This is a genomic window from Streptomyces sp. NPDC048352 (genome assembly GCF_040651895.1).
In the GTDB taxonomy this organism is placed as follows: Bacteria; Actinomycetota; Actinomycetes; order Streptomycetales; family Streptomycetaceae; genus Streptomyces.
In genome coordinates this window covers 111268-166874 of the sequence record NZ_JBEZKZ010000006.1, presented here as the reverse complement: position 1 = coordinate 166874, position 55607 = coordinate 111268, and the positions used below count along the sequence as shown (strand labels likewise).

Sequence of the window (55607 nt, the reverse complement as noted above, 5' to 3'; positions counted from 1 at the left end):
GCCCGGCGGGCGCGGCGGGCGCCGCGGGCGCCGCGGGCGGGGGCGTCGCAGCCGGCGGGGGCGTCGCCGCCTTGCGCGGGGCGAACCAGCCGCCGGCCGGCTCCGCGGCGGGCGCGGGGGCGGACTCCGGCGCGGGCCTGCCCGGCGCGGGCCTGCCCGGCGCGGGGGCCGGGGCCGGTACCGCGGGGAGCGAGGGGGCCGACGCCGCGGGCCGTCCCGGCGCGGCGGGGCGCTCGGGCGCGCGCGGAGCGCCGCCCGGGGCCGGTCCGGCGGCGGCCGCGGACGCGTCCTGGCCGCCGTCCTTCACGGGCTTGCGCACCACCACGGGCGGGATCGGCCGGGACCCGGGGATGTTGATCCGGATCCGGGTCGTCAGGTGGGTCTCGGTCTTCGGCCCGTCGGTGTCGGGCGTGGACGGGTTCGAGGTCACAGGATTCTCCTCCGGGACGGTCGCGGCGCCGGGACCAGGCGGCATGGCCGTGGACGGATACCGGCCGTTTCCATACGGCGGCGTACCCGAGGGGTAGGCGGCTCCACCGTGCCCTTGGGGCCCGGGGGACGAACTGTCGGTTTCACGACTCAAGGCAGGTTCTCCCGGTTGGCTCCGCCGCCCGCGTGCCGTGCGCGGGCAGCTCGGCGGCCCGTCCACCATACTGGCCGTCGCCCGCGCGCAACTGTCGCCCAGGAATCCGAGGTTCCTCTTACGCTCCCGCGCGCCCCCTTCCGAGGGACCGTCAAACCCCCGCAACACCTCCCCGATCGGCGGGAGCGGGAGTTCAGCGGCCCGTCATCCGCGGGAATTCGAGGCCGAAACGGAACCTTGCGCGGGGCCGCGCATCGTGGCACAGATCACAGCGGCCGCACTTCCCCCCAAAAGGTATGCGTACATGCCCATTCCGGAGGAACCGAGCAGGAAGTCCCCTTCGGGACGGGGGAGGCTGAGGACGACGTAGGAGAGGAACCAGCCGCCCGCCCCGGCACCCACTCCGAGTCCCGTGCCGACGGCGATCCGGCCGGCGAGGAACAGCCCGCAGAGGGCCAGCAGCGCGAGCAGCAGCCCGCCCGGGAACCACAGGTCGACCACGAGCCAGCCGGCCGCACCGGTCAGCGCGCCCGCCACCAGCAGGCCGAGCAGGGCGGCGATCCGCCCGGGGGTCAGCGCGGTGGTCACACCCCCACCCCCGCGAAGAGGTCCCGCTCGCGCTCGCCGGCCGGGGCACCGGAGCGGCCGGCCGCCAACTCGTAGTACTCCCGGGCGAACAGGGGCTGGCCGAGGTCGTTGGAGAGGGCGAAGAAGGGTCCGTCGACCGCGATCTGGGTGGCGTGCGCCCGCATGGCGGCCGCCTTCGCCGCCGCCAGGACGCTCTCGCCGTCCTCGTCGCCGATCTCGGCGGTGATCCGCTCGTCGGGGACCACCCCCGGCACGTCGTCCGGGGCCGCGATGCCCGGGAAGGCGGCGCCCGCCGCGCGCAGCCGCTCGAAGCCCTCCTCGACCACCGAGGCGGGGACGCGGTTCCAGTAGACCTTGGCGATCGCGTGCGGGGCGCCGAGCTCGGGGCGGAACGCGGCCTCGGCGGCCAGTTCCGCGCCGCGCACGGCGACCCGGTGGGCCTGGATGTGGTCGGGGTGGCCGTAGCCGCCGTTCGGGTCGTAGGTGACCAGGACCTGCGGGCGCAGCTCGCGGATGACCTCCACGAGGTACCCGGCGGCCTCGTCCGGGTCGGCCGACCAGAAGGAGCCGGGGCGGGCGTTCTGCGGGGCGCCCATCATCCCGGAGTCCCGGAAGCGGCCCGCGCCGCCGAGGAAGCGGTGGTCGGTGACCCCCAGTTCCTTCATGGCGGCGGCGAGCTCGCCGGCCCGGAACGGGCCGAGGGTGTCGTCGCGGTCCGGCGCCAGGTGGGCCAGCTCCGGCGGGATGACCTCGCCCTCCTCGCCGAGGGTGCAGGTCACCAGCGCGACGTGGGCGCCCTCGGCCGCGTACTTGGCCATGGTGACGCCGTTGTTGATCGACTCGTCGTCCGGGTGCGCGTGCACGAGGAGCAGACGACGGGCGGGAAGACCGTTCATGGGGCCAGCCTACGAGCACGGCCTACAACTTGAGGCCACTGATCATGCTCGCCACGTTGGAGGTGAGCTGGCTGAGGGTGGGGGCCACCGTGGAACTCGCCAGGTAGAACCCGAGCAGTACGCAGACGAACGCGTGTCCCGCCTTCAGACCCGACTTCCGGACCAGAAGGAAGACGACGATCGCCAGCAGCACCACGGCCGAGATCGAGAGTGCCACGGCGTTTCACCTCCACGTCGAGCGGACATCGGTATGCGTACTCGTGCTCGGCGCATTCATACCCACCGTGCGCTACGGATCATAACTATCCGTACCAGCGCATCGATCGAATTCCGGCAGCACGCGGGGCGCATGCCGCGCACGGCCGGGGGCACGCGGAGGCCGGCCGGATGGGCCGCACGCCCCGCCGCACCCCCCGCCGGACGGCTGCCGGCCACCGCACGGCCGCACGCGGTTCAGCCCACCCGGCCCGGATCTCGGACAGAAACGGTCAAGTCGCCCCCCTGTCCCCCGTGTTGGGTCACCGGTGGAGCGGCCCGGGCCCGGTCTGCGGGGTGGCTGGAAATGATCGCCCGCGCGGCGTCGGGATCCGGCCGCCGCGGGCGCGCGCGGGCCGCGCACCGGCTCCTCCTCACACCGGCGGGGCGGGCGGCGGGGGGAGTTCGCCCGGGGGCGGCACCACCTGCTTCTCCGCCGCGAAGTGGCAGGCCGAGGGGTGGGCGGCCGGACCCGAGGGGAAGACCGCGGGCACGGCCAGCGGCGGGACCTCCGTCGCACAGCGGGTTTCGGCCTTCCAGCAGCGGGTGCGGAAGGGGCAGCCCGAGGGCGGGTTGGCCGGGGAGGGTACGTCGCCGGTGAGGATGATCCGCTCCCGGTGGACGCGGGCCCGCGGATCGGGCACGGGTACGGCGGAGAGCAGCGCCTGGGTGTACGGGTGGGTGGGGTGGTCGTAGATCTCGGTGTCGGTGCCGATCTCGACGACGCGGCCCAGGTACATCACCCCGACCCGGTCGGAGATGTGCCGCACGATCGACAGGTCGTGCGCGATGAACACGTACGAGAGGCCGAACTCGTCCTGGAGCCGCTCCAGCAGGTTGACCACCTGCGCCTGCACGGAGACGTCGAGCGCGGAGACCGGCTCGTCCGCCACGATGACCTCCGGTCGCAGGGCGAGGCCGCGGGCGATGCCGATGCGCTGGCGCTGGCCGCCGGAGAACTGGTGCGGGTAGCGGTTGACGTACTCCGGGTTGAGGCCGACCACGTCCAGGAGCTCCTGGACCTTGCGGCGCCGGTCGCCCTTGGGAGCCACCTCGGGGTGGATCTCGTACGGCTCGCCGATGATGTCGCCGACCGTCATGCGCGGGTTCAGCGAGGTGTACGGGTCCTGGAACACCATCTGGATGTTGCGGCGCACCGCCTTCAGGGCGCGGCCCGACAGCTTGGTGATGTCCTCGCCCTTGTACGAGATCGCGCCGGCGGTGGGGCGTTCCAGGTTGACCAGCATCCGGGCGACGGTGGACTTCCCGCAGCCGGACTCGCCGACGATGCCCAGGGTCTCCCCCGGGGCGAGGGAGAAGGAGACCCCGTCGACGGCCTTGACCGCGCCGATCTGCCTCTTGAAGAGGATGCCCTGCGTCAGCGGGTAGTGCTTGACGAGGCCGCGGACCTCCAGGATGGGCTCAGCCACCGAGGCACTCCTTCCAGAAGAAGCAGGCACTGGCGCGGTCGGGGGCGACCTCGGCCAGCGGCGGCACCTCGGCCCGGCACACCGGCCGGGCCATCGGGCAGCGCGGGTTGAAGGCGCAGCCGGGCGGAATGGCCAGCAGGTTCGGCGGCAGGCCCTTGATGGCGTAGAGCTCCTGGCCCTTCTGGTCCAGGCGGGGGATGGAGTCGAGCAGGCCGCGGGTGTACGGGTGGGCCGGGGCCCTGTAGATCTCGTGGACGGGGGCCGCCTCGACGATCCGTCCCGCGTACATGACCGCGATCTTGTCGGCGACGTCGGCGACCACGCCGAGGTCGTGGGTGATCAGGATGAGGCCCATGTCGAGTTCGCGCTGGAGCTCGGCGAGCAGGTCCATGACCTGGGCCTGGACGGTGACGTCGAGGGCGGTGGTGGGCTCGTCAGCGATGATCAGGGAGGGTTCCAGGGCCAGCGCCATGGCGATCATGATGCGCTGGCGCATGCCGCCGGAGAACTGGTGCGGGTAGTCCCCCACCCGCTGGCGCGCCGCCGGGATCCTCACCCGGTCCATCAGCTCCACGGCCTTGGCCCTGGCGTCCTTGCGGGACATGCCGCGGTGGACCTCGAACATCTCGCCGAGCTGGGCGCCCACGCTGAGCACGGGGTTGAGGGAGGACAGGGCGTCCTGGAAGATCATCGCCATGTCGGCGCCGCGGATCCTCCGGCGTTCCTCCTCCTTCGTCTTCAGGAGGTCCCTGCCCTTGAGGAGGATCTCGCCGCCGGTGATCCGGCCCGGCGGCATGTCGAGGATCCCCATCACGGCCTGGGCCGTCACCGACTTGCCGGAGCCGGACTCGCCCAGCACGGCGAGGGTCTCGCCCTGGTCGACCGAGTAGTCCACTCCGTTCACGGCCTTGGCGACCCCGTCGCGGGTGGTGAACTCCACGTGCAGGTCGCGCACTTCGAGCAGCATCGGGCGGTCCCCTCCTCAGCGCAGCTTGGGGTCGAGGGCGTCGCGCACCGCGTCGCCGAGCATGATGAAGGCGAGCACGGTCAGGCTCAGGGCGCCCGCCGGCCAGAGCAGCATGTGCGGGGCGTTGCGGATCTGGGAGGCGGCGTTGGAGATGTCGATGCCCCAGGAGACGGTGGGCGGGCGCAGGCCCACGCCGAGGAAGGACAGGGTGGCCTCCAGGGCGATGTAGGTGCCCAGCGCGATGGTGGCGACGACGATGACGGGGGCGACGGCGTTGGGGGCCACGTGGCGCAGCAGCATGCGGCCGTTGCCGGCGCCGAGGGCCCGGGCGGCCTGGACGTAGTCGTTCTGTTTGGCGGTGATCACCGAGCCGCGGGCGATGCGGGCGAGCTGCGGCCAGCCGAGCAGCACGATGAAGCCGACGACGGGCCACACGGTGCTGCTGGTGACCACGGACAGGAAGACCAGGCCGCCGAGGACGACGGGGATGCCGAAGAAGATGTCGGCGACCCGGGAGAGCAGCGCGTCGCCCCAGCCGCCGAAGAACCCGGCGAGCCCGCCGAGTACGGAGCCCAGCAGGGCGGCGCCGACGGTGGCGCAGACGCCGACGGTGATGGAGGCGCGGGCCCCGTAGACGGTGCGGGTGTAGACGTCGCAGCCCTGGGTGTCGTACCCGAAGGGGTGTCCCGGGGCGGAGTTCTGCTGCGATTTGGACAGGTCGCACTGGAGGGGGTCGCCGCCGGCGATGAGCTGGGGCCAGATGGCGATGACGACGAGGAAGAGGATGAGCAGCGCGGAGACGATGAAGACGGGGTTGCGGCGCAGCTGGTGCCAGGCGTCGGACCACAGCGAGCGGGCCTTCTCCCGCGGGGCGGCCGGACCGGGCGGCTGGGCGGTGCCTTCCACGCTTTCGGCCTCCTGGAGGGCCAGGTCCATGGCCCCGCCCTGGCCGGTGGGCGACATCGCCTCGCGGGGGCGCGGGCCCACGGGGTCGTAGCCGCCGGGGCCTTCGGGGCGCTCGGGCTCAGGCATAACGGATCCTCGGGTCCAGGACCGCGTAGAGCAGGTCGACGAGCAGGTTCGCCACCAGGAAGACGATGACGAGGATGGTGACGAACCCGACCACGGTGGGCGAGTTGTTGCGCAGGATGCCCTGGTAGAGCTGGTAGCCGACGCCGTGGATGTTGAAGATCCGCTCCGTGACGATGGCGCCGCCCATGAGGGCGCCGATGTCGGTGCCGATGAAGGTGACCACCGGGATCAGGGAGTTGCGCAGCAGGTGGCGGGTGATGACCCGGCGGCGCGGCAGGCCCTTGGCGACCGCGGTGCGGACGTAGTCGGCCTTGACGTTCTCGGCGATGGAGGTCCGCGAGAGCCGGGTGACGTACGCGAGGGACACCAGGGCCAGGACGATGCCGGGCAGGACCAGCTGTCCGAGGGGGGCGTCCGGGGAGACGGTGGGGCGCACCCAGCCCCATCTGACGCCGAAGACGAACTGGAGCAGGTAGCCGGTGACGAAGGTGGGCACCGAGATGACGACGAGGGTGAGCACCAGCAGGGTGGTGTCGACGGCCTTGCCGCGGCGCAGGCCGCTGACCACGCCGAGGGTGATGCCGGCGAGGACCTCGATGACGATGGCGACCAGGGTCAGGCGCAGGGTGACGGGGAAGGCGGAGGCCATCAGCTCGGTGACCGGCTGGCCGTTGAAGGCCGTGCCGAAGTCGCCCCGGAAGATCTGCCCCATGTAGTGGACGTACTGCTGCCACAGGGGGCGGTCGAGGTAGAGGTCCCGGCGGATGCGGGCGGCGGTGGCGGGGTCGGGGGCCTTGTCGCCGAAGAGGGCCGCGACCGGGTCGCCGAGCGCGTACACCATGATGAAGATCAGGAAGGTGCTGCCGATGAACACGGGGATCATCTGGAGCAGCCGCCGGATCACGTAACGTCCCATGACTGCTCCAGGGTCGATCCGTGGGAGTGGTCAGCTGACCTTGATCTCGTTGTAGACCGGGACGCTGAACTGGTTCAGGGCGACGTCGGAGATCCGCTCGGAGTGCCCGGCGCTTCCGTTCTGGTACCAGAGGGGGATGGAGGGCATCTGCTCGGCGAGGATCTCCTCGGCGTCCTGGAAGGAGGCGGTGGCCTTGGCGGCGTCGGTCTCCTGGTTGGCCTGGTCGATCAGCTTGTCGAAGTCCGGGCTGCTGAACTTGCCGTAGTTGGAGGAGGCTCCGGTGTAGTACAGCGGCTGGAGGAAGTTCTGGATCAGCGGGTAGTCGGCCTGCCAGCCCGAGCGGAAGGGGCCGGTGAGCTTGAAGGCGCTCTGCTGGTTGCGGAAGTCCGCGAAGGTGCCGACGGGGTTGACCGTGCAGACGGGTCCCTCGCCGAGGGCGTTGTTGACGCTGTTGCAGACGGCGTCCATCCAGTCGCGGTGCGAGCCGGTGTCCACGTTCGAGGTGAGGGTCATCTTGCCGCCGGGCAGGCCGCCGGCCTCCTGGATCAGCTTCTTCGCCTCGGCGGGGTTGTAGGCGCAGGCGTCGCCGCAGAGGGTGGACTTGAAGCCGCCCTTGTCGCCGAGGGCCGGGGACGTCCAGTCCTTGGCGGGGGTGCGGGTCTCGCGGAAGATCTGCTGGGTGATCTCGTCCCGGTTGATCGCCATCGAGATGCCGCGGCGGACCTTCTCCATGCCCTCCTTGCCCCACTGGGGGTCGTACAGCGGGAAGGTGAGGGTCTGGATGATGAGGGCCGGCTGGTTGATGTAGCGGTCGCCGAGGTCGTCCTTGACGTTCTTCAGCTGCTGGGCCGGGACGTCGTCGACGAGGTCGAGGTTGCCGGAGATCAGGTCGGTGTAGGCGGTGTTGTTGTCGGTGTAGACCTTGAGGTCCACGCCGCCGTTCTGCGCCTTGTCGGGGCCGGGGTAGCCGTCCCACGTGCGCAGCTTCATGCCGGTGCCCTTGGTGTACGAGTCCACCGTGTAGGGGCCGTTGCCGACGGGCTTGTCGAGCCAGGCGGAGTGGTCGGTGAAGAAGGCCTTGGGGAGGGGGGAGAAGGCCTGGTAGCCGAGGGTCTCGGGCCAGGTGGAGAACTTGGCCTTCAGGGCGACGGTGAAGGTCTTGGCGTCCTTGACGACGAGGCCGGACATCGTCTTGGCCTTGGGTTCGCCGTTCGCCGGGTGCAGGTCGGCGTAGCCGACGATGTCGGAGAAGAAGGGCGCGTTGTTCTGCTTGTTGCGCACGTCCGCCGCGTAGTTCCAGGCGTCCACGAAGGACTGGGCGGTGACCGGCTCGTCGTTGCTGAACTTCCAGCCGTCCTTCAGGGTGATGGTGAAGTTCTGGCCGTCGGTGGTCTCGATCTTCTCGGCGACCATGTTGGTGGCCTCGCCGGTCTTCGCGTCGTAGCGCTTGAGGCCCCGGAAGAGCATGTCGAGGACCTTGCCGCCCTGCACCTCGTTGGTGTTGGCGGGCTCCAGCGGGTTCTGCGGGTCACCCCAGGAGGAGCTGACGATCCCGTCCGCGCCACCGCCCCCGCCGCTGTCGCTTCCGCCGCCGCAGGCCGTCGCCGCGAGGGCGACGGCCACCGCACATGCGGCCCACTTGGCGTGGGTGGCTCCGCGCATGGAGTGCCTCCTATGGCTCCCAAGACTCACTTAGGGGCAATGTCACCCTATGTGGGATGCCGTGCACTCATGGTTGGACCGATTGCACCCTCGCGTCCCCCGCCTGTCACCCCTGCGAGTGCAACGGGAGCTCCCAGGTGTCGACCGCGTAGTGCAGGCCCATGCCGTGCGCCTCGTACAGGGCCAGGGCGCCGCTCTCGTTGAGGGTGTCCACTCCGAGGCCCAGGGTGTCACGGCCGCGGCCGGCGTACACGGCGAAGGCGTGGCGCAGCAGGTGGCCGCCGACGCCCCTGCCGCGCAGGTCGGCGCGCACCCCGAGGTGGCTGATCCAGCCCATGCTGGTGCGGTCGTCGCGGCTGAACAGCACGGCCGCGTCGCCCTCGCCGGGCAGGCTCGCGATCCACACCAGCGACCAGTCGAGGGAGCGGCCGTCGACGTGGTCCAGCCAGGCCTCGTACGGCCGCTCGACGTGCCCGAAGTGGGCGGCGAAGGTCTCCTCCACCAGGGCGTGGGCGCGGCGCCGGTCGGCCTCGTCGGCGGCGCAGTCGCGCAGGGCGAGGCCCCGGGGCGGCGCGGGGGGCAGGTCGACGGGGCCCAGGCGCCTGGTCATCACCTGGTAGCGGCGCACGCTGCGGTAGCGGCGGCCGGTGAGGAGGGTGAGGTTCAAGGTGGGCTCGACGTTGAGCTGGATCCGGAGCCGGGCGCCGGGGCCGGTGCCGACGGCCATCCTGCGGGCCCGCTCCTCCATCCGGTGGAGCAGTGCCAGGGCGGCCCGGTCGTGGCCGGGCAGTACGTAGTGGTCACCGTCGATCCGGCCGGGTCCGGAGTCGGCCCAGACCAGGGCGTAGGCGACGAGCCGGCCGCCCTGGAAGGCGAGCCAGGAGTCGGTGGCCAGGTCCACGTCGGGGTTCTTCAGGTCGGCCTCGACGGTGCCCAGGTCGGTCTCGGGCCTGCCGATCTCGATGACGTCCACGGCGTTGAGCAGTGCGCAGATGTCTCGGGCGTCCCCGGGCCCGGCGGGCCGGACGGTCAGCGTGTCGGTCATCCGCCCACTGTCGGCGGCGGCGCGCCGCGGCCGCAACCGGCTTTTCCGTACGCGCACGCGCCGGGGCGCCCGGTCCGGAGGTGTTCCGGTCCGGGCGCCCCGGTGTTGCTGCGCCGTGCGGGGGTCAGACGCCCAGGACGGCCTTCTCCTCGGCGAAGTGGCAGGCCGACTCGTGCGCGGCCGGGGTGTCGACGCCCTGGAAGCGCGTCGGGATCGCCAGCAGCGGCTCCTCCGTGGCGCACTTCTCCTCGGCCTTCCAGCAGCGGGTGCGGAAGCGGCAGCCCGAGGGCGGGTTGGCCGGGGAGGGGACGTCACCGGTGAGGATGATCCGCTCGCGGCCCTCGCGGGCCTCCGGGTCCGGCACCGGGACGGCCGACAGCAGCGCCTGCGTGTACGGGTGGGTCGGGTGGTCGTAGATCTCGGCGTCGGTGCCGATCTCCGCCATCTTGCCCAGGTACATGACGCCGACGCGGTCGGAGATGTGCCGGACGATCGACAGGTCGTGCGCGATGAAGACGTAGGACAGGTTGAACTCGTCCTGGAGCTTCTCCATCAGGTTGATGACCTGGGCCTGCACCGACACGTCGAGCGCGGAGACCGGCTCGTCGCAGATGATGATCTCCGGGTTGAGCGCGAGGCCGCGGGCGATGCCGATGCGCTGGCGCTGGCCGCCGGAGAACTGGTGCGGGTAGCGGTTGATGTACTCCGGGTTCAGGCCCACGACGTCCAGGAGCTCCTGGACCTTGCGGCGCCGGTCGCCCTTGGGAGCCACCTCGGGGTGGATCTCGTACGGCTCGCCGATGATGTCGCCGACCGTCATGCGGGGGTTCAGCGAGGTGTACGGGTCCTGGAACACCATCTGGATGTTGCGGCGGACGGCCTTCAGGGCCGCGCCGGACAGCTTGGTGATGTCCTGGCCCTTGTAGAAGACCTCGCCGGCGGTGGCCTTCTCCAGGCTCATCAGCAGCTTGGCGACGGTGGACTTGCCACAGCCGGACTCGCCGACGATGCCGAGGGTCTCACCGGCGTACAGGTCGAACGAGACGCCGTCGACGGCCTTGACCGCCCCGACCTGCTTCTTGAACAGGATTCCCTGGGTCAGCGGGAAGTGCTTGACCAGGTTGCGCACCTGGAGGATCGGCTCGCCCTTGGGCTTGGTGAGCTCAGCCATGGATCTGCTCCTTCCAGAAGTGGCACGCGCTGCCGCGGCCGGGCATCTGCGTGCCGTCCTGCTCGGTCACCTGGTGCAGGACCGGAACGTCGGTACGGCAGATGTCCTGGGCCTTGGGGCAGCGCGGGTTGAAGGCGCAGCCCGGGGGGATGTTGAGCAGGTTGGGCGGCAGGCCCTTGATCGCGTAGAGCTCCTGGCCCTTCTGGTCCAGGCGCGGGATCGAGTCGAGCAGGCCGCGGGTGTACGGGTGCGCCGGGCGGCTGTAGATCTCGTGGACCGGGGCGTTCTCGACGATCCGGCCGCCGTACATGACGGCGATCTTGTCCGCGACGTCGGCGACGACGCCGAGGTCGTGGGTGATCAGGATCAGGCCCATGTTCATCTCGCGCTGGAGCTCCGCGAGCAGGTCCATGACCTGGGCCTGGACCGTCACGTCGAGGGCCGTGGTCGGCTCGTCGGCGATGATCAGGTCCGGCTCCAGGGCCATCGCCATGGCGATCATGATGCGCTGGCGCATACCGCCGGAGAACTGGTGGGGGTAGTCCCCCACGCGCGCCTTGGCGGCGGGGATCTTCACCCGGTCCATCAGCTCGACGGCCTTGGCGGTGGCGTCCTTCTTGGACATGCCGCGGTGCACGCGGAACATCTCGCCCAGCTGGGCGCCGACGGTGTGCACCGGGTTCAGCGAGGACAGCGCGTCCTGGAAGATCATGGCGATCTTCTGGCCGCGGACCTTGCGGAACTCCTCGGCCGGGAGCTTCAGCAGGTCCTGGCCCTGGAAGAGGATCTCACCGGAGGGGATCCTGCCGGGCGGCATGTCCAGGATGCCCATGATGGCCTGGGCCGTCACGGACTTGCCGGAGCCGGACTCGCCGAGCACGGCGAGGGTCTCGCCGGCGTCGACGGAGTACGAGACGCCGTTGACGGCCTTGGCGACGCCGTCACGGGTGTGGAACTCGACGTGCAGGTCGCGCACTTCGAGCAGCGGGGTCCCCTCCGGCGCCGAGCGCGGCGCGGGGACGTTCGAGGTCTTGTCGATGGTGGTCAACGTACGCCCTTCCTCAGCGCAGCTTCGGGTCGAGGGCGTCGCGTACCGCGTCGCCGACCATGATGAATGCGAGCACGGTGATGCTCAGCGCGATCGACGGGAACAGCAGCACGTGCGGTGCCTGGAGCCAGCGGACGGAGGCGTCGCTGACCATCAGGCCCCAGGAGATCTGCGGGGGCTGCACGCCGATGCCGAGGTACGACAGGGCGGCCTCCGCCGAGATGTACACACCCAGGCTGATCGCGCCGACCACGATGACGGGGGCGACGGCGTTCGGCAGGATGTGGCGGATCGTGATGCGCAGGGTGCCGGCACCGAGGGCGCGGGCGGCGACCACGTAGTCGTTGTTCTTGTTCTGCAGCACCGAGGACCGCATGATGCGGAAGATCTGCGGCCAGCCGAGGATCGCGAGCACCAGCGAGACCGTCCAGGCGTTGCCCGGCAGGGCCGACATGATCAGCATGCCGCCGAGGAGCAGCGGGATCGCGAAGAAGATCTCGGTGAAGCGGGACAGGAAGCTGTCGACGATGCCGCCGACCCAGCCGGCGATCAGGCCGAGGGCGCCGCCGACGAGCAGGACCAGCGTGGTGGTGACGACGCCGACGATCACGGAGTTGCGGGCGGCCCACACCGTACGGGTGTAGACGTCGCAGCCCTGGATGTCGAAGCCGAACCAGTGCGCGGAGCTGGGGGTCTTGAGCGAGTCCTCCAGCTTGCAGGCGCCCGAGTCGAAGGGGCTGCCGTCGGTGAACAGCTGCGGCACCGCGGCGACGATCAGCAGGAACACGACGAGCACGGCGCCGATGATGAAGATCGGGTTGCGGCGCAGGTCCTGGAGGGCGTCGGACCAGAGGCTGGCCTCGCGGTCCTTCTTCTTCTTGACCTCGGGCGCCTTGGCGCCGGCGGAGGTGGCGCCGGCGGTCTGGGTGTCGGTCATCGAGTCCTCCACCGTCTTCGTGTCACGCATAGCGGATCCTCGGGTCGAGCACGGCGTACAGCAGGTCCACCAGGAGGTTGGCGACGAGGTAGATGAGGACCAGGAGGGTCACACCTCCCACGACGACGGCACCCTGCTTCAGGTACACGGACTGGGCGAGCAGGCCGCCGAGACCGTGGATGTTGAAGATGCGCTCGGTGATGACGGCACCGCCCATGAGGGCGCCGAGGTCGGCGCCGAGGAAGGTGACGATCGGGATCAGCGCGTTGCGCAGCGCGTGGTTGACCACGACGCGGCGGCGGGGCAGGCCCTTGGCGGTGGCGGTGCGGACGTAGTCGGCCCGCATCGTCTCCATGAGGCTGGTACGGGTCAGTCGGGCCACGTACGCCAGGGAGGTGGAGGCGAGGACCCACGCCGGGAGGAGGTAGGCGCGGAATCCGTCGTTCTCGTTGAAGGAGACGGAGAAGAGCTCGATGCCCCAGTTGTTCTTCAGCTGTACGCCGAGGGTCAGCTGCAGGACGAAACCGGTCACGAAGACGGGGATCGAGATGACCATCAGGGTGGAGATGAGGACCAGCTGGTCGAGGAACTTGCCGCGGCGCAGGGCGGCCATGATGCCGGCCGCGACGCCGACGACGGCCTCGATGACGAAGGAGAAGATCGCGAGGTTCACCGTGTACGGGAAGGCCTCGCCGATCAGGTCGGCGACCTTGCGCCCGGTGAGGGTCTCGCCGAGGTCGCCCTGGAAGACGCCGGTGATGTAGTTCCAGTACTGCAGCAGGAACGGGTCGTCCAGGTGGTACTTCTCGCGCAGCATCGACGCGACGAGCGGGTCTGCCTTCTTCTCGCCGGCGAGCAGCTGAATCGGGTCAGCGCCGGGCATCGCGAAGGTCAGCAGGTAGATCAGGAACGTGGCACCGATCAGAACAGGGATCGCCTGTATGAGTCGGCGGATGAGGTAGCGGCCCATCAGACCTCCAGCAAAGAACAGGGGGAAAGGCGGGCAGACGGAAACCTGATTCCGTCTGCCCGCCCCCGAAGCCCCTAAGTGACGAGGGGTGTTAGTTGCGCTCGACGTTCGCCAGGTCCATGCGGCCCTGGGCGTCGACCTCGACGTTCTTCACGGACTTGGAGTAGGCCGAAGAAGACATGTACGTGAACACCGGGATGTACGGAAGGTCCTTGATGATGATGTCATCGGCCTTCTGGTACAGCTTCAGGCCCTCGGCGGGGTCGGTCGCCTTGTCGGCGTCCGCCATGACCTTCTCGAACTCGTCGTTCTTGTAGTGGCCGTAGTTGGAGCCCTGCTCGATCGCCTGCTTCGAGAAGATCGGGCGCAGGTAGTTCTCCGCCGCCGGGTAGTCCATGGACCACGCCATGCGGAAGCCGCCCTTGTACTTCGCCGCGCCCAGGTCGTCCAGCATGTCGCCGAACTTGGCGTACGGCTTGGCGGTGACCTCGATGCCGAGGTTCGTCTTCAGCTGGTTGGCGACGGCCTCGATCCACTCCTTGTGGCCGCCGTCGGCGTTGTAGCCGAGCTCCATCTTGTTGCCGGGGACACCGCCGGCCTTCTCGAAGAGCTCCTTGGCCTTGGTCGGGTTGTACTGGCCGACCTCGCCCAGCGCGCCCTTGCGGTAGCCCGGGATGATGGGGCTGATGAAGTCGTCGGCCGGCTTGCGGGTGCCGTTGAAGATGGTCTTCGTGATGGCTTCCCGGTCGATGGCCATGGAGAGGGCCTGGCGGATCTCCACCTTGCCGAAGGCCTCGGGGTTGGTCTCCAGCGGGAGGCCGATGTAGCCGACGCCCGACTCGGGCTTGTACAGGTAGCGGTCGCCGAACTCCTGCGAGACCGAGGCCATCGCGGAGACGGGGAGCTTGTCGACGATCTGGATGTTGTCGGCGCGCAGGTCGTTGTACGCCGTGTCCAGGTTGTCGTAGATCTTGAAGGTGACGCCGGCCAGCTTCGCGCGGCCCTCGGCCGGGTATTTGTCGAAGCGCTTGACCTTGATCTGCTTGTTGTGCTCCCAGTTGCCGTCCATCTGGAAGGGGCCGTTGCCGATCGGCTGCTCGCCGAACTTCTTGGCGCCCTGCGTCTCGAAGGCCTTCGGCAGCGGGTAGAAGGCGTTGTAGCCCAGCATGGTCTTGAACTGGGAGAAGGGCTCCTTCAGCGTGACGGTGAAGGTCTTCTCGTCAACGACCTTGAGGCCCTTGAGCTCCTTCGCCGTGGGCTTCTTGTCCTTGCCCGGGGCGAGCTCGTCGGAGCCCTCGATCTTGGAGAAGAACGGCATGCCCTCGGCGGCGTTCTCCTGGTTGGCGCCCCAGTTCCAGGCGCGGACGAAGGACTGGGCGTCGACCTTCTCACCGTTGTGGAAGGTGAAGCCGTCCTTGACCTTGATGGTCCAGGTCTTCGAGTCCGTCGTCTCGATGGACTCGGCGACGTCGAGCTTCGGCTCGTTGGTCTTGTTGTCGTACTTGACCAGGCCGGCGAAGAGCGCGTTGAGGACCTCGGCGCCTTCGGACTCGGCCGTGTTCTGGCCCACCAGGCCGTGCTGCGGCTCGCCGAGCACAACGGTGATGTTGCCGCCCTTGCCACCGGCGTCGTTGCTACCGGTGCTGCAAGCCGTCGCGGCCATGGCCACGATGACGGCACCCGCGACCCACTTGGCGCTCGTTGCTCCGCGCATGGGTATTTGCCTCCTCAGGAGTCACTGTCGATTCGTGAAGGACCCGGTTCGCGCTGACACCCCTGACAGCGGGATCCGGTCCCATCGGTGTGTGCTCGTGAGTCGACGCTCCCCACAGCGTGTGACCCATTGACCCGAGCTCAATGGAGCCATCCTCAGGGACTGCCAGGCCGTAAACCACACTTAAGTGGTCTCGTTTTCACAACATCACCGCATGGCGAAAACCCGAAATCCGGACAAACAGATAGGAGACAGACACGTGCGAAACGGACGGTTGACTCATCATCCGGTGCGTCACGGCCGGTATGCGGACACCAGAACGCAACAATCCGTTTGACAAATGCGAACGGCCCCTCCCCGCACCGGTCCGGTGCGGAGAGGGGCCGTCGTCAGTCGAACGGTTCAAGCCAGAGCCGCACTCGCGTGCGACTCGCGTCCTACTTGGCCGACTTGGCGCGCGACGCGGTGCGCGAGCGCTCCTTCTGGTCCAGGACGACCTTGCGGATGCGCACGGCCTCCGGGGTCACCTCGACGCACTCGTCGTCGCGGCAGAACTCCAGGGACTGCTCCAGGGAGAGCTTGCGCGGCGGGATCACGTTCTCCGTGTTGTCCGCGGAAGCCGCACGCATGTTGGTGAGCTTCTTCTCCTTGGTGATGTTCACGTCCATGTCGTCGGAGCGCGAGTTCTCACCGACGATCATGCCCTCGTACACCTCGGTGCCGGGCTCGGTGAACAGGACACCGCGCTCCTGGAGGTTGATCATGGCGAACGGGGTGACCGCACCGGCGCGGTCGGCGACCAGCGAACCGTTGTTGCGGGTGACCAGCGGGCCGAACCACGGCTCGTGGCCCTCGTGGATCGAGTGGGCGATGCCCGTACCGCGGGTGTTGGTCAGGAACTCCGTGCGGAAGCCGATGAGGCCGCGCGACGGGACGACGAACTCCATGCGGACCCAGCCGGAGCCGTGGTTCGACATGTTGTCCATGCGGCCCTTGCGGACGCCCATGAGCTGCGTGACGGCGCCCATGTGCTCCTCGGGCACGTCGATGGTCATGCGCTCGACCGGCTCGTGGACCTTGCCGTCGATCTCCTGCGTGACCACCTGCGGCTTGCCGATGGTCAGCTCGAAGCCCTCGCGGCGCATCTGCTCGACCAGGATGGCCAGCGCGAGCTCACCACGGCCCTGGACCTCCCAGGCGTCCGGGCGCTCGGTGTCCAGGACGCGGAGCGAGACGTTGCCGATGAGCTCGCGGTCCAGACGGTCCTTGACCTGGCGGGCGGTGACCTTGCGGTCCTTGACCGCGGACTTGGCGTCCGCGCCCTTGCCGGTGCCGCCGCGGCCGACCATCGGGGAGGTGTTCGTACCGATGGTCATGGAGATCGCCGGCTCGTCCACCGAGATCAGCGGCAGGGCGATCGGGTTCTCCGGGTCGGCCAGGGTCTCGCCGATCATGATGTCCGGGATACCGGCGACGGCGCAGATGTCGCCCGGGCCCGCCACCTCGGCCGGCTTGCGGGTGAGCGCCTCGGTCATCATCAGCTCGGTGATGCGGACGTTGGAGATGGAGCCGTCACGCTTGATCCACGCGACCGTCTGGCCCTTGCGCAGCTCGCCCTGCTCGACGCGCAAAAGCGCGATGCGGCCGAGGAAGTTGTCGGCGTCCAGGTTGGTGACGTGGGCCTGGAGGGGGGCCTCGTCGTCGTAGACCGGGGCGGGGACGTGCTCCAGGATGGTGGAGAAGAACGGCTCCAGGCTGTCGCTGTCCGCGGGGACGGTGCCGTCCTCCGGCTTGGTCAGCGAGGCGACGCCGTCACGGCCGCAGGCGTAGACGATCGGGAACTCGATCTGGTCCTCGTCCGCGTCCAGGTCCAGGAAGAGGTCGTACGTCTCGTTGACGACCTCGTCGATCCGGGAGTCCGGGCGGTCCGTCTTGTTGATGCAGAGGATGACCGGCATCTTCGCCTGCAGGGCCTTGCGCAGCACGAAGCGGGTCTGGGGCAGCGGACCCTCGGAGGCGTCCACCAGCAGGACGACGGCGTCCACCATCGACAGACCGCGCTCGACCTCACCACCGAAGTCGGCGTGGCCGGGGGTGTCGATGATGTTGATCGTGATCGGGGCCCCGCCGTCCTTGGGGTGGTACTTCACCGCCGTGTTCTTGGCGAGGATCGTGATGCCCTTCTCACGCTCCAGGTCGTTCGAGTCCATCATGCGGTCGTCGAGCTGCTGGTGGGCGGCGAAGGCACCGGCCTGCTTGAGCATGGCATCGACGATGGTCGTCTTGCCATGGTCGACGTGGGCGACGATGGCGACGTTACGGATGTCGTGGCGCGTGGGCACTTCGGCGCTTCTCCCGGGATCGTGGATGGCGTCGCGTACGGTCCGGCACGCGCGCCTCGACCGGGCGGAAAACCTGCCACGGCCTTACCCCATCGTACGTCGATTGGCGGGAACCGGCTGCCGGGGGGTCTGTCAAGGGGCCGGAGGGCTGAGGAACGCCGGGTGTGGGGTGGGGGTTCCCGGCGGGCGCCGCGGCCTGTGTCCGTGCTGTGTTCGTGCTGTGTTCGTGCGGGTCAATGGGTAGGCACGACCTTGCCCGCCGGGGGATCCGGCGGGCAAGGAACTTGAGTCACTTCTGAGCTTGCCGGTCGCGGGTCAACCCGACAGGCCCCGTTTTTTCATCACTTCTTCTCCCCCGCTCCTCCTGCCCGGCTACTTCTTCTCCTTCTTGGCGTCCTTGTCCTGGGGAGGCTTCTTCCACCCGATGTCCTGGTAGCGGGGCACCCCGAGCCCGAAGGCCCCGGCGTTGGCCAGGTTCGGCTTGACGGCGACCAGCTCGGGCCGCTGGTAGAGCGGGATGGAGCCGGCCGCGGCCCAGATCCGGGCGTCCGCCTTGCGCATCAGCTCGCGGGCCTGCTCCTCGTCCAGCTCGCCGGCCGCCTGGTCGAAGAGCTGGTCGATGTGGTCGGTGCCGACCCGGGTGTAGTTCTGCTCGACCAGGAGCGAGCCGTCGGCGGCCGGCTCCGGCTTGGCGAAGATGGGCCGGGCGTCGGTGGCCGGGAAGGCCGTCGCGGGCCAGGAGTAGAGGGCCAGGTCGTACTGGCCCGAGGCGATGTGGTCCTTGAAGAAGCTCTCGTCCGCGACCTTGGTGATCTGGGTGCCGATGCCGACCTTCTGGAGCATCTGGGAGATCCGCTCGCCGACCGTGCGCAGGGCCTCCGAGCCGGGGCCCGCCGGGAGGACGAAGCGCAGGCTGAGGGCCTTGCCGTCCTTGGCGAGCATCGTCCCCGAGGTGCGGACGGCCTGCTTGGCCGGGGCGGGGGTCGGGCTGGCCACCGCGTCCTTGGCGTCGTCCTCCGCGGCGGGGGCCTTGGCGTCGTCGGCCGCTGCGGGGGCGGCGGAGGCGGCCGCGGCCGCTTCCAGGGCCTGCGCCTGGCCCAGCAGTACCTGCTCCTGCTGGGCGGCGAAGGAGGCCGGCTCCGCCTCGAAGCCGCGCGCCGGCCCCTGCGGCAGGACGCGCAGCCCCGCGGCGGGGGCGCCGGGCAGCCCGGGCCGGGCCGCCGCCCCGCGCACGCCGAGGTCGCCGGCCGCCGCGCGCAGGTCGCCGTTGCGCCCGTCGTCCTGGCCCACGATGTAGAGGCCGTCGTTGCCGGTGCCGGGGCCCTGCGGGGTCTTGGAGTCGTCCCGCGTGCTCTCGGGCCCCGCCTTCGCCCCGGCCGGCTCGGTGATCTTGCCGCCCCTGCGCCAGCCGGCGTCCGCCAGCAGGGCCTGCGCCGCCTGCGTGTCCTGGCCGCCGAGGGCCTCGCTGTTGTCCGCGTACGCCTGCTGCCCGGCCAGCGCCAGGTGGCTGCCGACCGGCTTCGCGGGCAGGCCCAGCGGTCCCAGGACGATCTGCGCCAGCGTCTTGCGGTCCAGGGCGCGGGCCACCGCCCGGCGGACCCGCTCGTCCGACAGCGGGCCGGAGGCGCCGTTCATGGCGAGCTGGGTGTAGGCGGGCTCCAGCGACTTGCGGACCGTGAAGCCGCGCAGGGCCGCCTGCTCCTCGGCGTACTTCCTGGCGGCCTCGGCGTTCTTCTGGCGGTTCTCCTGCTCCTCCCTGGCCTTGGTCTCGTCCGCGCCGTGGGCCAGCGCCCAGGAAAGGGTGGCCTGCGCGACGGTGAGCGAGGCGTCCGGCCCGTGGGTGCCGTCCACGCGCCCGGCGTCCCGGTGGGCGAGGGCGATGCGGTCGGCGCCCGAGCGGTCGATCTCGGCCAGGTCGACCTTCCCGGCGGCGAGCGCCGCCGGGCGGCCCGACCGGGGCACCGCCGTCAGCACGAGCGTGTCCAGCTTGGCCGGCCGGCCCCACCAGCGCGGGTTGCGGGACAGGGCCGCGGTGCCGGTCTTCTTGTCGATGGTCCCGAGGCCGAACGGCCCGGCCGTGACCTTGAGGGCGCCGCGGGCGCCCTCGTTGAAGGCCTCGGGGGTGCCCATGACCTGCTTGGGGTAGAGCGGGCTGAACAGGGACCGCCAGTCGGAGTACGGCCGGCCGAAGGTGACCTTGACCTCCAGGTCGGTCTTGCCGCGCTCGATCTTCTCGATCCGGTCGTAGCCGGCGTTGCGCGCGGTCCAGAACGCCGAGTCCTTGCCGTTCAGGGCGCGCCACTGGGCGACGAAGTCGGCGGCGCCGATCTCGCGCCCGTCGCTCCACACCGCCTGCTGGTTCAGCTTGTACAGGACGACCTGCTTGGGCTCGCGCTCGACGACCTCGGCCTTCTCCAGGTAGTCGGGATCGGCCACCGGCCGGCCCTTGGCGTCGAGCGTGAACAGCTGGGGCAGGACCGCGCCCGCGATCCGGGTGGTGGTGGCGTCCGCATCGGCCTGGAAGGTGTTCAGGGTCTGCGGCATGGAGTCCACGGCCCAGCGCAGCACGCCGCCGTCGGCGACCTGCTCGCGGACGGTCGCCGCGACGTCCGGTCCCGCGACGGCCGGGCCGCCCTCCTCCTCACCCGCCCCGCAGCCCGCGAGGAGCGGCAGTGCAAGGACTCCCGAGGCGAGGAGCGCCAAGGACCTGCGCTTTCTCTGGGTCATGGGTGGTACCTCCGGGGCGGGGCGTGAGGACTGCGAAACAGGGTTCTTGATCACGTTCGGCGGTATATGGAGCTGATCACACTGGTGCCGCAACCCACTGAAATCGACCGCCGCCCCCGTCCTTCGGAGCGGCCCCTCGCCACGCCGCGAACCCCACCCGTGCGGACCAATCCGGCTTGCGCCCCGGGCTCCGGCCCCCGCCCCGGTCGGCCGCCGGGACGCGCGCCCAGGCGAGCGTTCCCTCGTTCGAGGGATGAAGAGGGGGCAGGGAGGGGCGCACGGTTTGCGCCTGCGCGCCCGGAATCGCTGCACGTCCCTTCACAACCGGGGACGGGAGGCGCGACACTCGCAGGCGCCCGTGAGCGTTGCCACCGCACCCTGCGGAAGTGAGGGCACGTCATGTCCCTGCAAGATGATCTGACCGCCGTACGACGCAATCTCAACGAGCTGGTCCGCTCGGTGGAGCAGCTGGAGAAGGACGTCGCCCGGCAGTCCGCCGCCGGCTCCAGGCCGCCGGACACCTCCCGGATGGTCACCATCCCGGACACCCCGTACGACAGCGCGCTGTGGACGGACACCGACGACGAGGGCCTCGGCGCCCGCGACCGCCGCGCCCCCTAGAGGCCCGCCCGCCGTCCGCGTCCACACCGCACAGCACAGCACAGCACAGCACCCCCATCTGGCCCGGCCGCTCCGGCGGCCGGGCCTCCTGGGCCACCCCTCACCACTCCACCCGGAGTTCCCTTTGGCCACAGGCACGGAACCACCCCAGCAGCGGCCCGGCGGGGTCCACGGCCCCTCGCGGGCCGCGATCGCGGCCCGGCACCTGCGGACCGACCGGTGGTGGCTGTCGCCCGCCGGCACCGCGGCCGGGCTGCTCGCCTTCATCGCGTACTCGACCTGGCGCGCCTTCGCCGACGACCACTACTACGCGGCCCCGTACGTCTCCCCGTTCTACTCCCCCTGTCTGGCGGAGAACTGCCGGGAGATGCGCGGCGGCCCCAACCTCGACCTGTTCGGCAGCTGGTGGGGCCTGTCCCCCGCGCTGCTGATCCTGATCTTCCCGCTCGGCTTCCGGCTGACCTGCTACTACTACCGCAAGGCCTACTACCGGGGCTTCTGGGCCTCGCCGCCCGCCTGCGCCGTCGCCGAGCCGCACGCGTCGTACACGGGTGAGACCCGCTTCCCGCTGGTCCTGCAGAACCTGCACCGGTACTTCTTCTACGCGGCCGTGCCCGTCGCGGGCGTCCTCACGTACGACACGGTGCTGACCTTCCGCGACGAGCACTACGCGTGGGGCCACATGGGGCTCGGCACCCTCGTCTTCCTCGCCAACATCGTGTTGATCTGGGCCTACACCCTGTCCTGCCACTCCTGCCGGCACATCATGGGCGGCCGCCTCAAGCACTTCTCGCGGCATCCGGTGCGCTACCGCCTGTGGGGCTGGGTCAGCCGGCTCAACGCCCGCCACATGCAGCTCGCGTGGGCCTCGCTGATCAGCGTGGCCCTGTGCGACTTCTACGTGTACCTGCTGGCCAGCGGCACCATCACCGACCCGAGGATCTTCTGAGATGGCTCAAGTGGAACGGCAGCAGTGGGACGTGGTCGTGGTCGGCGCGGGCGGTGCCGGGCTGCGGGCCGCGATCGAGGCCCGCGAGCGGGGCGCCCGTACGGCGGTGATCTGCAAGTCCCTCTTCGGCAAGGCCCACACGGTGATGGCCGAGGGCGGGATCGCCGCCTCCATGGGCAACGTCAACGAGGGCGACAACTGGCAGGTGCACTTCCGCGACACCATGCGCGGCGGCAAGTTCCTCAACCAGTGGCGGATGGCCGAACTGCACGCCAAGGAGGCCCCGGACCGGGTGTGGGAGCTGGAGACCTGGGGCGCGCTCTTCGACCGCACGCCCGACGGGCGGATCTCCCAGCGCAACTTCGGCGGGCACGAGTACCCGCGCCTCGCCCACGTCGGCGACCGGACCGGCCTGGAGCTGATCCGCACCCTCCAGCAGAAGATCGTCCAGCTCCAGCAGGAGGACTTCGAGGAGCACGGGGACCACGAGGCGCGCCTCAAGGTCTTCCAGGAGTGCACGGTGACGCGCGTGTTGAAGGATCGCGGCCTCACGGACGGCGAGAGGGTCTCGGGCACCTTCTGCTACGAGCGCGAGTCCGGCCGCTTCTTCGTCCTGGAGGCCCCGGCGGTGGTGCTGGCCACGGGCGGGATCGGCAAGTCCTTCAAGACCACCTCCAACTCCTGGGAGTACACCGGCGACGGCCACGCGCTGGCCCTGCTCGCCGGCGCGCCCCTGCTGAACATGGAGTTCGTGCAGTTCCACCCGACCGGCATGGTCTGGCCGCCCTCGGTGAAGGGGATCCTCGTCACCGAATCGGTGCGCGGCGACGGCGGGGTGCTGCGCAACTCCGACGGCAAGCGGTTCATGTTCGACTACGTCCCGGACGTCTTCAAGGAGAAGTACGCCGAGTCCGAGGAGGAGGGCGACCGCTGGTACGAGGACCCGGACCACAACCGGCGCCCGCCCGAACTGCTCCCCCGCGACGAGGTGGCGCGGGCCATCAACTCCGAGGTGAAGGCCGGCCGCGGCTCCCCGCACGGCGGGGTCTTCCTCGACGTGTCCACCCGGATGCCGGCCGAGAAGATCAGGCGCCGGCTGCCCTCCATGTACCACCAGTTCAAGGAGCTGGCGGACGTGGACATCACCGCCGAGCCGATGGAGGTCGGCCCGACCTGCCACTACGTGATGGGCGGGATCGCGGTCGACTCCGACACCGCCGCCACCGTGGGCGTACCGGGGCTGTTCGCCGCCGGTGAGGTCGCGGGCGGCATGCACGGCTCGAACCGGCTCGGCGGCAACTCCCTGTCCGACCTGCTGGTCTTCGGCCGGCGGGCCGGGCTGCACGCGGCGCGGTACGCCGCCGGGACCGCGGGACGGCCCGCGGTCTCCCAGGCCGCGATCGACGCGGCGGCGGCGGAGGCGCTGGCCCCCTTCCACGCGGACGAGGGCGCGGAGAACCCGTACACCCTCCACCAGGAGCTCCAGACGGCGATGAACGACCTGGTCGGCATCATCCGCCGGGAGGCCGAGATGGCCGAGGCCCTGGAGCGGCTGGCGGCCCTGCGCGTACGGGCGGCCCGGGCCGGGGTCGAGGGGCACCGGCAGTTCAACCCGGGCTGGCACCTGGCGCTGGACCTGCGCAACATGCTGCTGGTCAGCGAGTGCGTGGCCCGTGCCGCGCTGGAGCGCACCGAGAGCCGGGGCGGGCACACCCGCGAGGACTGCCCGGCGATGGAGCGGCAGTGGCGGGCGGTGAACCTGCTGTGCCGGCCCGTGGAGCCGGCCCCCGCCGATCCCGCGGCGCCCCGGATCGCGCTCCAGCGGGTGCGTACCGAACCGGTCCGCCCCGACCTGCTCGCGCTCTTCGAGAAGGAAGAGCTGGCCAAGTACCTCGCCGAAGAGGAGCTGTACGGGTGACCACATACGACGCACGCTTCCGGGTCTGGCGGGGCGACGCGGAGGGCGGGGAGCTGCGGGACTTCACCGTCGAGGTGCACGACGGCGAGGTGGTCCTGGACATCGTGCACCGGCTCCAGGCGACCCAGGCGTCCGACCTCGCGGTCCGCTGGAACTGCAAGGCGGGCAAGTGCGGCTCGTGCAGCGCGGAGATCAACGGCCGGCCCCGGCTGCTGTGCATGACGCGGATGTCGGTCTTCAGCCGCGAGGAGACCGTCACGATCACCCCGCTGCGGGCCTTCCCGGTGGTCCGGGACCTGGTGACGGACGTGTCCTTCAACTACGCCAAGGCGCGGGAGGTGCCGGCGTTCGTCCCGCCCCCGGGCGTCGCGGCGGGCGAGTACCGGATGCAGCAGGTGGACGTGGAACGCTCGCAGGAGTTCCGCAAGTGCATCGAGTGCTTCCTGTGCCAGGACACCTGCCACGTGGTGCGCGACCACGAGGAGAACAAGGCCGCCTTCGCGGGCCCCCGCTTCCTGATGCGGGTCGCGGAGCTGGACATGCACCCGCTGGACGCGGCCGCCGCCTCGGGCCTGGACCGCAAACGCACCGCCCAGGAGGAGCACGGGCTGGGCTACTGCAACATCACCAAGTGCTGTACGGAGGTCTGCCCGGAAGGCATCAAGATCACCGACAACGCCCTGATCCCGCTGAAGGAGCGGGCCGTGGACCGCACGTTCGACCCCCTGGTGTGGCTGGGGAACAAGATCCGGCGCCGTTCGGACGACGGCACGGCCTGAGCCGTCCCCATGGCGGCGGGGAGGCGGGGCGCTCCGGATGCGGGGGGAGGTACCGGCCCATAACCTCCCCCATGTGACCTCGCCGAGCAGCAGGACGCGGACCGGCACCGTCTGCGGGAGAGCCGTACGGGCCGGGCTCGCCGTCGCCGCCGCGCTGCTCGCACTCGGCGGGCCGGCGGCGGCGCCGGCCCGCGCCGAGGATCCCGTCACCCTGGCGCAGCAGGGCCAGGTCACCGACCGCGTCGGCGCCCTCGGCTCCCGCGCCCCCGCCGTGACGGCCGCCCTCGACCGGCTCTACGCCGACCGCCGGATCCAGCTCTTCGTCACCTACGTGCACGACTTCTCCGACCGCTCCCCGCAGAGCTGGGCCGACGCCACCGCCCAGAAGAACGGCCTGGGCCGGGACGACGTCCTCCTCGCCGTCGCGACCCGCGCCCGCCAGTACGCCTATTCGGCCGACGTGGACTCCGGTTTCACCGAGGAGCAGCTCGCCGCCGTCGCCCGTACGGCCATCGAGCCCGCCCTGCGCGAGAACGACTGGGCCGGCGCCGCGATCGGCGCGGCGGACGGCTACGACGCCGTCCTCGGCGGCCGGCCCGTCCCCGTCCCCGCCCTCACCCCCGGCCTGCCCGACCCCGGGGGCGGCCGGACCGGCGGCCGGGGCGGGGCCGGCGACTTCGTGGTGCCGGTGGCCGCCGTCGGCGCCGCCGGGGCGCTCGGCGTGTACGCGTACCGCCGCCGCAGGCGCGGCGCCGGCGGGGGTGCCGGGAGGGGCACCCGCACCAGCCACATCGGCTGGGACGGCGCCCGCGCCGTGCCCGCCCCGCTGCCGGAGCTCGACGCCACGGCGAAGGCCCTGCTCGTGGCCACCGACGACGCCGTCCGCACCAGCAGGGAGGAACTCGGCTTCGCCACGGCCCAGTTCGGCGACGAGGCGGTCGGGCCCTTCACCGAGGCGGTGGCGTACGCCGAGGACGAGCTGACGCACGCCTTCCGGCTGCGCCAGCAGCTGGACGACGCCGAGCCGGAGGACGACGCCACCCGGCGCCGGATGCTGGACGAGATCGTGGCCCGCTGCACGGAGGCGAACCGGCGCCTCGACGCCCGGTCGGCGGAGTTCGACCGGCTGCGGGACCTGGAGAAGAACGCCCCGCAGGCCGTTGCCACCGTCGAGGCACACTTCCGCGCGCTGACGGGGCGTACGGCGGCCGCCGGGGCGACCCTGGCCGCGCTGACGCGCCGGTACGCGGACTCCGCGTCCGCCCCGGTGGCCTCCCACCCCGCCCGGGCCGAGGACCGGCTGCTGTTCGCGTCGACCGCCCTCGGCGGGGCGCGGGCCGCGCTCGCCGCCGGGGACAACGGCCGGGCGGCCGTGCACGTACGGGCCGCCGAGGGCGCGGTGGACCAGGCGGCGACCCTCCTCGACGCGGTCGAGCGGCGGGCGCGGGAGCTGGAGGAGGCGGCCGGGAAGCTGCCGGGCGCCCTCACCGAGACGGAGGCGGACCTCGCCGACGCGCGCGGCCTGCTCAGCGGCAGCGCCGAGGGCTCCGCGACGGGGGACCTGCGCGGCCGCGTCGGCCGGGCGGAGTCCGTACTGGCCGGCGTGCGCGCGGAGCGGGAGGCCGGCCGGTACGACCCGATCGACGCGCTGCGCCGGGTCGAGGAGGCGGACGCGGCCCTCGACGAGGCCCTGGCGGGGGCCCGGGAGCAGGAGTCGGGCCGGCGGCGCGCGGCGGCGCTGCTGGAGCCGGCCCTGCTGTCGGCCCGCAGCGCGATCGGCGCCGCGTCGGACTACGTCACCACCAGCCGGGGCGCGGTCGGCAGCCCGGCCCGGACCCGGCTCGCGGAGGCGCAGCGGCACCTGGAGCGGTCGGGGGCGCTGTCCGGCCAGGACCCGGCGGGGGCGCTGGCGGAGGCGCAGCAGGCGGACTCCCTGGCCCGGCAGGCGCAGCAGCTGGCGGAGCAGGACGTGGCGGCGTACCGGAACCCGTACGCGGGCCGGCGCGCGGGCGGCGGCCGGGGCGGGGCGGTCCTGGGCGGGATCATCCTCGGCGGGATCCTCCGCGGCGGCGGCCGGGGCGGCTTCGGCACGGGCTTCGGAGGCGGGGGCGGCTTCGGCGGCGGAGGCGGCGGGCCCGGCTCGTACGGCGGCGGCGGCACCCGCGGCCGCATGGGCGGCGGAGGCCGCTTCTGATCCGGCAGCAGACGGACCGACCCCCCAGGAGGAACCCCCATGGGCAGGCAGACGATCCTCGGCCGCGTCACCCAGCTCGCGAAGGCCAACATCAACGCGCTGCTGGACCAGGCGGAGGACCCGCAGAAGATGCTCGACCAGCTGCTCCGCGACTACGCGGACAACATCTCGGAGGCCGAGCAGGCGGTGGCGACGACCCTCGGCAACCTGCGGCTGCTGGAGGCCGACCACAAGGAGGACGTGGACGCCGCCGCCGAGTGGGGCGGCAAGGCCCTCGCGGCCAGCCGCAAGGCGGACGAGCTGCGCGCGGCCGGTACGGCGGCGGACGCGGACCGGTTCGACAACCTGGCCAAGGTGGCCCTGGGCCGGCAGCTGCGGTCGGAACAGGAGGCCCGGACGGCGGAGCCGGTGATCGCCGCGCAGACGCAGGTCGTGGACCGGCTCCGGGCGGGGCTGGCCGCGATGGAGGACAAGCTGGCGGAGCTCCGGGCCAAGCGGGACGAGCTGGTGGCCCGGGCGGGGACGGCCCGGGCGCAGAACACGATGCTGGACGCGGTGGAGAGCGTCGACGTCCTGGACCCGGCGAGCGACCTGAACCGCTTCGAGGAGAAGGTCCGGCGCGAGGAGGCGATGGCGCAGGGCAGGCAGGAGCTGGCGGCTTCCTCCCTGGACGCCCAGTTCGAGTCGCTGGAGGACCTCGGCCGGGCCTCGGAGATCGAGGCCCGCCTGGCCGCCCTCAAAGCCCGGGCGGCCTGAGCCCCCTCACCCGGCCCGCTTCCCGTCTCGGACGTCGCCGCCTCACCCGTACATGCTCAGCAGCTGCTCCGCCGACAGCTCGGTGACCGCCTCGCCCGGCGCGCCGCCGGGCATCGGGAGCGGGAGCTCGAACCAGACGGTCTTGCCCCGGTGGGTGCGGCGGGTGCCCCAGCCGGCCGACAGCAGGCCGACGAGCTGGAGGCCGCGGCCGCCCTCGTCGGTGTCCCGGGCGCGGCGGCGCCTGGGCTGGGCCAGGTTGCCGTCCCAGACCTCGCACACCAGGGTCCGGTCCAGCAGCAGCCGCAGCCGGATCTCGCCCTCCCCGTACCGCAGGGCGTTGGTGACGAGCTCGCTGACCAGCAGCTCCGTGGTGTCGAGCAGCCCTTCCAGGCCCCACGCGGGCAGCTTCGCTCGGGCCAGCTCGCGGGCCCGGCCCACGGAGCGGGCCTCGCGCGGCAGCTGCCAGTCGCCGACGGCGTCCACGGGCAGCCCCTGCACCCGCGCCATCAGCAGCGCGATGTCGTCCTCGCCGTGCCGGGTGTGGAGGGTGTCCAGGACGTGGTCGCAGACCTCCTCCAGCGGGCGGGACGGATCGGCGAGCGCCCCGCGCAGCCCGCGCAGGCCCTCCTCCAGGGGGTGGTCGCGGGATTCGACGAGGCCGTCGGTGTAGAGGGCGAGCAGGGCCCCCTCGGGCAGTTCGACCTCGACCTCCTCGAAGGGTTCGCCGCCCACGCCCAGGGGCATCCCGGTCGGGATCTCCAGCAGGAGTCCGGGGCGCGGTGCGGCGCCGTCCTCGGCGGGTTCGACCAGCACGGGCGGCATGTGGCCGGCGTTGGCGATGGTGCAGCGGCGGGTCACCGGGTCGTAGACGGCGTACACGCAGGTGGCGAGGTAGACCTCGGAACGGTCCGCGTCGCGGGAGTGCAGGGCGGCGCGCGAGGCCTGCTGCGCGCCGCCGGGGGCGCCGAGCCCGCGCGCGACCTCGTCGAGGGCGCTGAGCACCTCGGCCGGCTCCAGGTCCAGCAGGGCGAGGGTGCGCACGGCGGTGCGCAGTTCGCCCATGGCGACGGCGGCCCGCAGCCCGCGGCCCATGACGTCGCCGACGACCAGCGCGGTGCGGTGGCCGGGCAGTTCGATGACGTCGAACCAGTCGCCGCCGACCTCGGTGGCGGCGTTGCCCGGCAGGTACCGGCAGGCGATGTCCAGTCCGGCCGCCTCCGGGTCGCCGGGGGGCAGCAGGCTGCGCTGGAGGATCAGCGCCCGTTCGTGCTCGCGCCGGTAGAGGCGGGCGTTGTCGATGCACACGGCGGCCCGTGCGGCCAGTTCCACGGCGACGGCCCGGTCGCGCTCGCCGAAGGGCTCGCTGCCCTTCGTACGGGAGAACTGGGCGAGGCCGACCACGGTGTCGTGGGCGACCATCGGGACGATCAGGGTGGACTGGACGAGGTCGTCCGGGCCGCCGCCCGCGACGAGCCGGGGGCGTGCCGTGCGCAGGGCCAGCGCCCCGGGGGAGGCGGCCGGGTAGCGGTGGGTCTCCCCCACGGAGACCGGCGCGCCGGGCCCGGACAGCGGCGCGTCGGACACGGCGGAGGCGAAGGCCACCCGGCGCAGCGGCGCGGAGGGGGCGCGCCGGGCCCCCTGCCCGGGCAGCGAGGGCACCCCGGGTCCCTGCGGGCGGGCGGGCCGGTCGTCGTCGCCGAGCAGCAGCCCCTGGTAGAGGTCGACGGCGGCCAGGTCGCAGAAGCCGGGGACGGTGACGTCGAGGAGTTCGCGGGCGGTGGTCTCCAGGTCGAGGGAGTTGCCGATGCGGTGCCCGGCCTCGTTGAGCAGGGCGAGGTTGCGGCGGACGCCGGCGGCCTCGCGGGCGGCGAGGTGGCGGCGGGTGACGTCGGTCCCGAGGCCGGCGATGCCGATGGGGCTGCCGGTGCCGTCGTGCACCCGGTAGAGGTTGATGGACCAGTGCCGGTCGTCGCGGCTGCGGGGGGTGGCTCCGGTGATCCGCAGGTCGGTGACGGACTCGCCGGTCTCCAGGACCCGGCGCAGGGCTTCGGCCATGCGGTCGGCCTCGTGGGGAGGCAGGTAGTCGTGCACGGTCCGGCCGCGGTGCTCCTCGGCCGCTCCGCCGAAGACGGTCGCGAAGCGGCGGTTGGCGCGCTGCACCGTGAGGTCGGTGCCGAACAGCAGGAACCCGAAGGGGGATTGGCCGAATATGGCCTGGGAGGCGGCGAGGTCGGATTCGATGCGCCGCAGCGCGCGTACGTCCACGACGACGCACAGCGCGGCCCGCTCGGCGCTCTCGGTCAGGGTCGGCATCACATAGATCTCGGCCACGCCCCGGGCCCCGTTCCCGCCCGGGACCCGGAAGGGGACCAGGCCGGTCCATTCCTTGCCGTCGAGGATCTCGGCGACCTTGCGGTGGCCGTCCTCGCGCAGCTCGGGGGGCATGAAGGCGTCGACCGGGTCGCGCCCCACCGCCTGCGCGGCGCCGAGCCCGAACAGCTCCTCGGCGCGCAGGCTCCACTGGTCGATCAGCCCCTCAGGGCCGATCGAGAAGGAGGCCACCTTGATGTAGTCGTATATCGAGCCAGGCGGACTGCTGTGCCACAGGGAGTCGTGCATAGGCTCCCCGGGCACCCGGGCCTGATGTGTCTGCGCAGGTATCTCGCTCACGCGACCGTCCCCTCCAGCTCACCGCAACCGGACCGGCCATGACCGAAGTATTCAGCACCACGGCCCCGTACGGCACGGCGTTCACGATCACAAAAGGGTCCCGTTGTTTTCCGGCCACGTCCGGCGGTCTTCCCGGACGCTGCCCGGGAGACCCCTGCCGCCCTTACGTGTGCCCCTTCTCCTTGTTACTCACCAGGAAGAGCCAACTCGAACCACACGGTCTTGCCCGATTTCCCGTGGCGGGTCCCCCAGCGGCGTGCGGAGACGGCGACCAGGTGCAGTCCGCGCCCGCCCTCGTCGTCGGGCGCGGCGACGCGCTCGCGGGGTGGATCCGGAAGCGGATCGGAGACCTCCACGAGCAGGGCCGGCCCGCCGGCCAGGTCGGGCGCGGCCGGATTGCGGCGGACCAGGCGGACCCCGATGGGGCCGGAGGCGTAGCGCAGGGAGTTGGTGACCAGCTCGCTGACCAGCAGGACGGTCACGTCACCGACGGAGTCCAGGCCCCAGGAGCGCAGGGTGCCGCGCACGGCGTGGCGTGCGGTGCGGACGGCACCGGGCTCGGCGGGGAAGGCCCACTCGGCGCATTCACCGTCTGTGTCGATCACGCCGATCACTTCCCGGGCCACCAGCGACCCCAGTCCGGTTCGTCGGGGACGAAAGGGGGACGAGATAGGGACTAATAGCGACATACCCGATATTCGGGACGCTGTACCACCCGATCCCCCGCGCACCGGCGCACTGTGGCGCGGACGGCCTAGAACGAGAGCCTCACGCGCCCCGGTGCGCCCCGCCGTGCGACTCGGTGCCCACCCCGGTGCCCACTCCGGCGCGCAGCCGGCGCCCGGCCTCCGCGACGGCGGGCCGGTCCTGGTCGAGCCAGTCCACCGAGTCCAGTTCGTGCGGGGCGAGCCAGCGCAGTTCGTCGTGGTCCTCCAGCGGGGCGGGCTCTCCCGAGACCAGCCGGGCGGTCCACACGTGCAGGACCAGGCCGGGCCGCAGCGGCCACTCCCCCGGGATCCGCTCCAGCGCCTCGGTCTCGACGCCGAGTTCCTCGCGCAGTTCGCGCACCAGCGCCTGCGGCACGCTCTCGCCCGGCTCGGTCTTCCCGCCGGGGAGCTCCCACCGGCCGGCCAGCTCGGGCGGCGCGCTGCGCCGGGCGGCCAGCAGGCGCCCGTCACGACAGAGGGCTCCGCCCACGACCACGCGTACAGTCATGGACGGAGCCTATGCCAGCACCTTCAGCCGGTCAGTTGGTGGTGGCGGTCTGGCTTTCCTGTCCGATCCGCTCGACCCAGTAGAGCTGCTTGTGTCCTTGGCCGTCGAGACTGTCGGCGACCTTCTGGGCCTCGGCCCGGGAGGGGTAGCGGCCCACCCGGTAGCGGTTGCCGTTGTCGTCCTGACGTATGACCAGCCATGGAAGCAGGGCACCGCTGTCGGTCATCGCGCTCCACCCTCCGCCGCTGTACCTGCCCAGGAAACCGCATTGCGCATATGCCTGAGCTTACGCCCGACCTTTACGGAGCGGATACGGTTTTTCACGAAGAGGTACCTGGGGGGCGTACGCATCCGGCCAGGCGTACGAGCGGGCCGTGCGCGCCGGTGCGAAGCCGGCGCACGGCGCCCGTCCGCGGGTGGGCGGCGGGTCGGCCGCCGGACCCGCCGCGCGGAGCCGGATCGAACACGGGTCCGGAGCCCGCCCCGGACCCGTGCGATACGACCGAAAAGACCGTCCGCCGACGGGCCGGGCGGGCGGGGCTACCGGACCGGCAGGTGGTAGGAGAGGCGGTAGCGGTCCGCCGGGACGACCACGTCCGCGGTCTCCACCGCGCGCCCGGAGGCGAAGTACGTACGGCTCACCACCAGGACCACGTGCCCCGGGACCCCGCCCAGCGCGAGGATCTCCTCGGCCAGGCCCGGCCGCGCCCCGACCTCCTCCACCACGTTGTCCACGACCACGTCGATGGCCGCCATCCGGTCCACCACGCCGGAGCCCCCCAGCGGCCCTTCCTCCGGCAGCATCACGGGCGTGCGGCCGGTGACGGCGAGGGGCTCCCAGGAGGTGGAGAGCATCATCGCCTCCCCCGCGTCCCGGAAGACGTAGCGGGTGCGCATCACGCGGTCGCCCGGCTCGATGCCCAGCCGCTCCGCGATGGCGGCCGGTGCGGCCGCCTGCTCGCTGCTGGACTCCCACGTCCCGCGCGCTCCCGCGTCCGCCTGCTCCTGGCGGAAGGGGGTGGAGGCTCCGGCCGTGCGGTAGCCGGAGCGGGCGACCCGCCGCGGCACGGGCTGCTCGCGGACGTAGGTCCCGGAGCCGGAGCGGCCCTCGACCAGGCCCTCCGCCATGAGGACCTTGCGCGCCTCCAGCGCCACCGTGTCGGAGACCCCGTACTCCTCGCGGATCCGCGCCTGGGAAGGGAGCCGGGCGTGCGGGGGCAGGGACCCATCGACGATCTTCCGTCGCAGATCCCCGGCGACGCGCAGATAGGCCGGCTGCTCACCGAAAGTCACGAGCCACTCCCATCAGGTTGACAGACAGCTACACCCTGGCAACCGACGGTTGAGCTGCGCAAGCACGGGCCAGGGTTTCACTCGATGTGATGAACCCAGGTCACTCAAACCCCTTACCGCGCGTTACCCACGGGACCACCGGACCGACTCCGCCGAAGGGCCCCGACCGGCCCCCGCCCCCGGGCCGCCCGGGCCCGACGACAGCCACTCGGGGACCGTCGTGGAGAGCCCGTAGGCACCCCGCAGCGCCTTCTCCGTGTCCACCGTCAGCGCCGCCAGCGCCGCGTCCCACGCCCGCTGGAAGTCGGCCGGCCGGACCGCCCGGGACGCCCGCTGCCACTCCTTGCGCGCGGCCGCGACCTCCCCCAGCTGCGCCCGCACCGAGGCTCCCGCGCCCTCCCGCGAGGACGCGCCCTGGAGCGTCCGCTCCTCCGCCGCCAGCGCCTCGTCGACCTCCCGCGCCCAGGTGCGGTGCTCGGACAGCGCCTCCCCGACGTCCCGGCCGGGGGCGCGCCCCAGCGCCTGGTCGGCGGCGTTCAGCGCGCCCAGCAGGGCCACCTGGTCCGGCGTCAGCATGCCCGCGTCCTTGCGCAGACTGCCCCGGTGCTCCTGCGTCGACGTGCCGATCAGGCACAGCAGCCGCCGGTCGCCGCTCTGCCAGCTCTCCTCGGAGGGGGAGAAGTAGAACATCTCCGCGTAGGCGGGCAGCGCCCAGGTGTCCATCGCGTACGCGTCCTGCGCCTTCCAGCAGGTGTCCGTGGCGGTCTCCTTGAGCTTCCCCGGGGCGGGGAAGCCGCCGGGGCCGAGCAGGGTCGTGGAGGTCACCTCGGCGTCGTGCACCTGGTCGCAGCCGACCCGGTAGGTGAAGCGGGCCTCGTCCAGCAGGTCACCGCCGGGGACGTTGAAGCAGTCGCCCGGCCGCAGGTCGTCCATCGCCGTCAGCCGGCCCTCGACGCGCTCGGTCGCCCGCGGCCCGTCCAGCCGGCCCAGGAAGGCCCCCGCGTACCGCGCGGCGCCCGCCGCAAACACGCCGGTCATCAGGACGGAGACCACCAGGCCCACGACGGCCAGGGCCCGGCCCCGCTCCCGCTTGCGCGCGATCTGCACCAGCGCCACGACGGCGAAGACGATCCCGAGCGGCGGGAAGCACAGCAGCCCGACCAGCAGGGAGGCCAGGGCGAAGCCGTTGAGCGCGGGCGGGTGCCCGGTCCCGGGCGGCCCCCACCCCGGCGGCGGTGACGGCGGCGGCCAGGAGTGGCCGGGGCCGGCGGCGGGCTGCTGCGGGGGCGGTGTGCTCACAGAATGAACTGCTCCATCACGGGGGCGCGAACGAATGCGCGAAATAGTACGCAGCGGGGGCGGCCGAGTGGTCGGTCGCCCCCGCGTTCATCGCGCGATCCAGCCTGTCATCGCGCCCCTCGCCACCCGGTCGCCCGGGCGGAGGACTTGGGCTCCGGAAACCGGTGCCGGCCGCGTCAGAACTGCAGCGCCCAGGAGTCGATCTTGCCGGTGTCCAGGTTCGCGTTGTCGTTCACCCGCAGCTTCCACACCCCGTTGGCCACCTCGGACGAGGCGTTCACCGTGTAGGTCCTGATGATGTTGTCGGCGCTGCCGCCGCTGCGGTTGTGGAGGTTGTAGAGGGTGCCGTCGGGGGCGACGAGGTCGACCTTCAGGTCTCCGATGTAGGTGTGCTTGATGTCGACCGCGACGGTCAGCGCCGCCGGGGCGTTGCCGGAGATGCCGCTGACGGTGACCGGCGACTCGACGGTGGAGTTGTCGTTGACCGCGTAGTCGGCGGTGTTCTCGAACCGGGTGCCCGGGTTCGGCGGCGTGGTGCCCGTGCCCACGTTCAGCAGGCGGTTGGGAGAGCCGGTGCCGGGGCCGGTCACCACGTTGGGGGTGGCCGCCGCGACCAGGCCGTCGCGGACCTGCGCCGGGGTGGCGGCCGGGTTCTGCGAGAGGTAGAGGGCCGCCGCGCCGACGACGTGCGGGGTGGCCATCGAGGTGCCGGAGATGGTGTTCGTCGCGGTGTCGCCGGTGCCCCACGAGGAGGTGATGGAGGAGCCCGGGGCGAAGATGTCGAGGATGCTGCCGTAGTTGGAGTAGCTCGCCTTGGCGTCGGCGCTGGTGGTGGCGCCGACCGTGATGGCCTCGGCGACGCGCGCCGGGGACTTGGTGGAGGCGTCGGTGGACTCGTTGCCGGCGGCGACGCCGTAGGTGATGCCGGCGGCTATGGAGTTGCGTACGGCGGTGTCGAGCGCGGAGTCCGCGCCGCCGCCGAGCGACATGTTGGCCACGGCGGGCTTGACGGCGTTGCGGGTCACCCAGTCGATGCCGGCCACGACCTGGGCGGTCGTACCGGAGCCGTTGTTGTCGAGGACGCGCACGCCGACGATCTTCGCCTTCTTGGCGACGCCGTACGCGCCGCCCGCCACGGTGCCGGCGACGTGGGTGCCGTGGCCGTGGCCGTCCTGGGCGGTGTTGTCGTTGTCGACGGCGTCGTAGCCGTAGGAGGCGCGGCCCCCCAGGTCCTGGTGCGTGATGCGGACGCCGGTGTCGATGATGTACGCGGTGACGCCCTCGCCGGCCTTGTCCGGGTAGGTGTAGCTCTGGTCCAGCGGCAGGGCCCGCTGGTCGATGCGGTCCAGGCCCCAGGACGGCGGGCTGGGCTGGGTGGCGTCGACGGTGAAGGTCCGGTTCTGCACCACCGACTGCACGGCCGGGTCGGCGGCGAGTCTCGCGGCCTGCGCCTCGGAGACCTCGACGGCGTAGCCGTTGAGGGCGGCGCTGTAGGTCCGCTCGATCTTCGCTTCGTACCGCTTCGCGACGGCCTTGCCGCTGTCGGAGGTGGAGCGGGCGGCGGAGTCCTTCAGGGTCACGATGTAGCTGCCGGGGACGGCCCCGGCCACGCCGGCGTTCTCGATGACGCCCCGCGGGCCGCCGTCGGCCGCCGAGGCGGGCAAAGCGGCGGCCGCGCCGAGCGCGAGGGCGGCGACGGCGGTCGCGCTGATGCCGGCGATCCTCCGGCGGGTGTGACGCATCACGGACATGTGGGGGGCCTCTCGTAGGGGGTGGACCGGGCGCCGCGCGGTGGTGCGCGGACATGCGGAAAATCCCTGGTGCAGGCATGTTCATGACAACGAATTCCGCCCCGGGGGGCCGTCGTCTCCGAAAGGTTGACCCAGCTGTGCGGCATCCCACAAGAGCCCAACGGACGCGTAACATCCGTGCCATACAACGGCCATGAACGAGCAAAGGTGCTCAGCACATGACGCACGCACTTCCTGGTTACGTCTGTCCCGAGGACGGCACGCGCGCGGACGTGCGGACCGCCCCGTGGTGCTGCCCCCTCTGCGGCGGGCCCTGGGACCTCGACTTCGCGCCCGATCCGGCCACGGCGCTCGAACCGGCGGCGGGACCCCACTCGCTGTGGCGATACGCGGCCGCGCTGCCCCTGCCGGGGGCGTTCTCGGTGACGCTGTCGGAGGGGCACACCCCGCTGGTGCCGCTCACCGAGCGGATTCACGCCAAGCTCGACTTCCTGATGCCGACGCTGTCCTTCAAGGACCGGGGCGCGGTCATGCTCGCCGAGCTGGCGCGGCGGCTGGCACCGGAGCGGGTGGTGGCGGACAGCAGCGGCAACGCGGGAACCTCCGTGGCGGCGTACTGCGCGCGGGCCGGGCTGAGTTGTGAAGTTTTCGTGCCGGAGGGCACCTCGGAGAAGAAGACCGAACAGATGCGGGCGCACAAAGCGGCCGTACGCGTCGTCCCGGGCGGACGCGAGGCCACCGCGCGGGCCGCGCGGGCCGCGGCGGACGAGCCGGGGGTCTTCTACGCCAGCCACGTCTTCAACCCGTACTTCCTGCACGGCACCAAGACGTACGTGTACGAGATCTGGGAGGCGCTCGGCGGCCGGCTGCCGGAGGCGCTGGTCGTACCCGTCGGCAACGGCACCCTGCTGCTGGGCGCCGCGCTGGCGGTGGAGGAGCTGGCCCGGCGGGGGGTGCGGCCGCCGGCGCTGATCGGAGTGCAGGCCGAGGCGGTCGCCCCGCTGGCGCAGGCGTTCGCGGCGGGCGCGGAGGACGCCGGGGCGGTACCCCAGCTCCCCACCCTGGCGGAGGGCATCGCGATCCCGGCCCCGCCGCGGGCCCGCCAGATCCTGGCGGCGGTGCGGAAGTCGGGCGGCACGTTCCTGACGGTCCCCGACGACCGGCTGCGCGAGGCCCAGCGCGACCTGGCCCGGCGGGGCCTGTTCGTGGAACCGACGGCGGCCGCGTGCTGGGCGGCGGTGTCCCCGACCGCCCCCGACGACCCCCTCCAGGGCCGCACGGCGGTCATCCCCCTGTGCGGCGCGGGCGCCAAGACGGGCCTCCCCCCGTCCTGACCCCCGAGCCGGGCCGTCCCCGGCGGAAAAGTGCCAGCGCCGGCCCGGGCGGTCTGCTCAACTGGGGCCATGACCAGCACCCTTGACCGTGCCGCGCAGGCCGCCGCCTTCGCCGCCCTGCACACCCCCGCCGCCCCCCTCGCCCTCGCCAACGCCTGGGACGTCGCCAGTGCCCGTCTCGTCGAGGCCGCCGGGGGTGCCGCCGTCGCCACCACCAGTGCCGGGGTCGCCTGGTCGCTCGGCGCGCCCGACGGGGACGCCCTCGCGCGCGACCGCGCCCTGGACCTGATCGCCCGGGTGGCCTCCGCCGTCTCCGTGCCCGTCACCGCCGACATCGAGGGCGGCTTCGCCGCCGACGCCGCCGGGGTCGGCGAGACCGTGGCCGGGGTCCTGGCCGCCGGCGCGGTCGGCATCAACATCGAGGACGGCGACCGCGCCCCCGCCGAGCACGCGGAGCGCCTGGCCGCGGCGCGCGCCGCCGCCGACGCGGCCGGGGTGCCGCTGTACATCAACGCCCGCGTGGACACGTACCTCTTCGGCTTCGGCGAGAGCGGCACCCGCCTCGACGAGACCCTCGCCCGCGCCGCCGCCTACCTAGCCGCCGGCGCCACCGGCGTCTTCGTGCCCGGCGTCACCGACCCGGCGACGGTCGCGGAACTCGCCAAGGGCATCGACGCCCCGCTCAACGTCCTGGTCGGCCCCGGCGCCCCCTCCGTCGCCGAGCTCGGCGCGCTCGGCGCGGCCCGCGTCAGTCTCGGCTCCTGGGTCGCCGAGGCCGCGTACGCCGTCGCCCGCCGCGCCACCGAGGAGCTCCTGGCCGGCGGTACGTACGGCGCCCTCGCCGGCTCCCTGCCCTACGGCGAGCTGAACGCCCTGCTCAAGGGGTGAGATATCGAGAAGCGTGCATGAGGCAACGACCGTAGGATCCGGATCATGAGCAGCATGGTCACGCCCCCCGCGCCCCCGGCCTCCGCGGTCCGCCGTACGGACGGCGCCGTGTGGACCGCCCTCGCGCTCGTGTACGTCGTCTGGGGCTCGACCTACCTCGGCATCCGGATCGTCGTCCAGACCATGCCGCCGTTCCTCTCCGCCGGAGCCCGCTTCATCACCGCCGGCCTGGTGCTGGCCGGGATCGTCGCCTGGCGGTACGGGCCGGCCGCGCTCAGGGCCACCCGGGCGCAGGCCGGCTCGGCGGTCCTGGTCGGTCTGCTGCTGGTCCTGGGCGGCAACGGCCTGGTGGTGCTGGCCGAGACCTCCGTGCCGTCCGGGCTGGCCGCACTGCTGGTGGCGGCGGTGCCGATGTGGGTGGTGGTGCTGCGGGCGGCCACCGGGGACCGGCCGCCGCTGCGCACCCTGGCCGGGGTGCTCGTGGGCCTGGCGGGGCTGGCGGTGCTGACCAGCCCCGGGCTCAGCGGTGAGGTCCACCTGGGCGGGCTGCTGCTGGTGGTCGGGGCTTCGGTGCTGTGGTCGCTGGGCTCGTTCTCGGCGTCGCGGCTGGACCTGCCGGCCAATCCCTTCACGGGCTCCGCGTACCAGATGCTCGCGGGCGGGGCCGGCGGGGTGGTGGTGGGGCTGCTGCGCGGCGAGCAGCGCGGCCTGGACGTGGGCGCCTTCTCCACCGCCTCGTGGGTGGCCCTGGGCTACCTCGTGCTGATCGGGTCGGTCGTCGGCTTCACCGCGTACGCCTGGCTGCTCCAGTCGGCGCCGCTGTCGCTGGTGGCCACGTACGCGTACGTCAATCCGGTCGTCGCCGTCGCGCTCGGGGCGCTGGTCCTGGACGAGGCGCTGACCCTGCCGATCGTGGTGGGCGGCGCGGTGGTGGTCGCCGCGGTGGGCGTGATCGTCAGTACGGAACGCCGCACGTGAGCGGGGGCGGGGCTCAGCCCTTCGCGGCCCGCTCGTAGAGGGCCTTGGCCTTCTCGTCGTAGAGCGCGGCCGTGGAGTCCACGTCCGTCTCCCCGCCGCTCAGGACCCCGATCAGACGGCCCGGCTGGCCCGTGCCGCCGCGGTCGGCGATCCAGGGGCTGCCGCTGGTGCCCGTCCAGAAGCCCGAGCAGTTGATGTAGAGCATGTCGGGGTCGTCGAGGTCGTGGCGGCTCTGGGTGGTGCAGGAGACGGGCTTGTTCTGCGGGTTGTGCTCGGACTCCGGGTAGCCGATGACGGTGACCTCCCGCTCGTACCCGGAGGTCCAGTCGGGGGCGGGCGCCTCGCCCCTGCCGACGGCCTCCTGGACGCTGCGGCCGTCCTCGTCCGGCTCGATGGTGAGGAAGGCGAAGTCGGCGGTCTCGTCGCCCCACTTCGTCCAGCGTTCGTCCACGTGGACCGAGCGGACCTTCCACACCCCGAGGGGCTGGGTGCCCGAGCCCTCCCCGGAGAAGGCGGGCGCGAAGGAGAGCTCGCCGATGGCGAGGCCGTCGTGGGCGACCTCGCCCGGCACTCCGTCCTCGCCGGCCGGGGCGACGCAGTGCGCGGCGGTCGCGACGACGTTGCCCCGGGGGCTGTCGACCACGCTCGCCGTGCACCAGTGCTCCCCGCCGGCCATGAGCACGCCGACGGTGGGGAAGGGGTGCACCGGCTGCTCACCGGACGCGCCGAGGAGCACGACGGCACACGCCGCCACGATCCCCGTGGCGGCGGCCGCCGCCGAGGCCCCCTTCACCACCGGGCTCACCGCACGGCGGGGTCGGGTGTCGGGCCCTGCATCACCTTGCTGATCCACTCCAGGGAGCCCTCCCTCATACCGCGTACGTACGACTTCCCGTTGTGCTCACCATCCTGGATCACCTGGAGCCGGGTGTGCACGGGGCCCCTGCCGTACTCGCGCATGAACCGCTCGGCCAGCTCGCGGCCGCTCTCCTTGGTGCCGATCTGGAAGTTGACGTAGACCTCCGGACCGCCCTCCTCGATCAGCTTCGCGGCGAGCTTCTCGGGGTTGTTCTCGTCCATGGCCTGCCGGTTCCCCTTCCACAGCGGGGAGTCGGGGACGATGTCGACTCCGCTGGCGATGACCGCCTTGAAGCGCTCGGGGTACTTCAGCACGTGCTTGAAGGCGCCGAAACCGCCCGAGGAGGAGCCCATGAAAGCCCAGCCGTCGCGGGAGGTGAAGGTGCGGAAATTGGCCTTCGTGAAATCCGGGACGTCATCGGCCATCCAGGTGCCCATCTTGGGCTGGCCGGGGATGTCGGACCCGTCGAAGTGGTGCTTGGTGTCGGCGTTGATCACCGGCATGACGAGGATGAAGGGCAGGCTGGTGCCCGCCTTGACCCCGTCGATCACCGCCTGCTGGAGCCCGAGGCCCGGGCCGGTGCCCCAGTAGTTGCGGGGGTAGCCGCGGCCGCCGGGCAGGGAGATCAGCACCGGGAAGCCGCTCTTGGCGTACCTCGGTTCGTCGTACTCCTTGGGCACCCACACCCACACGTCGCCCGTGAAGCCGGACTTCCTGCCGGTCAGGGTGGTCATGGCGATCTGCGTGCCGTCCGGGAGCCGGCTCGTGCGCACGAAATCGGCCTTCGGGCCGGTGGGCATCAGCACGCCCGGGCGGATCTCCTCGGCGGCCGCCGACTCCTCCATCGTGTTGAAGGAGACCGGATCCCCCGTGTCCGAGAAGAGGCCGGCCTCGTACGCCGCGCCGCCCCCGGCGGCGAGGGCGAGGGCGAGTCCGCCGCCGATCAGGAACCGGCGCCGTCGCGGGCGCCGGGGGCGACGGCCGCCCTTGGTCGTGGGGCCGCCGTCGCCTTGGTGGTCATACTGCACGGATTCGTTCCCGTTCCTTCTCCGGCGCCCTGGTTGGGCGCGGGTCGGACCGATTGGTCCCCCTTGACACCTGTACAGAGGTGTGAACGACCGTATGGGTTGCTCGGGAGCGGGGCGACGTGGCGAGGGCCACGTGGCGCAGTCCCCCTGGGCGTCCGGCCTGCGGGAACGGGAGCGGTTCGAACGTACGGGGCCCGGGTGGGGCCCGCCGTGGGGTCAGCCGGTCAGCCCGCTTCGGGCCTGGGGCCCTTCAGGACCTTGCTGACCCACTCCAGCGAGCCCTCCTTCATGCCGCGCACGTAGTGCCAGCCGTTGTGCTCGCCGTTCTGGATGTCGCGGATGGTCGTCTTGACCGGGCCCTTGCCGTACTGCTGCACGAACTTCGCCATCCGGTCCTTGCCGGTCTCCTTCGTGCCGACCTGGAAGTTGATGTAGACCTCCGGGCCGCCCGTCCTGATCAGCTGGTCCGCGAGCTTCTCGGGGTTGTTGGCGTCCATCTCTGCCTGGTGGCCCTTCCAGAGCGGGGAGTCGGGGGTGATCTCGCCGCCGCTGGCGATCACGGCCTTGAACCTGTCCGGGTGCTGCAGGAGCGTCTTCATGCCGACGAAGGCGCCGGAGGAGGAGCCCATGAAGGCCCAGCCGTCGCGGGACTTGTACGTACGGAAGTTCGCGCGGGCGAAGTCCGGGACGTCCTCCGCGATCCAGGTGCCCATCTTGGGCTGGCCGGGTATGTCGGCGCCGTCGTAGTAGTACTTGTTGTCCGGGTTGAGCACCGGCATGACCAGGATGAACGGCAGGCTGGTCCCGGCCTGGACGCCCTCGCTGACGGCCTTCTGCAGGCCGAGGCTGCGGTCGGCCCAGTAGTTGGTCGGGAAGCCGTTGCCGCCGGGGAGGGCTATGAGGACCGGGAAGGCGCTCTTGGCGTACTTCGGGTCGTCGTACTCCTTGGGAGCCCATACCCAGACGTCGCCCTCGAAGCCCGACTTCGCGCCCGTCAGGCGGGTCTTGGCGATGACCGTGCCGTCGTCGAGCTTGGCGGTCTGCTTGAAGTCGGACTTCGGGCCCGCGGGCATCTGCACGTCCGGGTCGCCGCTGGGCTTGGGCGGGGCCGGGGGCTCCGCCTTCTTCGCCCCGCTGCCGGAGGCCGCCCCGGCGCCGCCGTCCGTACCGGCGGGCGGGCGGGGCTTGCCGAAGCTGACGGCTTCGCCGTTGCCGGAGAACCAGTCGTTCCGGTAGGCGGCGAAGCCACCGCCGCCGAGGAGCAGGGCGCAGGCGACGCCCGCAGCGGTCCAGATCGCGCGCCGTGACTTCCTGCGGCCCTGCGCCCGCTCTGGCTCGCGCTCGGGCTCGTGGCCGGACGACTGCTGCGGGTACTGGTGCACGGGCTTCGCTCCGAACGGTCGGGACTGCCCCGGGCGGGGCAGGGCGGGGGGACGTCCCCCTGGTGACGATGCGCCGCGCCCGCGAAAAGTTCCAAATCCTTGCAAAAACGCGGCCGGAACGTCAGGTTTCCCGGGGCTCACTTCAGGGGGTCGAGCACCTCCGCGCAGCGGCCCAGCAGCTCGGTGAGCTGGGCCCGCTCCTCCGCCGAGAAGGCGGCGGCCAGGGCCCTCTCCACCCGGACGGCGCCGGCGTCGGCCAGCTCCATGGCGGCGCGGCCCTCCGGGGTGAGCCGGGTCTCCAGCACGTTGCGGTGCCATTCGTGGGGGGTCCGCTCGATGAACCCGCGCTCCTGGAGGTTCCTCAGCACGGTGTTCATGGTGGGCGGCGTGACCCCGCACAGCCGGGCGAGGGCGGCGGCGGAGATGCCCGGCTTCTCGGCGAGCCAGAGCAGGGCCGCGTACTGCGGAACCGTTACTGCGGCCGGCTTGCACGCGGTGTTCTTGGCCGCGAGCAGGGCCTGCTCGGCGCGCTTGATGTGCGCGCCGATGCGCTCCTCAAGGGGCATGGACGTCATTGCGGCATCCTACGACCCTTGTTAAGCATTAGAACTCTAACTATCCTTCCGGTTCATTCACTCGAAAGGGTCCACCCATGCGGAAGCTGTCTCATGCCCTCGTCGCCGCCACCGCCGTCGCCCTGACCGCGGCCCTCACCACGGGCGCCGCCCCGGCGCCGCCGCCCCCGGTGTCCACGGCCTTCACCCTCCCCGGCTCGAAGGTCTACCCCGAGGGCATAGCCGCGGACTCCCGTACGGGCACGGTGTACGTCGGCTCGTACGCGGACGGCACCGTGTACCGCGCCCGGGCGGGGGCCCGTACCGCCGAGGTCTTCCTCCCGGCCGGCACCGACGGCCGGCACACCGCGAACGGCCTGCGCGTGGACGACCGGGGCCGCCTGTGGGTGACCGACTCCACGGCCGGGGTCGCGGTGTACGACGCGGCGACCGGCGCCCGCCTGGCCCACTTCGAGGCCCCGGCGGGCACACCGCACTTCATCAACGACCTGACCATCACCCCGGACGGCACCGCCTACCTGACGGACAGCGTCCGCGCGGTGATCTACCGCGTCACCCCCGGGCAGCTGCGCGCGGGCTCCGGGCCCCTGACGGTGGCCCACGACCTGAGCGGGCACGTCACCCCGCCGCCGCCGGGCCGGTTCACGCTCAACGGCATCACCTCCGACCGGGCGGGCCGCTACCTGCTGGCGGTCGACATGACCGCGGGCGAACTGCACCGCGTCGACCTGCGCACCGGCGCCCTGAGCCGGGTCACCCTGACCGGCGGCGACCTGAAGGCCGCCGACGGCCTCCAGCTCTCCGCGACCGGCGTCCTGCGGGCGGCCCACAACACCAGCAACACCCTGACCCGCTGGCAGCTGACCCCCGACGGCACCCGCGCCCGCCTGACCCGCACCCTCACGGACGGCTCGCTCCAGATCCCCACCACCCTGGCGCACCTCCCGGGCCGCACCCTGGTGGTCCGATCCCAGTTCGACAAGGGCGGCCCCATCACCCCCTCCACGGGCACCCCGACCACCTTCACGGTGGCCGCGGTCCGGGGCCTGTGACAGCACGCGGGCGCCGGAGTCCGGCGCCCGGCGCCCGGTGCCCGGTGCCCTTCGGGACGCGGGCCGTCAGAGCCCCGTCAGGTGCTCGGGGCGGACCGGCGTCCTGTTCAGCTCCAGCCCGGTCGCCGCGCGGATCGCCGCGAGGACGGCCGGGGTCGACGACAGGGTCGGGGCCTCGCCGATGCCGCGCACTCCATACGGCGCGCGGGGGTCGGCCAGTTCCAGGTAGTCGACCGGGATCGTCGGGGTGTCGAGGATCGTCGGGAGCAGGTAGTCCGTGAAGGAGGGGTTGCGCACCTTCGCGGTCTCCGGGTCCACGATGATCTCCTCCATCACCGCGACGCCCAGGCCCTGGACGGTGCCGCCCTGGATCTGGCCGACGACCGACAGCGGGTTGAGCGCCTTGCCCACGTCCTGGGCGACGGCCAGTTCGACGACCTTGACCAGGCCCAGCTCGGTGTCCACCTCCACCACCGCGCGATGCGCGGCGAAGGAGTACTGGACGTGGCCGTCGCCCTGACCGGTGACCGGGTCGAACGGCTCGGTGGGGCGGTGGCGCCACTCGGCCTCGATCTCCACGGCCTCGTCCTCGAGGACGTCCACCAGGTCGGCGATCACCTCGCCGTCGCCGGTGACGACCTTGCCGCCATCCAGGCGCAGTTCGGCGGTGTCCCACGCCCGGTGGTACGGCCCGAACCTGCGCCGGCCGATCTCCAGGACCTTCTCTCGGACGAGTTCGCAGGAGTTCTTCACCGCACCGCCGGTCATGTACGTCTGGCGGGCCGCGGAGGTCGAACCGGCCGACCCCACCCGGGTGTCGGCCGGGTGGATGGTGACCCGCTGGACGCCCAGCTCGGTGCGGGCGATCTGCGCGTGGACGGTGACGCCGCCCTGGCCGACCTCCGCCGCCGCGGTGTGGACCATCGCGACCGGCTCACCGCCGATGACCTCCAGGCGCACCTTGGCGGTGGAGTAGTCGTCGAAGCCCTCGGAGAAGCCGACGTTCTTGATGCCGACGGCGTAGCCGACGCCGCGGACGACGCCCTCGCCGTGGGTGGTGTTGGACAGGCCGCCCGGCAGCGCGCGGACGTCGGCCCCGCCGTCGGCGTCCTCCCACTGGCGCTCCGGCGGCAGCGGGCGGGCCTTGACCCGGCGCAGCAGCTCGGCGACCGGGGCCGGGGAGTCCACGACCTGGCCGGTGGGCATGATCGTGCCCTGCTCCATGGCGTTGAGCCGGCGGAACTCCACCGGGTCCATGCCCAGCTCCGCCGCGAGCTTGTCCATCTGGGCCTCGTACGCGAAGCAGGCCTGGACGGCGCCGAAGCCGCGCATCGCGCCGCAGGGCGGGTTGTTGGTGTAGAGGCCGATCGCCTCGATCTCAACGTCGTCGATGACGTACGGGCCGGCCGAGAGGGAGGACGCGTTGCCGACGACCGAGGCGGTGGAGGAGGCGTAGGCGCCGCCGTCGAGCACGATCCTGCACTTCATGTGCGTGAGCCTGCCGTCGCGGGTCGCGCCGTGCTCGTAGGACAGCTTCGCCGGGTGCCGGTGGACGTGGCCGAAGAAGGACTCGAAGCGGTTGTAGACCATCTTCACCGGCTTGCCCGTGCGCAGCGCGAGCACGGAGGCCAGGATCTGCATCGAGATGTCCTCGCGGCCGCCGAACGCGCCGCCGACGCCGGCCATCGTCATGCGGACCTTCTCCTCGGGCAGCCCGAGGACGGGCGCGATCTGCCGCAGGTCCGAGTGGAGCCACTGGGTCGCGACGTACAGGTCGACGCCCCCGTCCTCGGCGGGCACGGCGAGGCCGGACTCCGGGCCGAGGAAGGCCTGGTCCTGCATGCCGAAGGTGTACTCGCCGGTGACGATGACGTCGGCGCGCCTGCGGGCCTCCTCCACGTTGCCGCGGACGATCGGCTGGCGGTGCACGATGTTGGGGTGCGGGACGCGGCCGGCGTGGTGGTCCCGGCGGTTCTCGTGGACCAGGACCGCGTCCGGGGCGAGCGCGGAGGCTTCGTCGGTGACGAGCGGCAGCTCCCGGTACTCGACCTTGATCCGGGCGGCGGCGCGGCGGGCGGACTCCGGGTGGTCGGCTGCCACCAGGGCGACCGGCTCACCGTGGTGGCGGACCTTCCCGTGCGCCAGGACCGGCGTGTCCTGGAACTCCATGCCGTAGTACTTCACCGGGGCCGGCAGGTCCTCGTACGTCATGACCGCGTGGACGCCGGGGACGGTGAGGGCCTCGGAGGTGTCGATGGACACGATCTCGGCGTGCGCGACCGGGGACCGCAGGATCTGGCCCCACAGCATGTCCTCGTGCCACATGTCCGAGGAGTACGCGAACTCGCCCGTGACCTTGAGCGTGCCGTCCGGGCGCAGCGTCGACTCGCCGATGCCGCCCCTGGTCCCGGATCGCTGGGTGACGTCGGTGGGGATTCCGGTGGTGTTGCCAGCCATGTTCAGACCGCCTCTTCCTGGTGTTCCGTGACCCGGGGCGTGGACGGGACCGCGCCGCTCCGGCGCCGCGACCCCCGTGCGCGGCACCGGGCTCCGCTCTGGCCGAAACCGCTGTCGGCCGCACGCACAGCAGTAGACACAGCTCCCGCGGCGGCGAGGCAGTCACCGATCGCTCAGAACCGGCTTCCGTGCCGCCTGTGGACGACCGTGCCTTCCGTCCGCCGCACCCCGTTGAACTGCGGCGATACCCGTCGCACAAGCAGCACGGCATGAGAGGGTGGCGCCCATGCGGCTACGCGAACTCCTGGACGCCGACGAGCTGGGGCTGCTGCTGCTCGTGGGCCCGCGCGACGGCGACGGTGGGCTCGATCGCGCCATATCCGCGGTCCCGACCATCGACCTGGCGGACCCCGGCCGCTTCCTCGGCGGCGGGGAACTCGTCCTCACCGGGCTCGCCTGGTGGCGTGCGGACGGGGACGCCGAGCCCTTCGTACGGGTCCTCGCACGGGCCGGCGTCGCGGCCCTCGCGGCCGGCGAGGTCGAGCACGGGCTCGTCCCGCACGACCTCGTACGGGCCTGCCGGCGCCACGGCCTCCCGCTCGTCGCCGTACGGCCGGAGACCTCGTTCGCCGCGGTCACCGAGCACGTCCTGCACCGATTGCACCGCCGGGACGTCGGCAGCCTCGCCGCCGTCGTCGAACGCCACCGGCGGCTCCTCACCGACCGGGCCGCCCCGGACTCCGTACTGGAGCTGCTGCGGCACAGCCTCGGCCTGGAGGTCCGCGTCCTGTCGGCGACCGGGCGCCAGATCGCCGGGGCCCGCCCGCCCCTCCACCCCAAGACGGCGTCGGCCCTGGCCGCGCGGTACCTCGCCGCGCGCCGCGCGGGCGAGGCGGTCCCCCACCGGGTCACGGTCGGCGGTCGGCTCCACTCCCTCGTGCCGGTGCGCAACGGCCACGGGGACGCCGCCGAACTGGGCGACTGGCTGGTGGCGGTGGAGGCCGACGTGTCCCGGTGGCCCCCGACGGACGCGGAACTCCTCGACCGGGTCGTGGAGCTGCTCACCGACGCGCGGTCCGCACACGAGCGGGCCAAGGCGGCCCTGCGCGACCTGGCCCGCCGCTGCCTCGACCTGGTGCGCAGCAGCGTCCCGGCCGAGGAGATCCCCGTACGGCTCCGCAGCACGGCGCAGGCCGTCATCAGCGGGGTGGGCACCTGGCCGCGCTGCCAGTACGTGGTCGCGGGCGGCGAGCGGGACGGGGACCGCCCGGTTCCCGCGTCAGCGGTCCGCGTCCTGCTGGAGGAAGCCCTGGTCCAGGAGGACGGGCCGGTGAGGGCGACGGCGCAGGACATCGCCGCCACGGTCGACGGCGATCGGGCCGTGCTCCTCGTCCTGGTGCCCGAAGGGGGCGTCGACTGCGCCGCCCTCCAGCGGCGGCTCTCCGCGGCGCTCGCGCGGTGGCTCGGCCCGGCGGACGGCGTCCGCGTCGGCGTCAGCTCACCGGTGGACGACCCGGGCGACTCCCGCCGCGCCCTGGCCGAGGCCCACAACGCGCTGCGGGTCGCCGCCGACGGCCCGGACCGGGTGACCGTACGCGGCCCCGACGACCTCACCGCGCACGTCCTGTCGCTGCTGCCCCTCATCCCGGCCGAGGCCCGCCGGGCCTTCGCCACCCGCCACCTGGACCCCCTGCGCGACCACGACCGCCGCCACCGGACCGACCTGCTGGCCACCCTGGAGACGTTCCTCGACTGCGACGCGTCCTGGACCGGGACCGCCGCCCGCCTCCACCTGCACGTCAACTCGCTGCGCCACCGCGTGGCCCGCATCGAACAGCTGACGGGCCGCGACCTGAGCCGCCTCGAAACCAAACTGGACTTCCTCGCGGCCCTCCGCTCCGGCTGATCCACACCGGACCGGCCGCGGGGGTGTCAGAGGCGGCTGCTTCCATGGCGTCATGAGCACGGTCCACGACCCCACCGGACTCCGCGCCCACCTCCTCACCACCGCCGCCCGCACCGCCCCGGACGGCTTCCTCCCCCACGTCCCGGGCGAGGAGAACTCCCCCTTCGACCCCATGCTGCCCCCGAACCGCACGGCGCAGGACCCGACGCCCCGCTGACCCGCCGGCTCCGACCTGCGACCCAGCACCGGTCCAGCCCGGCGCGAGTTGATCCAGAAAAGTCCAGCACCCACGGGGGGGGACGACCGGCCCCGCCCGACCACCCGTGGCCGGCCATGGCGCGGCACGTTGCCGAAAACCCCCGGACCGGGATCGTTGGCCCTCCAGCCTGAGCTGCGGGCCGCTACCGTGAAGCCATGACCGCACTGCCCGACTGGATGCGCCCGCCCCGCGCGGAAGGCTGGTTCGCGGAGGACCTCGACCGCCTCCCCGAGGCACCCCGCCACACCGAGCTGATCGACGGAGCCCTCGTCTTCATGATGTCGCCCCAGAGGTGGTGGCACGGCCACCTCGTCACCATGCTCACCGTCGCACTCATGGAGCAGGTGCCCGCCGACACCAGAGTCGGCCGCGAAATGACCATCAAGCTCGACCCGCGCAACCGCCCCGAACCGGACCTGCTGGTGACGACGGCCGATTTCGACGGCGACCGTACCTGGTTCGCACCGAAAGAGGTCCAGCTCGTCATCGAGGTCGTCTCCCCGGAGTCCGCCCATCGCGATCGCACAGTGAAGCTCCGCAAGTACGCGGAGGCCGGCATCCCGCACTACTGGTGCATCGAGGACGAGGACGGGGCACCCGTCGTCCACGTCTACGAGCTCGACGAACCCACCGGCGCATACGCACCCGCCGGGATCTTCCGAGGCACCCTCCAGCGCCCGGTGCCCTTCCAGGTCAGCCTGGACCTCGACAAGCTCACGCCGCCCCGAAGCGGCTGAAAAGCCGGCACCACGCCAGCACGGGAATGCAGAACGGGTCGGACTCGTCAGAGTCCGACCCGTGGTCATCCAGCACCCATCCAGCACGGCGCGGGTTCGTCCAGCACATCCAGCACCCGCCCGGCTCGGCAAGGTGGTGTACACATGGCACACTCGGTACGCTTGAGCGCATGACACAGCCGCTGCCCATCGAGTCCATCCGCGACGTGCGCGCACACCTGGCTGAAGTCGTGGAGCGCGCGGATCGCGACGACGTACCCACAGTGATCACGCGTCGAGGCAAGGAAGTCGCCGCCGTCGTCTCCATCGAGGTGCTGCGCAAGTACCAGGAGTGGGAAGAGCGCGAGATCAACCGGATCATCGACGAGCGCATGGCCAACCCTGCGCCCGGCATCCCGATCGAGGACATCATGAGGGAGACGCTGGCACGCGGTGAGTGAGTACCGGACCGTCTTCCGCCCCGAGGCGCAGGCCGAGCTGCGGAAGATCCCTCGTGACATGGCGCTGCGCATCCTGGCCAAGCTGACCGAGCTGGAAACCGACCCTCTCGGCTTCAACACCACCGCACTCGTATCCCAGCCCGAGCGACGCCGCCTGCGCGTCGGCGACTATCGCGTCGTCTACACGATCGACAATGGAGAGCTGGTGGTCTGGGCCGTTCATGTCGGACACCGGTCCACCGTTTACGAGACCTGATTGCCGCTGACCCCGCGTCAGGATATCCAGCACCCATCCAGCACGGCGACGGCGAAGGGGTCGGACTCGACACAGTCCGACCCCTTCTGACCTGCATGTTTGCCACGTCAGTGACGTGGTGTTATTTCATCCGCTCAGACGTTGAAGCGGAACTCCACCACGTCGCCGTCCTGCATGACGTAGTCCTTGCCCTCCATGCGGGCCTTGCCCTTGGCGCGGGCTTCGGTGACCGAGCCGCATTCGACCAGGTCCGCGAAGGAGATGACCTCCGCCTTGATGAAGCCGCGCTGGAAGTCGGTGTGGATGACGCCCGCCGCCTCCGGGGCCGTGGCGCCCTGCTTGATGGTCCAGGCGCGGGTTTCCTTCGGGCCGGCCGTCAGGTACGTCTGGAGGCCCAGGGTGGCGAAGCCGACGCGGCCGAGGGTGGCGAGGCCGGGCTCCTCCTGGCCGACGGACTGGAGGAGCTCGAGGGCCTCCTCGTCGTCCAGCTCCGCGAGGTCCGCCTCCAGCTTCGCGTTCAGGAAGATCGCCTCGGCCGGGGCGACCAGGGCGGACTGCTCCGCCTTGAAGGCCTCGTCCGTCAGCTCGTCCTCGTCCACGTTGAAGACGTACAGGAACGGCTTCGTGGTGAGCAGGTGGAGCTCGTGGAGGAGGTCGCCCTGCTCCGTGCCCTTGGTGATGCCCTTCGAGAAGAGGGTGTCGCCCGCCTCGAGGATCTTCTTGGCCTCGACGACCGCCGCCAGGACCGCGACCTTGTCCTTCTGGAGGCGGGACTCCTTCGTCAGGCGCGGCTCGGCCTTCTCGATGGACTGGAGGTCGGCGAGGATCAGCTCGGTGTTGATCGTCTCGATGTCGTCCTTCGGCGAGACCTTGCCGTCGACGTGGACGACGTTCTCGTCCTTGAAGGCCCGGATGACCTGGCAGATCGCGTCCGACTCGCGGATGTTCGCCAGGAACTTGTTGCCCAGGCCCTCGCCCTCCGACGCGCCGCGCACGATGCCGGCGATGTCGACGAAGTCGACGGTGGCCGGGAGGACCTTCTGCGAACCGAAGATGCCGGCCAGGACCGCGAGGCGCGGGTCCGGGACGCCCACGACGCCGACGTTCGGCTCGATGGTGGCGAACGGGTAGTTGGCCGCCAGCACGTCGTTCTTGGTCAGGGCGTTGAACAGGGTCGACTTGCCGACATTCGGCAGGCCGACGATTCCGATCGTGAGCGACACGTTGGCGACTTCCCGTAGCTGGAGGGGGCGGCGGCCCGGAGGTGGGCCACCGGACAGTTTACTTTCCGATGAGCGGGGGTGGACGTACGCGTGTCCGGCCCGGGATTCCGCCGTCGTCCCGCCTAGTTTGGTGGGGTGGAGCAATACAGGATGCGTTCGGTACGTCACCCCCGGGCGTCCGCCCAGGTGCCCGCCCAGGCCCGGCGGCCCGCCGCGCCCCGGCGCATGCCGCGGCGGACGCCCCGGCGGATGCCCCGGCCCCTGCTGACCGGGTTCGGCGGCGGGCTGCTGGCCTGCCTGGCGATGCTGCTGGTCGCCGGGGTCTGCCGGCTGCTCTTCGGCTCCTCGCTGTTCGCGTACGGGCTGCTCTTCCTGCCCGTCGCCGCCGCGGTCGCCGTGTGGGTGCGGCCGGCGGACCTGATCACCGCGCCGATCTCGGCCCCCATCGCCTTCGCCGCCGGGGTGTGGCCCGTCTCGGACGGCTCCGGCGGCTTCGGCGGGCAGCTCATGGGGGTGGTGTCCGCGCTGTCCCTGCACGCCGGGTGGCTGTACGCGGGGACGCTGGCCGCCGCCCTGATCGCGCTGGTGCGCCGGGCCGCCCTGAGCGGGCGCAAGCGTGCCGCCCGTCAGCAGCGCAGGGCCGCCGGCGCCCGCCTCCTGACCCCGCGCCCCTGACGACCCGCGCTCCTGACGACCGGCGCCTACCGCCCTTCCCGGTCGCGCGCCGCCATCGCCGCGCCCACGATCCCCGCGTTGTTCTGGAGCTCCGCCGGGACGATCGGCGCCCGGATCCCCGTGATCAGCGGGAGGAACTTCTCCGGCTTGCGGCTGACGCCGCCGCCGAGGATGAACAGGTCCGGGGAGAAGAGCATCTCGACGTGCGCCAGGTACTTCTCCAGCCGGTGCGCCCAGCGCTCCCAGGTGAGGTCCCCGTCCTCCTTGGCCTTGACCGAGGCGCGGGTCTCCGCGTCGTGGCCCTTGAGCTCCAGGTGGCCCAGCTCCGTGTTCGGCACGAGCCGGCCGTCCCGGAACAGCGCGCTGCCGATGCCCGTGCCCAGGGTGAGCAGGGCCACCGTGCCCGCGACCCCGCGCCCCGCCCCGTACGTGATCTCCGCGACGCCCGCCGCGTCCGCGTCGTTCAGGACGGTGACCGCCCTGCCGTCCAGCCGGGCGGACAGCAGCGCCGCCGCGTCGACGCCCACCCAGCCCTTGTCCATGTTGGCCGCCGTCCGGATGACGCCGTCCGTGACCACGCCCGGGAAGGTGACGCCGACCGGGCCCTGCCAGGAGAAGGCGTCCACCACCTCCGCGACGCACCCGGCCACCCCCTCGGGGGTGGCCGGCTGTGGTGTCGGTACCTTGTGGCGCTCCTGCGCCAGTTCGCCGCGCTCCAGGTCCACAGGAGCGCCCTTGATGCCGGTACCACCGATGTCCACACCGAAGATCTGCATGGGCATACGGTACGAAAGGAGTTACTTGTCGGCGACCAGTTGCGCGGCCTCGGCGCGCAGGTCGCGGCGCAGCTCCTTGGGCAGCGAGAAGACGATCGACTCCTCGGCGGTCTTGACGATCTCCACGTCGGCGTAGCCGCGCTCCGCGAGCCACTCCAGCACCTGCTCGACCAGCACCTCCGGCACGGAGGCGCCCGAGGTCAGGCCGACCGTGGTGACGCCCTCCAGCCAGGCCTCGTCGATCTCGCTCGCGAAGTCGACCAGGTGGGCGGCGCGGGCGCCGGCGTCCAGGGCGACCTCGACCAGGCGGATGGAGTTCGAGGAGTTCTTGGACCCGACGACGATGACCAGGTCGGACTCGGCGCCCATCACCTTCACCGCGGCCTGCCGGTTCGAGGTGGCGTAGCAGATGTCGTCGCTGGGCGGGGAGACGAGCAGGGGGAACTTCTGCTTCAGCGCGTCGACGGTCTCCATGGTCTCGTCGACCGAGAGGGTGGTCTGGGAGAGCCAGACGACCTTCGACTCGTCGCGCACCTCGACCTTGGCCACGTCGTCCGGGCCGTCCACGATGGTGATGTGGTCCGGGGCCTCGCCGGAGGTGCCGATGACCTCCTCGTGGCCCTCGTGGCCGATGAGGAGGATGTCGAAGTCCTCGTTGGCGTAGCGGATCGCTTCCTTGTGGACCTTGGTGACGAGCGGGCAGGTCGCGTCGATCGTCGCGAGCTTGCCGCGCGCCGCCTCCTCGTGGACCACCGGCGCCACGCCGTGCGCGGAGAACATCACGATGGAGCCCGGCGGGACCTCCTCCGTCCGCTCGACGAAGACGGCGCCCTTCCTCTCCAGCGTCTGGACGACGTACTTGTTGTGCACGATCTCGTGGCGGACGTAGACCGGAGCACCGTACTGCTCGAGGGCCTTCTCGACAGCGATCACGGCACGGTCCACGCCCGCGCAGTAACCGCGCGGGGCGGCGAGCAGGACGCGGCGGGAGGCGGGAGCAGGGGCGGGAGCAGTCATGCGCTCCATCGTACGGGGGTCTCCAGCAGGCCGTACGTCGCCCGTTCGGCACAGACTTGGCCGAACGTCCGTCCCGACCGCCACCCGGAGGAACGATGGCATCCGCTACGGAATCCCGCACCGCGGCCCCCGCGGCGCTGCGGCGGAGCCTGGGCTTCCGGGATCTGGTGGTCTACGGGCTGCTCTTCATCGCGCCCATGGCCCCGGTGGGGGTCTTCGGCGCGCTCGACGCCAGGTCGCACGGGGCGGTGGCCCTCGTCTACCTCGTCGCGACCGCCGCCATGGCCTTCACCGCCTTCTCGTACGCGCAGATGGTCCGGGTGGCCCCGCGGGCGGGGTCGGTCTTCACGTACGCCCGCAGGGGGCTCGGCGAGGGGGCGGGGCTGATCGCCGGATGGATGGCGATGCTCGACTACCTGCTGATCCCGGCGGTGGCGTACCTGTTCTCCGGCATCGCGATGCACGCGCTGGTGCCGGAGGTGTCGCGGTGGGTGTGGACGGCGCTGGCGGTGGCGGTCACCACCGCGCTGAACCTGTGGGGCGTACGGGTGGCCGCGCGGGTGGGCTTCGCCGTGCTGGCGATGGAGATCGCGGTGCTGCTCGTGTTCGTGGTGGCGGCGGTGACCGTGCTGGTCCGGGACGGGGCGCGGCGCGGCTGGCTCTCCCCGCTGCTCGGCGACGGCTCGCCGGGCTTCTCGGCGGCCGCCGTGCTGGGCGCGGTGTCCGTCGCGGTCCTGTCGTACCTGGGCTTCGACGCCATCGCCTCCTTCGCGGAGGAGGTCACCGGGGGCAGCGCCCGGGTGGCCCGGGCGGTGCTGTTCTGCCTGGCGCTGACCGGGGTGCTGTTCGTCGCGCAGACCTACCTCGCGGCGCTGCTGGCGCCGGTGTCCCCGGCGGAGCTGGCGGCGGAGCCCGCCCGGCAGGGGCCGGCCTTCTACGACGCGGTCGAGACCTCGGTCGGGCCCTGGCTGCACGACCTGGTGGCGGTGAGCAAGGCGGTCGGGGCGGCGTTCGCGGCGCTGGCCGGGCAGGCGGCGGCGGGGCGGCTGCTGTTCGCGATGGCCCGGGAGCGGCGGTTGCCGGGCGCGCTGGCGCGCACGTCGGGCGGCACCCCGAGGGCGGCGCTGCTGGTGTCGGCCGCGGTGACGCTGGTCGCGGCGGTGTGGGCGGCCCGGCGCGACGACGGGCTGGACCACCTGGTCTCCGTGGTGGACATCGGGGCGCTGGTGGCGTTCACCCTGCTGCACGCCTCGGTGGTGGGGTGGTTCGTGGTCCGGCGGGCGCAGGGGGCTCCGGTGTGGTGGAAGCACCTGGTGGTGCCGGTGCTGGGGGCGGCGGTGACCGTGGCGGTGATCGCGGCGGCCTCCTGGACGGCGCAGCTGGTGGGGGCGGTGTGGCTGCTGGCGGGGCTGGGGGTGCTGCTGGTCCAGCGGGGGCGTCCGGGGGGCGTGCCGGACGCCGACATCCCGCCCCGGGCCTGAGACGCTGTCAGCCGCGCCGGTTAGCCTGCCTGCATGGGTCTCAATACGTCGGCTGATGCGCCGCTGCCGGTCGCTAAGGTGTCCCGGCTCATCGGGGGCTGGATCGACCGGCTGGGCCAGGTGTGGGTGGAGGGGCAGATCACGCAGCTGTCCCGGCGGCCGGGGGCCGGGGTGGTGTTCCTGACGCTGCGCGACCCGTCGCACGACGTCTCCGTCAGCGTGACCTGCTTCCGCCAGGTCTGGGACGAGGTCGCGGACCTGGTCTCCGAGGGCGCGCGGGTCGTCGTACTGGCCAAGCCGGAGTGGTACGCCCCGCGCGGGCAGCTGTCCCTGCGGGTGAGCGAGATCCGCCCGGTCGGCATCGGCGAGCTGCTGGCGCGCCTGGAGCGGCTGAAGCGGTCGCTGGCCGCCGAGGGGCTGTTCGCGCTGGACCGCAAGAAGCCGCTGCCGTTCCTCCCGCAGCTGATCGGGCTGGTGGTGGGGCGGGCCTCGGCGGCCGAGCGGGACGTGCTGGAGAACGCGCGGCGGCGCTGGCCGGCGGTCCGCTTCGAGGTCC

General features: G+C 72.1%; 49 protein-coding genes and 1 pseudogene (1 of these 50 running past the window's edge). 18 read left to right on the top strand and 32 right to left on the bottom strand.

Translation table 11 applies throughout. The features are described from left to right. The 17 genes and pseudogenes from AB0D45_RS05940 to AB0D45_RS05860 form a co-directional block, all read right to left on the bottom strand. A pseudogene (locus AB0D45_RS05940) lies at nt 1–430 on the bottom strand (hypothetical protein); the annotation flags it as partial. 357 nt (nt 431–787) lie between these two features. Beyond that, nucleotides 788–1171 (bottom strand): DUF6113 family protein, encoded by a 384-nt coding sequence (locus AB0D45_RS05935; RefSeq protein ID WP_361598307.1) that lies wholly within the window; start codon nt 1169–1171, stop codon nt 788–790. Continuing rightward, nucleotides 1168–2067, bottom strand: coding sequence for an N-acetyl-1-D-myo-inositol-2-amino-2-deoxy-alpha-D-glucopyranoside deacetylase (gene mshB, locus AB0D45_RS05930; protein WP_362455443.1), 900 nt, complete (start codon nt 2065–2067; stop codon nt 1168–1170). Before mshB ends, AB0D45_RS05935 begins: the two co-directional genes overlap by 4 nt. 22 nt (nt 2068–2089) lie before the next feature. Further along, the gene (locus AB0D45_RS05925) at nt 2090–2284 is read right to left on the bottom strand and encodes a hypothetical protein (protein WP_007266329.1); all 195 of its coding nucleotides are present in this window, start codon (nt 2282–2284) and stop codon (nt 2090–2092) included. Nucleotides 2285–2696: 412 nt separating this feature from the next. Further along, nucleotides 2697–3752, bottom strand: coding sequence for a dipeptide ABC transporter ATP-binding protein (locus AB0D45_RS05920; protein WP_362455442.1), 1056 nt, complete (start codon nt 3750–3752; stop codon nt 2697–2699). After that, nucleotides 3745–4719: an ABC transporter ATP-binding protein gene (locus AB0D45_RS05915; protein WP_362455441.1), complete on the bottom strand. Its 975-nt coding sequence runs from the start codon at nt 4717–4719 to the stop codon at nt 3745–3747. Before AB0D45_RS05915 ends, AB0D45_RS05920 begins: the two co-directional genes overlap by 8 nt. 15 nt (nt 4720–4734) lie before the next feature. Continuing rightward, nucleotides 4735–5751, bottom strand: coding sequence for an ABC transporter permease (locus tag AB0D45_RS05910; RefSeq protein ID WP_361598319.1), 1017 nt, complete (start codon nt 5749–5751; stop codon nt 4735–4737). Next, nucleotides 5744–6667, bottom strand: coding sequence for an ABC transporter permease (locus AB0D45_RS05905; protein WP_362455440.1), 924 nt, complete (start codon nt 6665–6667; stop codon nt 5744–5746). Before AB0D45_RS05905 ends, AB0D45_RS05910 begins: the two co-directional genes overlap by 8 nt. A gap of 30 nt (nt 6668–6697) precedes the next feature. Then, on the bottom strand, nt 6698–8329 hold the full coding sequence (locus tag AB0D45_RS05900; protein WP_362455439.1) for an ABC transporter substrate-binding protein: 1632 nt from the start codon (nt 8327–8329) through the stop codon (nt 6698–6700). Between the two features lie 106 nt (nt 8330–8435). Next, entirely contained in the window at nt 8436–9374 is a 939-nt protein-coding gene (locus AB0D45_RS05895; protein WP_362455438.1) for a GNAT family N-acetyltransferase, read from the bottom strand. A 124-nt stretch (nt 9375–9498) separates the two neighbouring features. Beyond that, nucleotides 9499–10545 (bottom strand): dipeptide ABC transporter ATP-binding protein, encoded by a 1047-nt coding sequence (locus tag AB0D45_RS05890; RefSeq protein WP_362455437.1) that lies wholly within the window; start codon nt 10543–10545, stop codon nt 9499–9501. Next, nucleotides 10538–11593: an ABC transporter ATP-binding protein gene (locus AB0D45_RS05885; protein WP_361598334.1), complete on the bottom strand. Its 1056-nt coding sequence runs from the start codon at nt 11591–11593 to the stop codon at nt 10538–10540. Before AB0D45_RS05885 ends, AB0D45_RS05890 begins: the two co-directional genes overlap by 8 nt. A 13-nt stretch (nt 11594–11606) precedes the next feature. Further along, on the bottom strand, nt 11607–12560 hold the full coding sequence (locus tag AB0D45_RS05880; protein WP_361598337.1) for an ABC transporter permease: 954 nt from the start codon (nt 12558–12560) through the stop codon (nt 11607–11609). Next, the gene (locus AB0D45_RS05875; protein WP_361598340.1) at nt 12553–13500 is read right to left on the bottom strand and encodes an ABC transporter permease; all 948 of its coding nucleotides are present in this window, start codon (nt 13498–13500) and stop codon (nt 12553–12555) included. Before AB0D45_RS05875 ends, AB0D45_RS05880 begins: the two co-directional genes overlap by 8 nt. 91 nt (nt 13501–13591) lie before the next feature. Continuing rightward, complete coding sequence (locus tag AB0D45_RS05870) at nt 13592–15214, bottom strand: ABC transporter substrate-binding protein (protein ID WP_362455436.1); 1623 nt, start codon at nt 15212–15214, stop codon at nt 13592–13594. A gap of 437 nt (nt 15215–15651) precedes the next feature. Further along, entirely contained in the window at nt 15652–17556 is a 1905-nt protein-coding gene (gene typA / locus AB0D45_RS05865) for a translational GTPase TypA (RefSeq protein ID WP_361598346.1), read from the bottom strand. A 372-nt stretch (nt 17557–17928) separates the two neighbouring features. Next, complete coding sequence (locus tag AB0D45_RS05860; RefSeq protein ID WP_362455435.1) at nt 17929–20283, bottom strand: ABC transporter family substrate-binding protein; 2355 nt, start codon at nt 20281–20283, stop codon at nt 17929–17931. A gap of 399 nt (nt 20284–20682) precedes the next feature. Between AB0D45_RS05860 and AB0D45_RS05855 the strand changes: the two genes are divergently transcribed. The 6 genes from AB0D45_RS05855 to AB0D45_RS05830 all read left to right on the top strand — a co-directional run bounded on the left by AB0D45_RS05855 (nt 20683) and on the right by AB0D45_RS05830 (nt 27500). Further along, nucleotides 20683–20904, top strand: coding sequence for a hypothetical protein (locus AB0D45_RS05855; RefSeq protein ID WP_362455434.1), 222 nt, complete (start codon nt 20683–20685; stop codon nt 20902–20904). A gap of 124 nt (nt 20905–21028) precedes the next feature. Continuing rightward, entirely contained in the window at nt 21029–21853 is an 825-nt protein-coding gene (locus AB0D45_RS05850; protein ID WP_362455433.1) for a hypothetical protein, read from the top strand. A gap of 1 nt (nt 21854) precedes the next feature. Further along, nucleotides 21855–23771, top strand: a complete 1917-nt coding sequence (locus AB0D45_RS05845) for a fumarate reductase/succinate dehydrogenase flavoprotein subunit (protein ID WP_362455432.1) — start codon at nt 21855–21857, stop codon at nt 23769–23771. Next, nucleotides 23768–24550, top strand: a complete 783-nt coding sequence (locus AB0D45_RS05840) for a succinate dehydrogenase/fumarate reductase iron-sulfur subunit (RefSeq protein ID WP_361598361.1) — start codon at nt 23768–23770, stop codon at nt 24548–24550. The genes AB0D45_RS05845 and AB0D45_RS05840 overlap by 4 nt, the downstream gene beginning before the upstream one ends. 73 nt (nt 24551–24623) lie before the next feature. Further along, a complete protein-coding gene (locus AB0D45_RS05835; RefSeq protein WP_362455431.1) occupies nt 24624–26744 on the top strand; it encodes a TPM domain-containing protein in 2121 nt (706 codons plus the stop codon). A 39-nt stretch (nt 26745–26783) separates the two neighbouring features. Then, nucleotides 26784–27500, top strand: a complete 717-nt coding sequence (locus AB0D45_RS05830) for a PspA/IM30 family protein (protein WP_362455430.1) — start codon at nt 26784–26786, stop codon at nt 27498–27500. A 42-nt stretch (nt 27501–27542) separates the two neighbouring features. Here AB0D45_RS05830 and AB0D45_RS05825 read toward each other — a convergent pair whose 3' ends face one another. The 7 genes from AB0D45_RS05825 to AB0D45_RS05795 form a co-directional block, all read right to left on the bottom strand. After that, the gene (locus AB0D45_RS05825) at nt 27543–30119 is read right to left on the bottom strand and encodes a SpoIIE family protein phosphatase (RefSeq protein WP_362455450.1); all 2577 of its coding nucleotides are present in this window, start codon (nt 30117–30119) and stop codon (nt 27543–27545) included. A gap of 236 nt (nt 30120–30355) precedes the next feature. Continuing rightward, a complete protein-coding gene (locus AB0D45_RS05820) occupies nt 30356–30784 on the bottom strand; it encodes an ATP-binding protein (protein WP_361598440.1) in 429 nt (142 codons plus the stop codon). Nucleotides 30785–30938: 154 nt separating this feature from the next. Further along, nucleotides 30939–31385 (bottom strand): (deoxy)nucleoside triphosphate pyrophosphohydrolase, encoded by a 447-nt coding sequence (locus tag AB0D45_RS05815; protein ID WP_361598370.1) that lies wholly within the window; start codon nt 31383–31385, stop codon nt 30939–30941. A gap of 31 nt (nt 31386–31416) precedes the next feature. Continuing rightward, nucleotides 31417–31611, bottom strand: coding sequence for an SPOR domain-containing protein (locus tag AB0D45_RS05810; RefSeq protein ID WP_361598373.1), 195 nt, complete (start codon nt 31609–31611; stop codon nt 31417–31419). Nucleotides 31612–31925: 314 nt separating this feature from the next. After that, the gene (locus AB0D45_RS05805; protein ID WP_361598376.1) at nt 31926–32678 is read right to left on the bottom strand and encodes a GntR family transcriptional regulator; all 753 of its coding nucleotides are present in this window, start codon (nt 32676–32678) and stop codon (nt 31926–31928) included. Nucleotides 32679–32801: 123 nt separating this feature from the next. After that, nucleotides 32802–33977, bottom strand: coding sequence for a DUF4190 domain-containing protein (locus AB0D45_RS05800; protein ID WP_362455429.1), 1176 nt, complete (start codon nt 33975–33977; stop codon nt 32802–32804). A gap of 176 nt (nt 33978–34153) precedes the next feature. Beyond that, a complete protein-coding gene (locus AB0D45_RS05795) occupies nt 34154–35728 on the bottom strand; it encodes a S8 family peptidase (RefSeq protein ID WP_362455428.1) in 1575 nt (524 codons plus the stop codon). A 218-nt stretch (nt 35729–35946) separates the two neighbouring features. Between AB0D45_RS05795 and AB0D45_RS05790 the strand changes: the two genes are divergently transcribed. The 3 genes from AB0D45_RS05790 (at nt 35947) to AB0D45_RS05780 (ending at nt 38928) form a co-directional block, all read left to right on the top strand. Then, nucleotides 35947–37062 carry a pyridoxal-phosphate dependent enzyme gene (locus AB0D45_RS05790; RefSeq protein WP_362455427.1) on the top strand — a complete coding sequence of 372 codons (1116 nt, stop codon included), beginning with the start codon at nt 35947–35949 and terminating at the stop codon, nt 37060–37062. Nucleotides 37063–37131: 69 nt separating this feature from the next. Beyond that, entirely contained in the window at nt 37132–37950 is an 819-nt protein-coding gene (locus tag AB0D45_RS05785; protein ID WP_362455426.1) for an isocitrate lyase/phosphoenolpyruvate mutase family protein, read from the top strand. Nucleotides 37951–38004: 54 nt separating this feature from the next. Continuing rightward, nucleotides 38005–38928: an EamA family transporter gene (locus AB0D45_RS05780; protein ID WP_362455449.1), complete on the top strand. Its 924-nt coding sequence runs from the start codon at nt 38005–38007 to the stop codon at nt 38926–38928. Between the two features lie 13 nt (nt 38929–38941). Here the strand turns inward: AB0D45_RS05780 and AB0D45_RS05775 are convergent, their stop codons facing one another. From AB0D45_RS05775 to AB0D45_RS05760, 4 genes are all read right to left on the bottom strand, one after another. Then, nucleotides 38942–39733 (bottom strand): trypsin-like peptidase domain-containing protein, encoded by a 792-nt coding sequence (locus AB0D45_RS05775; RefSeq protein ID WP_361598389.1) that lies wholly within the window; start codon nt 39731–39733, stop codon nt 38942–38944. Further along, nucleotides 39730–40815, bottom strand: a complete 1086-nt coding sequence (locus AB0D45_RS05770; RefSeq protein WP_362455425.1) for an alpha/beta hydrolase-fold protein — start codon at nt 40813–40815, stop codon at nt 39730–39732. Before AB0D45_RS05770 ends, AB0D45_RS05775 begins: the two co-directional genes overlap by 4 nt. Nucleotides 40816–41039: 224 nt before the next feature. After that, nucleotides 41040–42197 (bottom strand): alpha/beta hydrolase-fold protein, encoded by a 1158-nt coding sequence (locus tag AB0D45_RS05765; RefSeq protein WP_362455424.1) that lies wholly within the window; start codon nt 42195–42197, stop codon nt 41040–41042. 137 nt (nt 42198–42334) lie between these two features. Next, the gene (locus AB0D45_RS05760) at nt 42335–42772 is read right to left on the bottom strand and encodes a MarR family transcriptional regulator (protein ID WP_362455423.1); all 438 of its coding nucleotides are present in this window, start codon (nt 42770–42772) and stop codon (nt 42335–42337) included. 77 nt (nt 42773–42849) lie between these two features. Between AB0D45_RS05760 and AB0D45_RS05755 the strand changes: the two genes are divergently transcribed. Then, nucleotides 42850–43824 (top strand): SMP-30/gluconolactonase/LRE family protein, encoded by a 975-nt coding sequence (locus AB0D45_RS05755; RefSeq protein WP_362455422.1) that lies wholly within the window; start codon nt 42850–42852, stop codon nt 43822–43824. 66 nt (nt 43825–43890) lie between these two features. Here AB0D45_RS05755 and AB0D45_RS05750 read toward each other — a convergent pair whose 3' ends face one another. Further along, the gene (locus AB0D45_RS05750) at nt 43891–46281 is read right to left on the bottom strand and encodes a molybdopterin cofactor-binding domain-containing protein (RefSeq protein WP_362455421.1); all 2391 of its coding nucleotides are present in this window, start codon (nt 46279–46281) and stop codon (nt 43891–43893) included. 286 nt (nt 46282–46567) lie between these two features. Here AB0D45_RS05750 and AB0D45_RS05745 point away from each other — a divergent pair, with 286 nt between their 5' ends. The 5 genes from AB0D45_RS05745 to AB0D45_RS05725 all read left to right on the top strand — a co-directional run bounded on the left by AB0D45_RS05745 (nt 46568) and on the right by AB0D45_RS05725 (nt 49879). Continuing rightward, nucleotides 46568–48187, top strand: coding sequence for a PucR family transcriptional regulator ligand-binding domain-containing protein (locus tag AB0D45_RS05745; RefSeq protein WP_362455420.1), 1620 nt, complete (start codon nt 46568–46570; stop codon nt 48185–48187). 52 nt (nt 48188–48239) lie between these two features. Beyond that, nucleotides 48240–48404, top strand: coding sequence for a hypothetical protein (locus AB0D45_RS05740; protein WP_362455419.1), 165 nt, complete (start codon nt 48240–48242; stop codon nt 48402–48404). Nucleotides 48405–48601: 197 nt separating this feature from the next. Continuing rightward, on the top strand, nt 48602–49183 hold the full coding sequence (locus AB0D45_RS05735; protein ID WP_362455418.1) for a Uma2 family endonuclease: 582 nt from the start codon (nt 48602–48604) through the stop codon (nt 49181–49183). Between the two features lie 170 nt (nt 49184–49353). After that, complete coding sequence (locus AB0D45_RS05730) at nt 49354–49623, top strand: type II toxin-antitoxin system Phd/YefM family antitoxin (protein WP_019434848.1); 270 nt, start codon at nt 49354–49356, stop codon at nt 49621–49623. Further along, entirely contained in the window at nt 49616–49879 is a 264-nt protein-coding gene (locus tag AB0D45_RS05725) for a type II toxin-antitoxin system RelE/ParE family toxin (protein ID WP_362455417.1), read from the top strand. The genes AB0D45_RS05730 and AB0D45_RS05725 overlap by 8 nt, the downstream gene beginning before the upstream one ends. Nucleotides 49880–50013: 134 nt before the next feature. Here AB0D45_RS05725 and ychF read toward each other — a convergent pair whose 3' ends face one another. Continuing rightward, nucleotides 50014–51102, bottom strand: a complete 1089-nt coding sequence (gene ychF / locus AB0D45_RS05720; protein ID WP_361598416.1) for a redox-regulated ATPase YchF — start codon at nt 51100–51102, stop codon at nt 50014–50016. A 225-nt stretch (nt 51103–51327) separates the two neighbouring features. On the opposite strand from ychF, the gene AB0D45_RS05715 reads away from it, so the two are divergent. Beyond that, on the top strand, nt 51328–51777 hold the full coding sequence (locus tag AB0D45_RS05715; protein ID WP_362455448.1) for a DUF6542 domain-containing protein: 450 nt from the start codon (nt 51328–51330) through the stop codon (nt 51775–51777). 26 nt (nt 51778–51803) lie between these two features. Here the strand turns inward: AB0D45_RS05715 and ppgK are convergent, their stop codons facing one another. Further along, complete coding sequence (gene ppgK / locus AB0D45_RS05710) at nt 51804–52553, bottom strand: polyphosphate--glucose phosphotransferase (protein WP_362455416.1); 750 nt, start codon at nt 52551–52553, stop codon at nt 51804–51806. A gap of 21 nt (nt 52554–52574) precedes the next feature. Further along, a complete protein-coding gene (locus AB0D45_RS05705) occupies nt 52575–53579 on the bottom strand; it encodes a 4-hydroxy-3-methylbut-2-enyl diphosphate reductase (protein ID WP_361598422.1) in 1005 nt (334 codons plus the stop codon). An 86-nt stretch (nt 53580–53665) separates the two neighbouring features. On the opposite strand from AB0D45_RS05705, the gene AB0D45_RS05700 reads away from it, so the two are divergent. Further along, nucleotides 53666–55051 (top strand): APC family permease, encoded by a 1386-nt coding sequence (locus tag AB0D45_RS05700; protein ID WP_362455415.1) that lies wholly within the window; start codon nt 53666–53668, stop codon nt 55049–55051. A gap of 33 nt (nt 55052–55084) precedes the next feature. Beyond that, nucleotides 55085–55607, top strand: partial view of an exodeoxyribonuclease VII large subunit gene (gene xseA, locus AB0D45_RS05695; protein WP_362455414.1) — the beginning only. It continues 767 nt past the right edge of the window; the window shows 523 of its 1290 coding nt (coding positions 1–523); it begins with the start codon at nt 55085–55087; its stop codon lies beyond the right edge, outside the window.

Excerpts from the sequence above, each read along its gene's own strand:
- AB0D45_RS05900 (WP_362455439.1), bottom strand. The coding sequence starts at position 8,329 with ATGCGCGGAGCCACCCACGCCAAGTGGGCCGCATGTGCGGTGGCCGTC.
- AB0D45_RS05705 (WP_361598422.1), bottom strand. The coding sequence starts at position 53,579 with ATGGAGCGCATGACTGCTCCCGCCCCTGCTCCCGCCTCCCGCCGCGTC.
- AB0D45_RS05810 (WP_361598373.1), bottom strand. The coding sequence starts at position 31,611 with ATGACCGACAGCGGTGCCCTGCTTCCATGGCTGGTCATACGTCAGGAC.
- AB0D45_RS05875 (WP_361598340.1), bottom strand. The coding sequence starts at position 13,500 with ATGGGCCGCTACCTCATCCGCCGACTCATACAGGCGATCCCTGTTCTG.
- ppgK (WP_362455416.1), bottom strand. The coding sequence starts at position 52,553 with ATGCAGATCTTCGGTGTGGACATCGGTGGTACCGGCATCAAGGGCGCT.
- AB0D45_RS05910 (WP_361598319.1), bottom strand. The coding sequence starts at position 5,751 with ATGCCTGAGCCCGAGCGCCCCGAAGGCCCCGGCGGCTACGACCCCGTG.
- AB0D45_RS05715 (WP_362455448.1), top strand. The coding sequence starts at position 51,328 with ATGCCGCGGCGGACGCCCCGGCGGATGCCCCGGCCCCTGCTGACCGGG.
- AB0D45_RS05780 (WP_362455449.1), top strand. The coding sequence starts at position 38,005 with ATGGTCACGCCCCCCGCGCCCCCGGCCTCCGCGGTCCGCCGTACGGAC.
- AB0D45_RS05880 (WP_361598337.1), bottom strand. The coding sequence starts at position 12,560 with ATGCGTGACACGAAGACGGTGGAGGACTCGATGACCGACACCCAGACC.
- AB0D45_RS05740 (WP_362455419.1), top strand. The coding sequence starts at position 48,240 with ATGAGCACGGTCCACGACCCCACCGGACTCCGCGCCCACCTCCTCACC.
- AB0D45_RS05790 (WP_362455427.1), top strand. The coding sequence starts at position 35,947 with ATGACGCACGCACTTCCTGGTTACGTCTGTCCCGAGGACGGCACGCGC.
- AB0D45_RS05700 (WP_362455415.1), top strand. The coding sequence starts at position 53,666 with ATGGCATCCGCTACGGAATCCCGCACCGCGGCCCCCGCGGCGCTGCGG.
- AB0D45_RS05890 (WP_362455437.1), bottom strand. The coding sequence starts at position 10,545 with ATGGCTGAGCTCACCAAGCCCAAGGGCGAGCCGATCCTCCAGGTGCGC.
- AB0D45_RS05830 (WP_362455430.1), top strand. The coding sequence starts at position 26,784 with ATGGGCAGGCAGACGATCCTCGGCCGCGTCACCCAGCTCGCGAAGGCC.
- AB0D45_RS05760 (WP_362455423.1), bottom strand. The coding sequence starts at position 42,772 with ATGACGTCCATGCCCCTTGAGGAGCGCATCGGCGCGCACATCAAGCGC.
- AB0D45_RS05905 (WP_362455440.1), bottom strand. The coding sequence starts at position 6,667 with ATGGGACGTTACGTGATCCGGCGGCTGCTCCAGATGATCCCCGTGTTC.
- mshB (WP_362455443.1), bottom strand. The coding sequence starts at position 2,067 with ATGAACGGTCTTCCCGCCCGTCGTCTGCTCCTCGTGCACGCGCACCCG.
- AB0D45_RS05735 (WP_362455418.1), top strand. The coding sequence starts at position 48,602 with ATGACCGCACTGCCCGACTGGATGCGCCCGCCCCGCGCGGAAGGCTGG.
- AB0D45_RS05785 (WP_362455426.1), top strand. The coding sequence starts at position 37,132 with ATGACCAGCACCCTTGACCGTGCCGCGCAGGCCGCCGCCTTCGCCGCC.
- AB0D45_RS05750 (WP_362455421.1), bottom strand. The coding sequence starts at position 46,281 with ATGGCTGGCAACACCACCGGAATCCCCACCGACGTCACCCAGCGATCC.
- AB0D45_RS05860 (WP_362455435.1), bottom strand. The coding sequence starts at position 20,283 with ATGACCCAGAGAAAGCGCAGGTCCTTGGCGCTCCTCGCCTCGGGAGTC.
- AB0D45_RS05755 (WP_362455422.1), top strand. The coding sequence starts at position 42,850 with ATGCGGAAGCTGTCTCATGCCCTCGTCGCCGCCACCGCCGTCGCCCTG.
- AB0D45_RS05815 (WP_361598370.1), bottom strand. The coding sequence starts at position 31,385 with ATGACTGTACGCGTGGTCGTGGGCGGAGCCCTCTGTCGTGACGGGCGC.
- AB0D45_RS05915 (WP_362455441.1), bottom strand. The coding sequence starts at position 4,719 with ATGCTGCTCGAAGTGCGCGACCTGCACGTGGAGTTCACCACCCGCGAC.
- AB0D45_RS05825 (WP_362455450.1), bottom strand. The coding sequence starts at position 30,119 with ATGCACGACTCCCTGTGGCACAGCAGTCCGCCTGGCTCGATATACGAC.
- AB0D45_RS05795 (WP_362455428.1), bottom strand. The coding sequence starts at position 35,728 with ATGTCCGTGATGCGTCACACCCGCCGGAGGATCGCCGGCATCAGCGCG.
- AB0D45_RS05855 (WP_362455434.1), top strand. The coding sequence starts at position 20,683 with ATGTCCCTGCAAGATGATCTGACCGCCGTACGACGCAATCTCAACGAG.
- AB0D45_RS05870 (WP_362455436.1), bottom strand. The coding sequence starts at position 15,214 with ATGCGCGGAGCAACGAGCGCCAAGTGGGTCGCGGGTGCCGTCATCGTG.
- AB0D45_RS05845 (WP_362455432.1), top strand. The coding sequence starts at position 21,855 with ATGGCTCAAGTGGAACGGCAGCAGTGGGACGTGGTCGTGGTCGGCGCG.
- AB0D45_RS05730 (WP_019434848.1), top strand. The coding sequence starts at position 49,354 with ATGACACAGCCGCTGCCCATCGAGTCCATCCGCGACGTGCGCGCACAC.
- AB0D45_RS05895 (WP_362455438.1), bottom strand. The coding sequence starts at position 9,374 with ATGACCGACACGCTGACCGTCCGGCCCGCCGGGCCCGGGGACGCCCGA.
- AB0D45_RS05745 (WP_362455420.1), top strand. The coding sequence starts at position 46,568 with ATGCGGCTACGCGAACTCCTGGACGCCGACGAGCTGGGGCTGCTGCTG.